Below are 57,671 nucleotides of genomic sequence, written 5' to 3'. Positions count from 1 at the left end.
GAGCTGCTGCGGCGCCGGCTGGTAGCCCCGTCCGCCCGCGCCGGCCGGCCCTCTGCCGTACGCGTCGAGGCGCCCCCACCGCCCGGGGATGTCGAGCAGCGCCACGTAGTCGAGATTAGCGGGCAGGACGGGCCTGATCACCAGGTCTTCGCCGACCGGGCGAAGCCCGAGCATCGTGCGCAACAGCAGCAGGGTGGCCCCGGCGGACCACGCCTGCGGGCTGCACGCGGTGGGATAGTTGACCGGGTACTTGGTCTCGGCCCGGCTGTAGCCGGCGAAGGCCTCGGGCAGCCGGCCGTCGTAGAAGACCGCCGCGTCCAGGATTCCGGCGGCGATCCGGGCCGCCTCGTCGGCGAATCCGTACCGGCGCAGGCCCCAGGCGATGAACGAGTTGTCGAACGGCCAGATGGTCCCGACGTGGTAGCCGATCGGGTTGTAGCGGCCGGCGCCCTCGGCCAGCGTGCGCACCCCCCAACCGCTGAACAGTGCCGGCGACATCAGGTGCCGCACCAGGGCGGACGCCTTCGACCCGTCGACGATGCCGCTCCACAGCAGGTGGCCGATGTTGGACGACAGGGCGTCGACCTGCTGGCCGTCGCCGTCGAGCGCGAGGGCCATGTACCGGCCGTCGGCGACCCAGAAGTCGCGGTTGAAGCGCCGCTTGAGGTCGGCGGCCTCCTGTTCCAGCCGGTCCGCGTACTGCGGGTCGTTCCAGATCGTCCGGGCGAGTCGGGCGGTGCGCAGCTTCGCGTCGTACGCGTACCCCTGCAACTCGCAGGTCGCCCTGGGAAAGCCGGGCAGCCGCCCGTCGTGGTACGAGATGCCGTCCCAGGAGTCCTTCCAGCACTGGTTCTCCAGGCCGTTGCGGGTGTTGCGCCGTTCGTAGGAGATGTAGCCGGTGCCGGTCAGGTCGGCGTAGTCGTCGATCCAGTCGATCGCCGCCCGCGCCTCCTGCTCGACCGAGCGGACGAGCCCGACGTCGCCGGTCCAGCGTTCGTACTCGTCGAGCAGCACCAGGAACAGGGGAGTGGCGTCGGCGCTGCCGAAGTAGGGGGTGTGCGGCGTCTCCTCGAACACGCTCAGCTCCCCGTACCGCATCTCGTGCAGGATCCGGCCGGGCTCCTCCTCCCGGAAGTCGTCGACCCGGCTGCCCTGGCGGAACGCGAGCACCCGGAGCGTGGTGGCGGCGAGTTCGGGCACGAACGGCAGCGCCTGGAGGCTGGTGAGGATGCTGTCCCGGCCGAACAGGCTCATGAACCAGGGCAGGCCGGCGGCCGGCACGCTCCTGTCCTCGGCGAGGAAGGGGCTGAACCGCAGCGCGGCCAGGTCGATCAGGCTCCGCCGGTACGCGGCACGCAGGGGCTCCCAGCCGGACTCCAGGCGAGGCGCCTCCGCCAGCCATTCGGTGAGCCGGCGCTCCTTGTCGTGGGAGCGGGCCACCCGTCCCGGGATCGTGAGCCGCTCCAGCCCTCTCGGCATCGGCAGGTCCGGCTCGGCGGTCAGCCTGGTCCGCCAGCTGCTGTGCGGTTCGAGGTGGACGCTCAGCGTCAGGCCGTCGTCGTCGACCTCCACCGGCGTCGTCGCCGAGATGATCGTCTCGCGCCTGAACCGGTCCCGCTCGTAGCCGAGGACGAGGCGTCCCCCGTCGACGCGCCGGTAGTGCCGGCCCTTCTTGCGGGCCGTCGCGTCCTTGACCTCGAAGACGTCCGCGAAGTCGGCGTCGACCTCGATCCTGAGGCTGAGGTCGACCGGCCGGCCGTCGTGGTTGATGATGGTCAGGTCCTCGTGCAGGCCGGCGGCGAGCGTGTGCACCCGACGTACCGAGAGTGTGCTGTTGACGTAGACGTCCTGGTGGCCGGGGACCAGGTAGAACCGGTTCTCGAAGTAGTGGATGTCGTCGATGGAGAGGGTGCTCAGCCGCTCCCCGTCGATCGTCAGCACCCACTTCGACAGCAGGCGCGTGTCGTGGGCGAACAGCCCCAGGGGGGTGTCGGGGGACGCGTCGATGTCGCCGGCACGGTCACAGACCATGAAGGTCGTGCCGTCCAGGATGCCCACCTGCTCCTCATCCATGGCCACCTCCCCGACGTGGCGTACCCCGGGACGCGGGCGGCGGAGGGAACAGTTTCCGGACGGTGGCGAAGATCCGCGGGTTGCCCGCCACGGCGGCCTCGCCGCGCAGCACGGTGGTCAGGAAGTACGCCTCTCCGCTGGCGATCCGGTCGAAGACGGCCCCGTCCGCCTCGACGACCGCGTCCCCGCCCGTCGCCTGTTCCGAGACCGTGATGTCGCCCCTGTCGATGGCGACCAGCCAGTGGTCGGTCCGGCCGTCGCGGCTGATGTCGAAGCGCACGCTGCCCTCGTCGATCGACGTCAGGCGACGGTCGTGCCCCCGGCGCGCGAGGCCGTGGAAGAAATCCTGGGTGGCATCCGCCATGGCGACCCCTCCTCCCGGCCACCATTCCCCCGAATCGCGGCTTCCGCCTCACCCTGAAGAGGTGAACTTCGCCGGTCAGCCGGGGGCGCGCCGGCCCGGCGGCAGGGGCAGCGCCACTAGCCTGGGACTCGATGGATCCCGTCCAGGCAACGCTGCTCGTCGCCGCCGGTCTCGCCACGGGTGCCTTCAACGCGGTCGCGGGCGGTGGCTCCCTGATCGCCTTCTCGGCGCTCATCGGTGTCGGTGTGCCGCCGCTCGTCGCCAAACTGACCAGCACGGTCTCCGTGTTCCCCGGCAACGTGGCGAGCGTCGTGGGAGGGCACCGGGACCTGCCGCCCCGGGGAGACATCCGCCGCGTCCTGCCCGCGGCGGTCGTCGGCGGCGTCGCCGGATCCGTGCTGCTGCTGTTGACGCCCACCCGCGTCTTCGACGTGATCGTGCCGTTTCTGGTGATCGCCGCCTCGACCGTTCTCGGTCTCCAGGACCGACTGGACCGGCTGGCCCGGCGTTCCGCCCTGCGGTACGGCCGGGAACACCCGGCGACCCTACAGGTCTCCGTCGCACTGGGCGGTGTCTACGGCGGTTACGTCGGCGCCGGGTTCGGCATCGTCCTGGTCGCCACCCTGGCGCTCCTCCAGCACGAACCGCTCACCAGGACGGTCGCCCTGAAGAACCTGCTGTCGGCTGCCATCTCGTTCGTGGCCGTCGTGCTCTTCGTGTTCTTCGGCACCGTCGACTGGGCGGCGGTGGGGCTCCTGGCCCCGGCGACCGTCGTCGGCGGCTACGCCGGGGCGCGCCTGCTCCGCAGGCTGCCCGGCGGCCTGCTCAGGGCGGTGGTCGTCACGTTCGGGGTGCTCTTCGGTCTGGTCCTGCTGGGCCGCAACGTCCTGTAGGCCGCACCCGGGAACGGCGGCGGCCCCGCCGCCGGGCGGCGTCGACTTCGACGCGCCCGACGGCGGGGCCAGTTCCGACCGGGTCAGCCTACGGAGACCTGGCGGGCGAGCGCCGCACCGCCGGCCTCGAAGGCGGCCAGGACGGAGGTGGGCGTGCCACCGGTGACCGGCACCAGGACGGTCACCTGACGACCGGAGGACACCTGCACCGTGCGCTCGCCGAGCGACCGGTCGCCGTCCCAGGTGTGCAGGTACACCGTGCCGGCGCGGTCGGCCTGGACGGTCACCTGCACACCGCCGGCCACCTGCCGTTGTCCGGTCAGCTTCAGCGCCCGCTCGGGCAGCCGGGCGACGGCTGCCGGAGCGACCCCGTCCACCGCCGACTGCGCGATGGTCTGCGGGCTGTGCACGCTGCGGGCAGCGGTGTCCGGGAAGACCGGGGTGCTGGGCTGCCGCTGGGCCGGGGTGAGGCCGGGCAGGGTGACCAGACCGTACCGGTACGGGTCGGCCCGGACGCCGGTGAAGGTGGACCAGCCCAGCCGGGACTGGGAGCTGAGGTCCTGGGTGTCCGAGTCGTACACCAGCACGTTGAAGCCCATCCGGGCCGGGTCGATCGCGTCGGGCAGCACCGCGAACGGGATGCGCGCCTCAAGGGTGTAGCCGGTGTACGGCGCGGTGACCTTGCTGACCACGGTCATCCCCGGGGCGGTCGTCTCGCCCGGTCCCTGCCGGTTGTCGGCGTCGCGCTGCCAGCACGGCGGGTTGCCGTTGGCGGGGTCGTCGGTGATCGGGAAGATGCCCGCCTTGAACACGGTGGAGGTGTCCGTCGAGTTCCCCTTCGGGTCCACGATGATCTCCACGCTGTCGGTGCGCCGCTGCCGCTTGCAGTCCTGCGGCACGACCTTCTTGCCGAGCACGTCGTCGGTGACCTGCACGTAGACGAGGAGCGCGTCCTCGGTCCAGGCGATCCGGCCGGTGGCCGAGGCGTCCTGCGGCGTGGTGGCCTGCCCCTCCCAGATCCGGGACAGGTTCAGCTCCTCGCCGGTGTACTCGCCGGGGGAGGCCACCCCGTCGACGGCGTGGTCGTGCCCGGCGCGCGGGACCTCACTGGTCGGCACGATCTCCAGGGCGCCGGTCTCCACGGTGCTGCCGGCGGCGCTGGTGGTGGTGATGGTGATCCCGTAGTCGCCGTTCGTGCCGCCCTCGTTGGCGGTCGGCAGGCTGGCGTCGCTGGTGACGGTGAAGGTGACCGCCCCGGTCGCGCCCGGCGCCAGGTCGGCGTAGCTCTTGGTCGCCGCGTCGGCGGTGAAGCCGGTCGGCAGGCCGAGGGCGACGGTGCCGCTCTGCGCGGTCTCGCCGTGGTTGCGCAGGTCCACCCGGACCGACCGGCTCTTGCCGGAGCCGACGGTGAGCACCGGCTTGATCAGGGTGTCCAGCTGCGGGTAGCCGCTGTCGCCGGCCCAGGTGCGGAACAGCCCCACCTCGGGCAGCGGCTCCAGGGTGCCGCGCACGTCGGCGACCACCCGGACCGCGCGGTCGGTGCGGCCGGTGCCCTGACCGGTGGTCAGGGTCGCGCCGACGAGGTGCTGCTCGTTGGTGTCGGCGCCGGCGGGGACGGTCACGGTGAAGGTGACGGTCCGCTCCTTGCCGGCCGGCACGGCGCCCCGCAGCGCGCCGGAACCGGTGGCGGTCCAGCCCTGCGGCAGCCGCAGGGAGACCTTCGGCGCGGTGAGCGCCCGGTTGCCGGGTGCCCGGACGTGCGCGGTGACCTCGACGGTCTGGCCGGGCGCGAGGTCGAACCGGTCGGCGGTCAGGTAGAGCTCGCTGCCGCGGGGCAGCGCGCCGGCTGCCGGGGGCAGCACCGAGCCGCGCAGGATCGCCTCGGGGGAGGTGTCCGCCGGGTCGTACGGGACGCGGCTGTCGACGAGGGTGTAGAAGTCGCAGCGGATCTTCGTCGGGTCGGTCGGGGCGGCGGCGCTGCCGGCCCAGCCCTGGCTGACGTACTCACGGCGGGCCTCGACCTCGACCTCGGCCCAGGTCCTGCCGTCGGCGCCGCGGGCACCCTCCCAGACGCCGAACACCTGGTCGGTCGGGACGGTCGGCACGAAGCTGGAGGCGCACTCCGGCCCGGTCGACGAGCTGCCGGTACCACCGGTACGCAGGAACTTCGCCGCCCGGAACGGCTTCAGCCCCTCCTTGGTGACCTGCTCGGGGAAGGCCTTCGGGTCGGCGGCGGCGTGGAACGCCTCGGCGGCGAACCGGGCGGCCTGCTGGTGGTTGCCGTGGTTGCCGGGCGTGGGCGACGGGTTCATCGTCATGACGATCTCGGGCCGGGTCTGCCGGATCACCCGGACGATCTGGGCCAGCGTGTCGTCGTGTCCCCAGATCTGCTCGGACAGGGGCGCGGACGCGGTGTACCAGAAGTCGACGCGGTCGAGGTTGTAGAGGTTCTCCACCCCGGCGCGGCCGATCGCGGTGCGCTCCTCGCGCTCCCGGATGATGCCCAGCGGCGGGCCCTCCTCCAGGCCGACGGCGTTGCCGCCGCCCTCGCCACGGGTGATGGTGACGACGCCGGCCTTGGCGCCGTGCTTCTCCTTCCACTGCCCGAGGGTGGCGAGGCTGCCGGCCTCGTCGTCGGGGTGGGCGCTGACGAAGAGGACGTCGAGGTCGACGGTGTCGGTCGACCGGGCGTCGGTGGGGGCGGCGAGGGCGACGGCCGGTGTCCCGGACAGGGCCAGGGCGAGCGCCGTGGGTAACAGGAACGCCTTGAGACGCATGCAGATCCTTTCACTGGACGCGAGGTCCGCGCAGCGGCCTGCGACGTCGGACGCGGGGGCGTCGACGTGGGGTCGCGGTCGGACGGTGAGAGGGCGGTCAGGGGGCGCCGGCGCGAGGGGCGCCGGCGTCACCGGGGTACGCAGTGGAACGGAGTTCCGTACACACTGGAAGGCCTTCGCCCGGTGACGCTAGGGACCGGCGAGGCGGCCAGTCAATGCTTTGCAAGGTCTTTCTTTATTTGCGAAAGAAATTAACTCGCCGTCAGCGGGGTGCTGCCGGCCGTGGAGCCGGCAGGCCATCGGCCCTGCCGAGGCCCGATGCGAGGGCGTTTCTCCTGCTCATGAAGGAGTCCGCAAGGTAACGAGACGGTTTCGTTACTTGACTCAATAGTTCGTTCGCCGTAGGAAGGAAGTGTGACTGACGTGGTGACGCCACCAACGAGCCCGGTGAGCCGGGAGCGGTCGAAGGAGATCAAGCGGTTGTCCGTCATCTCCACCGCCCGCCAGGTGCGGGTGCTCTCCCGCGCCGAGTTGACCGAGCTCACCGGGCTGAGCCCCGCCACGCTCACCCCGCTCGTGCGCGAGCTAATCGCCGAGGGGTACCTCATCGAGCGCGGCCCCGGGACCTCCCGCACCGGCCGGCCGCGGGCGATGCTGGAGTTCAACCCCCGGGCCGAGCTGGTCGCCGCGGTCTCCCTGGAGCCGTCCCGGATCAGCTGCGAGATCGCCGACAGCGACGGCGCCGTCATCGCCCACCGCGCGGTCCGGCTCGCCGGCGACATCGTCGACACCATCTGCCGCTCGGTGCCGGAGCTCGCCGGCGACGGGCTGCCGGCGCTACGCGGGGTGGCGATCGCCGCGCCCGGCATCTCCACCGGCGGCGCCGTACGCCTGGCCCCCTCGGTCGGCCTCGTCGAGGGTCGACCGGTGGGGGAGTCGGTGCAACGGCGGCTCGGCGTGCCGGTGGTGGTGGACAACGACGTGAACCTGATGGCGGCCGGCGAGCACGCCGTCGGCGCGGGCAGCGACGTCGCCGACCTGCTGCTGTTGCACGTGGCCGACGGCATCGGCGCCGGCCTGGTCCTCGACGGTCAGGTCCGCCGGGGCTCCGGCGGGGCCGCCGGGGAGGTCGGCTTCCTGCCCCTGGATCCGAGCGACCTGGGCCACGACGGGATCGGCCCGTTCGAGGCCCGCTGGTCGGAGAACGCCATCGCCGAGCGGATGGTGGCGATGGCCCCCGGGCGGCGGCCGGACTCGCCCGTGGCCGACCTGGTGGCGCTGGCCGCCGTCGACGAACGGGCCGCCGCGTACCTGGACGACGTGCTCGCGGCCTGGTCGCGGCTGATCGTCTCCTGCGTCTGCGTCGTCGATCCCGGGCGGGTGCTGCTCAGCGGGGCGGCCGCCCACCTCGACGACGCCGCCGTCGAGCGGCTCCAGGCCCTGGTCGCCGCCGCCGCGCCGAGCGCCACCGAGGTACGCCGGGCGGTGCTCGGCGACCGGGCGGTGCTGCACGGGGCGGTCAGCTACGCCCTCTCCGCGGCAGCCGCCGGCATGCCCACGCTGCTGCCGACCCCCTGACCACACACCACGCACACCCTAGTTCCCCCCACACCCCTCGGAGGTACCCCATGAGACGTCGACTTCTCCTCGCCGGTGCGCTCGCCACCGTGCTCGCCGCCGGCACCGCCTGCGGTGGCGGTGGCGGCGGTGGTGGCGGCGACGACAAGGCCGCCGGCGCGAGTGTCGAGAAGCTGACCATCTACACCGCCCGCGACAAGAAGGTCTCGACCTACGTCGTGGACCAGTTCACCGCCAAGTACCCCGAGTACAAGGGCAAGGTCGAGATCCTCAACCTGGGCGCCCAGGAGATCCTGGAGCGGGTCCGGGCCGAGAAGGCCAACCCGCAGGCCGACGTCTGGTGGGGCGGCACCCAGCAGGGGCTCTCCGCCGGCGCCGCGGAGGACCTGCTGGCCGCCTCGCAGCCGGCGTTCGCCAGCAAGATGGACCCGAAGTACAAGGACGCCGAGGGCCGCTGGTTCGGGGAGATCCTGCTTCCCGAGGTCATCATGTACAACAACAAGGCGCTCACCCCGGAGCAGGCCCCGAAGGACTGGGACGACCTGCTGAAGCCGGAGTGGAAGGACAAGATCATCATCCGGGACGTGGCCGCGTCCGGCACGATGCGGTCGATCTACGCGTCGATGATCATGCGGCAGTCCCCGGACGGCAGCAACCCGCAGCCCGGCTACGACTGGCTCAAGAAGCTCGACGCCAACACCGGCGCGTACGCGGCCAACCCGACCGACCTCTACCTCAAGCTCTCCCGCCAGCAGGGCACGCTCAGCGCCTGGAACCTCCAGGACATCCTGCTCCAGGCCCACCAGTCGAACATGCCGTTCGGCTACGTGATGCCGGCCTCCGGCGCCCCGGTGCTGGTCGACGGCATCGCCGCGGTCAAGGGCGGCAACGCCACCGGCGCGCAGAAGTTCATGGAGTTCCTCTTCGACGACAAGCTCCGCGCCGACCTGGCCAAGGACTACTACCAGATCCCGGCCGTGGACATCGCCGAGAAGCCGGAGTGGCTGGCCCAGCTCGATCTCAAGCCGCTGGACGTCAACTGGGACGTGATCGGCAAGAACGAGACCGAGTGGATCAACCACTGGAACAGCCAGATCAAGAACAAGGGCTGACCGCCCGGGCGTCCGGGGGCGGGCCCGTCCCGCCCCCGCGCCCGTATCCCACGACCGACCAGGTCCGGTACCGCACGAAGGAGAGGACCTCATGATCGATGTCACGCTGGAGTCGGTGAGCAAGCGCTTCGCGCGCGGCGGCGACACCGCGGCCGTGGACGACGTCGACATCAGCATCGCCGCCGGGGAGTTCTTCACGCTGCTCGGCCCGAGCGGTTGCGGCAAGACCACCACCCTGCGCATGGTGGCGGGGTTCTACTTTCCCACCTCCGGCCGGATCCGGTTCGGCACCGAGGACGTCACCCGCCGGCCGCCGAACAAGCGCGACACCGGCATGGTGTTCCAGAACTACGCGCTCTTCCCGCACATGAGCGTCGCGCAGAACGTCGCGTACGGCCTGAAGATCCGCAAGGTCGGCCGGGCCGAGTCGCGGCGGCGGGTCGAGGAGGCGCTCGGCCAGGTGCACCTCGCCGGCTACGGCGACCGGCGCATCGACGAGCTCTCCGGCGGCCAGCAGCAGCGCGTCGCCCTGGCCCGGGCGCTGGTGATCCGGCCCCGTACCCTGCTGCTCGACGAGCCGCTGTCCAACCTCGACGCCAAGCTGCGCGAGGAGACCCGGGTGGAGATCCGCCGCATCCAGCGTGAGGCCGGCACCACCTCCATCTACGTCACGCACGACCAGGCCGAGGCGATGGCCATGTCGGACCGGATCGCGGTGATGCAGTCCGGCCGGGTGCAGCAGATCGGCGCCCCGCAGGAGATCTACCACCGCCCGGCGACCAGCTTCGTCGCCCGCTTCATCGGTCGCAGCAACGTGCTCAGCCTGCCGGTGGTCGCCGCCGCCGAGCAGACCGTCACCGTGGGGCTGCCCGCCGGCGGCGAGATCGCCGCGCCCGCCCCGACGGGGCACGGCCTGCGTCAGGGCGACACCGCGCTGGTGTCCGTCCGCCCCGAGCACATCGGGCTCACCTCGGCCACCGAGGCGGGCGCGCTGCCCGGCCGGGTCACCGAGTTGGAGTTCACCGGCATGGCCACCAACCTCGTGGTCGACCTGGCCGGCGAGTCGGTGCAGGTCGCCGCGATCGACGTGCCGGCCGGGATCGCCGCCGGCGACCAGGTCGGGCTGCGGCTGAACCGGGAGCGGATGTGGGTGGTGCGTCCGTGAGCACCATCCCCGCCACCCCCGGCCCGGCCACCGTCGCCCCGGTCACCCGGGAACCGGCGCCGCCGCGCGAGCCGCGCCGCCGGTTCGCCGACCGCTTCGCCGGCGGCACCGGTTCCCGCTGGTTCCCGTACGTCCTGGTCTTCCCGCTCGCCCTGATCCTCTTCGGGTACGTGGTGCAGCCGATGTTCGCCACCTTCGCCGAGAGCGTCGGCGTGGACGGGGTGGAGAACTACGGCAGCTTCGTCACCGGCGGCGGCGTCGCCCGCTCGTCCCTGGTCACCTCGCTGATCATCTCCGCCGCGAGCGTGCTGCTCTGCGGGATCGTCGGCGTGGCGATGGCCTTCCTGCTCAAGCGCTTCTCGTTCCCCGGCCGCAAGCTGATCGAGGCGATCATCCTGGTGCCGGCGGCGCTGCCGCCGCTGATCGGGGCGATCTCCTTCCAACTGCTCTACAGCGAGACCGGCATCCTGCCGCGCGGCCTCCAGCAGCTCCTCGGCACCGAGAACCCGGTGCTGCCGTTCAGCGGCATCGCCGGGGTGCTGGTCGTGCACACGTTCACCATGTACCCGTACTTCTACCTGTCCGCCTCGGCCGCGCTGTCCGGGATGGACCCGTCGGTGGAGGAGGCGGCGTACAACCTGGGCGCCGGCCGGGTCCGGGTGTGGCGCACGGTGCTGCTGCCGATGCTCACCCCGGCGCTGGTCTCCGCCTCGCTGCTGGTGTTCATGACCTCGCTGGCGTCGTACACCGCCCCGCTGCTGTTCGGGGTGGACCAGACGATGACCATGCAGATCTACATCAACCGCACCAACGGCGACCTGCCGATGGCCTCCACGTACGCCTCGGTGCTCGGCGTGGTCTCGGTGCTGTTCCTGCTCGGCATGCGCTGGTACGAGGGGCGGCGCAGCTACCGCTCCCAGTCCAAGGGCGTCGCCGCGCACCGTCGCGAGATCACCAACCCGCTCGGCAAGTGGCTCGCCCTGGTCGCGTCGGTCCTGGCCACCGCCGTGCTGCTCGCCCCGGTGGCGACCATCGCCCTGGTCGCGTTCTCCCAGGACGGCTCCTGGACCACCGAGGTCATCCCGGCGGCGTACACCATGCAGAACTTCGTCACGATCTTCAGCGATCCGGCGGCGTTCCAGCCGATCCTCAACTCGTTGCAGATGAGCCTGCTCGCGACCGTCGGCTGCGTCGTTGTCGGCGTGCTCATCGCGTACGCGGTGCGGCGGCTGAACTTCCGCGGCCGGGGCCTGCTGGACGTGGCCGTCATGCTGGCCTGGGCGCTGCCCGGCACGGTGGTGGCGATCAACCTGATCTCGGCGTTCAGCACGGGCAACGCGTTCAGCTTCGGGCAGGTGCTGATCGGCACCTTCTGGATCATGCCGCTGGCGTACTTCGTGCGGTTCCTTCCGCTGGTGTTCCGGTCCAGCTCGGCCGCCCTGGCGCAGCTCGACCCGTCGCTTGAGGAGGCCGCGCGCAACCTGGGCGCGTCCTGGTGGCGGGCGTTCGGCACCGTGACCCTGCGGCTGATGCTGCCGGGTGTGCTGGCCGGCGCGCTGCTCGCCTTCGTGCACGGCGTCGGCGAGTTCGTCGCCTCGGTGCTCATCTACACCTCCGACACCGCGCCGATCTCCGTGGAGATCAACAACCGGATGTACTCGTTCGAGGTCGGCACCGCCGCCGCGTACGGCATGCTCCAGGTGGTCCTGATCTTCGTGGTGATGGTGGTCTCCGGTCGCCTGGAGGGTGGCCGGCGCTCCAGTCGGGAGGCGGCCAAGTGGACGGCGTGAGCGCGGCCTGGCCGGCGGGCGGCGGGCTGGTTCCCGCCGCCCGGATCCCCGGCGGGGAGCTGGCGGCGGTCGCCGAGGCGGCGGACTTCGCGGTGCTGCCGGTCGGCGCGGTCGAGTGGCACGGCCCGCACCTGCCGCTCGGCACCGACCTGATCCTCGCCGAGGGCTTCGCCGCCGAGAGCGCGATCCCCGGCGACGGCGCGGTGCCGCCCGGCGGCGGCACCCCGGACGGCACCGCGAGCCCGGCCGGCGGGCGACCCGCGACGGGTCCGCGCGGGGTGCTCTTCCCCGCCGTGCCGTACGCGGCCTGCCCCGGCCAGACCCGGCCGTGGCCCGGCACCGTGGCGATCCGGCCCGAGATCGCGGTCGGCTACCTCGCCGACGTCATCGAGGGGATCGTGGCCGCCGGGTTCCCCCGGCTGCTGATCGTCAACGGACACGACGCCAACATGTCCACCGTCCGGGCCGCCATGGAGTGGGTCTCCGGGCGGCGCACGGCGAGCCTGCTGCTGGTCAACTGGTTCCAGCTGGTCACCCCCGCCGAGACCGCCGAGCTGTACGGCCCGCTGCCGGCGCGCGGCCACGGCGGGGCGTACGAGACCTCGGGGGTGCTCGGCTTCGACCCCGGCGCGGTCCGCCTCGACGCCGTCGCCGACCTGCCGCCGAAGCCGAAGCTGCCGGTGACCCACCCGTACGTGCTGGTGGAGTCCCGGCCCGACCCGTGGCAGGGCTGGTCCGGGCACATCTCGCTGGCCGGCGAGGAGGCCGGCCGGCGGGTCCGGCAGCTGGCCGGGGCCCGGCTGCGCGAGGTCGTCGCCGCCTGGGTGGCCGCCCCGCCGCCCGCCCCGCCCACCGACGCCCCGCTGCCCACCGCCGCGCCGGCCCGGCCGGCCGGCGGACCCGAGCCCGAGGAGGCGCCGTGACCGTCGACCGTGGACTGGACGTCGTCGACTTCCACCTGCACTTCCGCATCGGCACCGACGAGACGATCCAGGGCTGCGAGCACGCCGCCGGGATGCACCCCGGCGGCGAGCACGAGCGCGCCGTACGGGCCGCCGGCTCCGCCCCGTACGCGCAGCGGTGGCGGCAGGCGTGGGGCTTCCCCGACCCGGAGCCGCCCGCCCCGCGCTGGCAGGACGAGGCGGACCGATGGGCCGAGGAGTTGCGCGCGGTCGACGTGCGCCGGGCCGTCTTCGTCACCGGCGGCGGCAACGACACCGTCGCCGACGTGGTGGACCGCCACCCCGACCTGCTGCTCGGCTTCGCCCACCACGACCCGTACGGGCCGGGCGCCGCCGCCGAGCTGGAACGCGCGGTCGTCGAGCGCGGCCTGCGCGGGCTGAAGCTCTTCGCCCCGCTGCTGCGCGGCCCGCTCGACGACGAGGCCCTCGACCCGCTGTGGGGCACCGCCCAGCGCCTCGGCGTGCCGGTGCTGATCCACATCGGTCACTACGGCAGCGCGGGCGGCCTGTCCCACGGCCGGTACGGCGGCCCCGACGAGCTGGCCCGGATGGCCCGCCGCTTCCCCGAGCTCGCCGTGGTGGTGCCGCACTTCGGCGTCCAGCACGTGCAGGACCTGCTCTTCGCCGCCTGGGGCTGCCCGAACATCCACGTCGACACCTCCGGGTCGAATCAGTGGGTGCGCTGGATGCCGTACAAACTGACGCTGGAGGAGCTGTTCCGGCGCTGCTACGAGACCATCGGCCCGCACCGGATCGTGTTCGGCAGCGACTCGTCGTGGTTCCCGCGCGGTTACGTCACCCGCTACCTCGACGACCAGCTGCGGATCTGCCGCGAGCTGGGGCTGCCCGACGACCACCTACGCGCGATCTTCGCCGGGAACGCCGAGCGCCTGCTCGGCCTGCACGACTGACCGGCTGACGCCCGGGCGCGACGCGCGACGCCGCGCCCGGCACGGAAGGAAGTAGAGACCGTCATGAGCACACCCGCGCTGACCACCTACCAGCGGCACCACCTCCGGCCGACATACGACCACCACGTCGGGTACCTCTTCCCGGCGATGGTGCGGGCCAGCCAGGCCCACGTGGTGATGCTGACCGAGCAGGGGCTGGTCCCCGCCGATCGGGGCGCCCGGCTGCTGCGCGGGCTGGCCGAACTGCGTGCCGACACCGCCGGGGCGCCGGAGTTCGACGGCACCTTCGAGGACACCTACTACCTGATGGAGAAGCGGCTGGCGCAGGCGTGCGGCATCCCCACGTCCGAACTGGACGTGCAGATGGCCCGCAGCCGCAACGACCTCGACGCCGGCGTGTTCCGCATGCTGCTGCGCGACCAGCTGCTCGGGGTCCTCGACCGGGTGCTCGCCGCCGGCACGACCGCCCTGGACTCCGCGCACCGGTACGCCGACGTGGTGATCACCGGCTACACCCACCGCCGGCCGGCGCAGCCCACCACCATCGGGCACGCCCTCGCCGGCTACGCCGAGGCCCTCGCCGGCGAGGCCGTCGCCTACGCCGAGCTGATCGACGCCCTCAACACCTCGCCGCTGGGCTCCTGCGCCTTCGCGGGCACCGACCTGGACATCGCCCCCGCCCGGGTGGCCGAGCTGCTCGGCTTCGACGGCCTGGTCACCAACTCCTACGAGGCGGTGGCCGGTGCCGACCACCTCGTGCGGGTCGGCACCCTCAACGCCCAGGCCCTCGCGACCGGCGCCCGGCTGGCCCGTACGCTGATGGACTGGCTGAGCTGGCGCTGGGTGACCACTCCCGGCGACTTCACCCAGGGCAGCAGCATCATGCCGCAGAAGCGCAACCCGGTGGTGCTGGAGCACCTCGTCTCGATGGCCGGCGCCACCGCCGCCGACGCCGCCTCGGTGCTCAACAACGTCGGCGCCGCCTGGTGGGAGGACTCCAACAACGCCACCACCGACGTGCAGGTGCGGCTCTGGGAGAGCAACGACCGCACCGACCGCTTCTTCGCCCTGCTCGGCGGTTTCCTCGCCGAGATCGAGCCGCTGGAGCCGCCGTCGGCGGAGGAGATCGTCGCCTCCGGAGCCACCACCACCGCGGCGGCCGACGCGTTGACCCGGCACGGGGTGCCGTTCCGGGCCGCCCACTCGGTGGTCGGCCGGCTGGTCCGCGGCGGCGCACCGGGCACCTGGACCGCGCAGACCGTCCGGGCGGCGGCCGAGGGGATCGCCGACGGGCTCGACGACTCCGCCGTCGCCGACCTGATCGCCGCCGCCGTACGCCCGGAGCTGGTGCTCGACCGTGCCCAGGTCGACGGCCCCGGCGCGGACGCGGTGCGTGCCCAGGTGGCGGTGCTGCGCGGCACCTTCGACACCGTCGCCGGCCGGCTGGCCGCCGTCCGGGCCCGCCTCGCCGCCGCCGACGAGGCGCTGGACGCGGTCGCCGCGCAGGGGGCCGCCCGATGAGGGCGCGGGACGTGGCGGTCCGGGGCGTGGCGGTGGCCCGGTGAGCGTGCGGCTGGCCGGCCGGGCCGCCCAGGCCACGCCGCCGGCCGGCGACGCGGGCGTGCTGCTCGGCATCGACTTCGGCGGCACCAAGATGGCGGTCGGGGTGGCCGACGGCGAGGGCCGGCTGCTGGCCAGCGAACGGGTCCCGACGCACGCCGAGCAGGGTGCCCCGCAGGCCCTGGACCGGGCGCTGGAGCTGGCCGCGAAGCTGGTGGGGGAGGTCGGCGCGCCGGTCGCGGCGGCCGGCATCGCCTCGCCGGGCGTGGTCCGCTCCGACGGCATCGACCTGGCCCCGAACGTGCCCGGCTGGGACGGGCTGCGCCTCGCCGACGCGGTCCGCGACCGGTTGGGGGTGCCGGCGGTGGCGGTCGACAACGACCTCAACGCCGCAGCCCTGGCCGAGTTGCGGCTCGGCGCGTTGCGCGACGCCGACCCCGGCCTGGTGGTCGGGATCGGCACCGGGGTGGCGGCGGCGGTCACGGTCCGCGGGTCTGTGTTGGCCGGTCACCACGGGACGGCCGGCGAGATCGGGTACGCCGTGGCCGGCGGCCCGTGGCCGGGCACGATGCTGGAGCTGGACTTCTCCGGCCGGGCGCTGGACGGGCTCGCCGAGTCGCTCGGGGTGTCGGGCGGGGCACGCGGGCTGGCCGCCGCCGCCGAGCAGCCCGGTCCGGCCCGGGACGCGCTGAGCGCCCGGGTGGACGAGTTGGCCCGGCACCTGGTCACCTGCTGCCTGCTGCTCGACCCGCAACGGGTGGTGCTGGTCGGCGGGGTGGCCGGCAACGCGCTGATCCGCGGCCTGCTCGGGGAGCGGATGGCGGCGGTCCTGCCGTACCCGCCGGAGGTGGTGCTGTCGCGCTTCGCCGACGACGCCGCGTTGCTCGGCGCGGTCATCCTCGCCCGCGAGGCGGTCACGACGCCCCGGTGACCGACCGGCCGGCCTCCGTACCCCGGGGGCCGGCCGCCCGGCGGCGTCCTGGTTGTCGGTGTCCGCCGGTAGCGTGCCGGCCGTGACGCACACCGACTGGTCCGACGTACCCGGGCGGCTCGCTCGGCTGGCCGCCGATCCCGCTGCCGAGAAGGTCTTCGGCGCCCACGCCCACGAGTGGACGCTGGAGCCGCCGCTGCGCGCCGAGGAACTGGCCGAGCTGGAGGGGCAACTGCGCGTCGAGTTGCCCGAGGAGTACCGGGCGTTCCTGCTCGCGGCGGGCCGGGGCGGCGCCGGGCCCGCGTACGGGCTCTTTCCGCTGCGCCGGGTCGGCGGCCGCTGGGCCTGGGAGGGCGACGGCGCCGACCTCACCGACCGCGACACCCTCATCCGGGCGTTCCCGCACACCGAGGCGTTCAACCCGGCCGACGCGCTGCCCGAGCAGCCCGACGAGGAGGACTTCGACACGGTCGAGGCCTTCAACGAGGCCGAGGACGCCTACTGGGAGCGCTACAACGAGGTGGTCTACACCCCCGAGCACTCGATCGGGCTGCTCTACCTGTGCCACCTCGGCTGCGCGCTGCGGGAGGCGCTGGTGGTCAGCGGCCCGGCGCGGGGCCGGATGTGGGCCGACGACACCGCCGACGGCGGCGGTTTCCGGCCGCTGTTCGACGACGACGGCACGCCGCTCGGCTTCGCCCGCTGGTACCGGCGCTGGCTGGACGCGGCGGAAGTGTCGCAGGAGGTGGCTACCGTGCGGGCATGAGCGCCCCGCCCCCTGCCGGCATCGACCCGATCTAGGCTGCCGACGCGGTCCGCGGGTGCGGCCAGGTGCGCTGCGCGGGTCCGGCGGCGGGTAGGGCGTCGCGGCCCCGGCCGTCGGTCTGCCCCGCGGCGGGCGACGTCTGCCGGGGCTCGGCCCGGGCCATGCGCAGCGCCCGCTGGGCGTTGTGCCAGGGCGGGCAGGGCCAGGCCTGACCCGCGCAGAGCAGGTTGTGACAGCCGCCGTCCCCGTCCGGCTCGTGGGCGTCGGCCACGTCCAGGGCGAGCTTCCACAGCAACGGGTCGGTCACCTCGTCGGGACGGTCGGCCTGGCGGTCGGATCGGTCGATGGTGGCGTCGGTCACGAGTTGATCCCCCTTGAGCACAGGTGCGATCTACACCCTTCTCCAGTTTCCACGCAGGTCAAACCCCGACACCCCTTCCGGAGTGCGGAGTCCGCCAGGTGGACTCCCGGTCAGGCCAGGTCGAGCTGCACGGTGGCGATCTCCCAGGCCCGCATCGGCAGGCGGACGGCTCCGTCGCCCTCGACGACCAGCGGGTCGCGCGGCCGGCCGAGCAGATCCGCTCGCCACGCCCCGCGCAGCCCGGGGGCCTCGATGACGGCGGTGGTGTCCGCCGGCGTCTGCGCGACCAACCGTACCTCGGTGCGTCCGTCGCGGTCCCGCGCGCTGGTCAGCACGACCCCCGGGCCGTCGACCGCCAGCCCGACGGCCGGGGCCGGCAGTGCTACGGTCGGCTCGGCGGTGCCGGGGAAGGCCAACGGCTCGTGCCGATAAACCTCAGTGGCCTCCAACACCCCGGCCTCGTGCCAGGCGCCCCGGAACGGCAGCACCGCCAGCTCGACCGTGCGTACGCCGCGACACTGCGCCAGGGGCGTGGGCAGCTGCGGACCGGCCGGCTCGTCGCGCAGGGCGTGCCGGTTGCGTGACAGCATCCCGATCGCGCGCAGCACGGTGACCGCCAACTCCCGACCGGAGTCGGTCAGCTCGTACTCCGTCGGCTGGGTCAGCAGGACGGCGAGCGAGCCGTCCGGGCCGCCCGCGGCCACGAACCCGGACGCGGGGAACGTGGGCAGGGGCACCTCACCACCGCCGCCCTCCGCGGTCAGCCCCCGCGCGACGACGGCGAACTGGCCCTCGGCGTACGACGTGTCGGCCGGCGACGGCAGCGGCAGGTGCAGCCGGACGCGGTGGTCGTCGCAGCGGTTGTCGAACTCGACCCGCAGCCGGACGAACCGTTCGCCGCTGCGCAGTTCGACGCGCGTGGTGACGACGGTCGCCTCGCGTTCCACGGCGCGGGAGCCCGCGTCGACGTCGGCGGCGGCCGGCCAGCGGTACTCGCGGACCACGTCGAGCACGGCGGTCAGCGGCCCGTCGTGGCGCACCACGGTCCGTACCGCCCGGGGCTTGTCGACCAGCTCGTCGGCGGCCGGTGGGGCGTAGTTGTAGCTGTCACCCACGTCGCCGCCGTCGACGATCCGGCCCACCCCGTCCACGCCGACGCCGTCCGGGGTGGAGAGCCGCAGGGTGCCGTCCTCGGCGACGTCCACCCGCAGCAGCCCGTTGTCGACCGTGTGGCCGGTCACCGTCACCGGCGCGGGCACCGGCCCGGCGGCCGGCGGCAGCGCCACCGGCCGCACCGCGGCGTGCCCGAGCGCGGGCAGCTCCACCAGGGCGGCGACCGTGGCCCGGGCGGCGGCGACGATGCGCACCCGCCACCGGTCGGGCTGCCCGGCGGCGGCCAGCGCCAGCCGGACGTCCTCGACGTCGAAGGCCGGGTCGCCGTGCCGGGCCACCCGGAAGGTGAGGGTGGCGTCGGCGGCGGACACCGACCAGTCGGTGATCTCCTGACCGTAGAGTTCGCGGCCGTGCACCCGGGCGAGGACGGCCGGCAGGCCGGCCGCCGGCACCACGTCGTCGGCGAGCAGCGTCCGGGCCCGGTCGAGCACCTGCGCGGTCACCGTGCGGCCGTCGGCGTCGGCCAGCCCCACCGCGCCGTCGGGCGGCGTCTCGACGTCCAGGCGCACCAGGGCGGTGCGGGGTGCCGGGGTGGGGTTGAACAGCAGCCAGGCGTCCCGGGGCGCGGTGGCGGCCAGCCGCGCGCCGACCAGGTCGCAGACGGCACGGCCGAGCTGGTCGGCCTCGGCGAGGCGGGCGGAGACCTGCTCGGCGGTCTCGTCGCAGCCGCACCCGGTCACCGAGTCGTGGCAGCTGGCGTCGATCAGCCGGGTCCAGGCCATGTCGAGGAACCGCTGCACGGACGCGTCGTGCGCCAGCGCGGCGAGGGGCTCGGCGTACCGTTCGACGCGCCGCTCCGCGCGGCCCATCGCCTGCTTGAGGTGGCCGCGTACGGAGATCACGCCGGGCAGGACGTTGGCCCGGGCGTGCGAGCGCAGTTCGCCGGCCACGACGGGCAGCCCGTCGACGGTGGCCGGTTGGCTGGCGAAGTACTCGGCGAGGGTGCCGAGCCGCAGCCGGGTGTCGTCGAGGCCTGCGGCGGCGAGCAGGTCGGGAGCCTCCGGCGCCGGGGCGGCGTGGTCGGCGCCGTACATGGCCAGCATCGGGGTGTCGTCCCCGGCCGGCCGCCACTTCCCGAGCCGGGCGGCGAGGTCGGCGGCCCGACGGTTGACCAGCGCGGCGTCGTCCATCAGGCCGGCCGCGTTGCCGTAGCCGCCCGGCAGGTACTCGGTGCGCACGGCGGTGCCGTCCGGCGCCTGCCACGCGAAGGCGCGCGTGCGTACGCGTTGCGGGACGCCGCGGAACACGCAGGCGTGGGCGAGCCCCGCGCCGGCCAGGATCTGTGGCATCTGGGCGATGTGGCCGAACATGTCGGGCAGGTAGCCGACCGGCATGGCGCCGCCCAGCTCGGTGCTGCGGGTCAGCCCGCGTTCCAGGTTGCGCACGATGTTCTCGCCGGAACAGAGGAACTCGTCGAGCAGGATCTGCCACGGGCCCACGGCCAGCCGCCCGGCGCGGACTAGGGCGACCACCTGCTCCCGCCGCTCGGGGCGGACCTCCAGGTAGTCGTCGACGGCGGCGAGCTGCCCGTCCAGGGTGAACCGCTGGCGGGGATCGCGCTCCATCCGGTCGAACACCTCGTCGAGCAGCGCCACCAGCCGCAGGCGGAACCGCTGGAACGGCTCGTACCACTCCCGGTCCCAGTGGGTGTGTGGCACCACGATGATCTCGGTCGGTCGCGTCATCAGCTTGCCGCCTCTCCGCCGATCGCCGCCCCGGTCAGCTCACCGTAGCGGCGTACCACCTGTTGGCTGGTCCTCAGATCGGCCGCGCCCTCGGCGATGCCGGTCAGCGGTGGCACGCCCCCGGTGACCATCGCGTGGAACGCGACCAGTTCCTGCTCGAAGGCCTCCGTCACCGACCGGTACGCCGCCCGCCGCTCGCCGCCGCCGTGATGGTCCACCACGGTCAGCGTGGTGGGCGCGTTCAGCAGGTACGGCGACGGGAACACCAGCTCCAGCGAGCCGTACGCGTGGTGCATGGTGACCGTCTCCCGGTAGGCCGGGTACCCGGGCAGGTTGAGCCACCGGATGCCGTAGCGGGCACCCGAGGGCAGCCGCCCGCTGATCTCCACCGACGGCTCGACCGGGCCGTCCGGCGTGAGCGGCCAGGTGGCGACGTGCTCCACGGTGGCCGGCGCCCCGGTGAACAGCCGCAGCAGCGACAGGTCATGCGAGACGCTGTTGATCAGGATCTGGTAGAGGGTGCGGGCGTCGGGATCGGTGCCGACGGCGGCGTCGAGCAGGCGCGCGCCGGCGCCGGAGAGCCGAACCGCCTCCTCGCCCGGCACGTCGACGGGGGCCGGCGGCAGGTTGGCGAACCGCAGCTGCCGGTCGCCGCCGGCGTGCAGCACGGTCACCTCGACGGCGTGCACCCGCTCCGGGCCGCCGAGTTCCGCCAGCAGCCGCGCGGCCTCGGCCACCGCCGGGTCGTACTGCTTCATGTAGCCGACCATCAGCGCCGCGCCGCCGGCTCCCAGCCCGGCCAGCCGGGTCGTCTCGGCGAGGGTGTAGGCGAGCGGCTTCTCGCAGAGCACCGGCACGCCCGCGCCCAGCGCCAGCCCGGCGAGGTCGCCGTGCGAGCCGGAGGTCGCCAGCAGCACCGCGTCGCAGCCGCCGTCGGTCACCATCCGGGCCGCGTCGGCATACCGGCGCCCGGGGTCGACGCCGTAGCGGTGGCCCGTGTCGGCCAGCCGCGACGGGGACAGGTCGGCCAGCGCGACGACCTCGAACAGGTCCCCGCGTCGTTGCAGCAGCGGCAGGTGCGCCGTGTGGGCGATGATGCCCAGCCCGGCTACCGCGATCCTGATCCGCTTGGTCGGCCCGCTCATCGCAGCGCCTCGGCGAGCCACCGTCGGTTGGCGCGCTGGTCGGCGCGGATCCGGTCGAGGTCCCGGCCGGCCGCGGGGGCGTCCTGCTCGATCACCAGCCAGCCGGTGTACCGGACGGCGTCGAGGCCGGCGAGCACGCCGGCGAGGTCGACGTCGCCGGCGCCGAGCGGGCAGAAGCCGCCGGCGGCCACCACGTCGGCCAGGCCCCCGCCCGTTGCCCGCACCCGGTGGTGGGTGGCGAGGTCGGCGTCCTTCAGGTGCACCTGGCCGATCCGCCCGGCCCACCGGCGGACCGCCGCGACCGGGTCGCCGCCGGCCAGCAGCAGGTGCCCGGTGTCCAGGCAGACGGCGATGTCGGTCAGTTCCAGCAGCCGGTCGGCCTCCGCCTCGGTCTCCACGTCGGTGCCCAGGTGGTAGTGGAACACCGGTTCCAGGCCGCGGTCGCGGCACCGGTCGGCGGCCCGCTGCACCCTGGCGGCGAAGTCCGGCCAGGCCGCGGCGGGCAGCGCCGAGGCCAGGTCCGGCGGGGTGCCCGGGCGGGCCATCCGGGCCGGGTTGGCGGGGCAGGCCAGCGTCGGCCGGGGGGCGAACCGGGGATCGTCCGCCGCCACGGCGGCGAACACGTCCAGCGCCGCGTCGAGCTGGGCCAGGTCCTCGGCGAACCCGTCCGGGTCGGCGAAACGCAGGTCGACCCAACCGCCGGCCAGCCCGACGCCGGTCGTGGCCAGCCGCCGGGCCAGGGCCTGCCCGGCGCCGAGGTAGCCGATCGGCCCGGAGTCGATCCCGGCGTACCCGTCCCGGGCCAGCTCCGCGAGCAGCTCGTCGGGCCCGACGGGAGCGCCGGCAAGCTGGTAGATGCCGTAGTTGACGGGTGCGCCGGCCACCCGGGTGCGTCCGGTCAGCTGCACAGTGCGATCACCTCCATGCGGTGGGACTCCAGGACGTGCGGTCCGTCACCGGCCGGCAGCAGGCACCGGTCGCCGCGCACCAGCCGGTGCCGCCCGTCGGGGTAGGCCAGCAGCGCGCCGTCCGCGTCGAGGGCCAGCAGTTCGTCGCCGAGCCGCAGCAGCAGCGGCCCGTCGGGGCCGGCGGAGACGGCGGTACGCCCGCCGCGCAGCGCGTCCAGCAGTGCGTCCTCGGGCGGACCGTCGCCGTCGGCGAGCACCCAGGTGGTGGGCGCCCCGGGCAGCGCGTCGCCGTCGACGTGGTGGAAGTCGCTGCCACCGACCGGCACGACGTCCGGCCGCCACGCCTGCGCCCAGGCCAGCGGGGCGCCCCAGGTGCGGTCCCACCAGCCGGAGTGCCACACCTCCACCAGGCGGGTACGGGTCGCCAGCGGCTGGCGCCACGCGCAGTCGGCGGCCAGCGGGTGGTTCACGGACATCAGCCCGCCGGCCCGCTCCGCCGTGGCCAGCCACTCGTCGGGTGACCGGCGGAAGTCGACCCAGCCCACGGGGCCGAACACGTTGGCGTGCCCCCGGTCGGTGGTCACCTCCTGGCCGGGCAGCAGCGTGACGCCGTAGCGGGCGGAGGCGGCCGGCAGCCACGGGTGGTGGCTGACGGTGTTGTGGTCGGTCACGGCGAGGAAGTCCAGCCCCCGGGAGACGGCCAGCGCGGCCAGTTCGTCGATGGTGAGCGCGCCGTCGCTGTGCACGGTGTGCGCGTGCAGGTCACCGGCGAGCCACCGCCGGCCGTCGACGTCGGGGAGGTCGCGGCGGGGCGGCCGGTCGGGGCGCCGCGGCGACGTCGGCGGCTCGGGCGCCGGCGGGGCGGTGCTGCTGGTGGTGGCGGTGACCTCGTACTCCAGCCCGTCGGGCGGGATCCGGTGCAGCCGCAGCAGCACCTGCCAGTCGCCGGGCTCCAACTCGCCCGGCAGGTAGCCGGGGGTGGCCCAGCCGGCGGCGACGGTGTAGCTGTCGCGGGCGCCGCCCGACCAGCCCCGGAAGCCGTCCGGCCCGAGACAGCCGAGGTCCAGCACCCCGGCCTGCCGCGGGTACTCCAGCCGTACGGTGAGCGCGGCGGTGCCCGGCGCGACGGTGACCGGCAGGGCCCGCAGCACGTCGTCGGCGCGGTCCTGCAGCGTCCACCTGCCCCGGTGCGTGACCACCGTCATCCCCCCACCGCCGCGCCGGCGCGCGGGGCCGGGACGGGGGCGGCGGTGACCAGGTTCCCGTCGCGGTAGAGCAGGGACCGGCCGGGGCGGGGCACCACCCAGCCGGTGTCGCCGGGTTCGGGCTCGCTGCCCTCCGCGACGACGACCTGCACGCTGGTCCCGGTGGCCTCTCCCGCGCCGCCCGTGGCTCCGGCGGAGGTGCCGGCGTGACCCGTGCCGGCCGGGGCGCCGTCGTCGCCGGCCGTGGGATCCGGCACGTCCAGGGAGACCAGCGAGAAGCTGCCCAGGTTCTCCACGACGACCACCTGCCCGGTCAGCGCGCCGGGGACCGGGGTGGGGGAGTAGTCGAGGTACTCGGGGCGGACACCGTAGACCAGGCTCTCCCCGTCGGCCACCTGAGCGTGGGCGCCCTCGGGCAGGGGCAGTCGCACCCCCGCCACGGCCAGTTCGTCGCCGCGCACCGTGGCGTCGACGAGGTTCATCGGGGTGGAGCCGATGAACCCGGCGACGAAGGTGTTGGCCGGGCGGCGGAACACCTCGGTGGGGGTGCCGACCTGGCGGATCCGGCCGCCCTCCATGACGGCGATGCGGTCGGCCAGGGCCAGCGCCTCGGCCTGGTCGTGGGTGACGAACACGGTGGTGACGCCGAGTTCGCGTTGCAGCCGCTTGAGGAAGGTCCGCGCCTCCAGCCGCAGCCGGGCGTCGAGGTTGGACAGCGGCTCGTCGAGCAGGAAGACCTGCGGGTGGCAGGCCATCGCCCGGGCGAGCGCCACGCGCTGCTGCTGGCCGCCGGAGAGCTGCCCGGGGCGCCGCTCCAACAGGGCCGACAACCCCAGCTCGTCGGCGGTCTCGGCGGCCTTCCCGGCGCGGCTGCGGCGGTCCACCTTCTTGATCCGCAGCGGGTAGGCGATGTTCTCCTGCACGGTCATGTGCGGGAAGAGCGCGTAGTCCTGGAAGACCATCGCCACGTCCCGTTTGCCGGGAGGCAGGCTGGTGACGTCGCGGTCGCCGATGCGTACGCTGCCGCCGGAGGCGACCTCCAGCCCGGCGATGGTGCGCAGCAGGGTGGTCTTGCCACAGCCGGACGGGCCGAGCAGGGCGAAGAACTCGCCGTCGGCGATCTCCAGGTCGAGGGCGTCCAGGGCCCGCACCCCGCCGGGGTAGACCTTGGTCAGTTCGCGCATCGTGATGGCGGACATCAGCGCTTGATCCCTCCGTGGAAGCGGAATCCGTACCGGCTGCTGACGAAGACGAACATGAGCGCCACCGGCAGCGAGTAGAGCAGCGAGAAGGTGGAGAGCAGCCGCAGGTCGGCCTGGCCGCCCTCGGTGTAGAGGGTGTACATGATCACCGCGGCGGGGGCCTTCTCCGGGCCGCGCAGCAGCAGGAACGGCACCAGGAAGTTGCCCCAGACGTTGGCGACGGCCCACACCCCGACGGTGGCCAGCCCGGGGCGTACCACCGGCACCACGATGTGCCACATGATCTGCAACGGGCTGGCGCCGAAGACCCGCGCCGACTCCTCGTAGGACGTCGGGGTGGAGTCCATGAAGTCCTTGAGGATGAAGATCGCCGCGGGCAGCAGGCCGCCGCTGAGGATCAGGACGACGCCGAGCCGCGAGTCGATCAGGTTGAGCCGGAAGGCCAGCTCGAACAGTGGCACCATGGTCGCCGTGCCGGTCACGATCGACGACAGCAGCAGCAGGCCGTAGAGGAGCGCGTCGCGGCCGGGCACCCGGACCCGGCTCAGCGCGTACGCGGCCAGCGCCGCGAACGTGACCACGAGTGCCGCCGTGCCGCCGGCCAGGTAGACGGAGTTGAGCAGCGACTTCAGCGCGTACGGGTTGTCCAGCAGGGCGCGGAAGTTGTCGAGGGTGAACCGCGGCAGCGAGGCGGTGACCGTGGGGCTGTCGTCGAACGGGGCGGTGGCCAGCCACAGCAGCGGCAGCGCGAAGAACCCGAGGACGGCGCAGAGGAAGGTGTAGCGGCCGATGCGGGCGAGCACGTGGCGTACCGCGACGGTGGGCCGCTCGCCGGTCGGCTCGGTGGTGGACGCGGGCCGCGTCGCGGTGGTGCTCACGCCGGCTCCTTCCGCCGGCCCAGCATGCGCAGGTAGACCAGCGCGATGACCAGGTTGATCAGCAGCATGACGAACGAGATCGCGGCGCCGAAGCCAAGCTCTCCGCCGGAGAGCGCCACCTTGTAGACGTAGACCGGCAGGATCTCCGAGCGCTGCTCGGGGCCGCCGGCGGTGATGAGGAACGGCGCGAAGTCGTTGAACGTCCACAGGCTGATCAGCAGCAGGTTGGTCAGCACGTGCCCGCGGATGCGGGGGAAGATCACGTCGCGCAGCTGCTGCCAGGGCGACGCGCCGGCCAGCCGGGCGGTCTCCAGGTGCGAGCGGGGGACGTTCTCCAGCGCGGCGGCGTAGAGCATCATCGAGAACGCGGTGCCGCGCCAGGTGTTGAAGATGATGATCGACAGCATCGGGTAGTCGAGCAGCCAGGCCATGCCGGGGACGCCGAGCAGCGCGTTGAGGGTGCCGGCGTCCCGGTCGAGCAGGGCGATCCACAGGAACGCGACCACCGAGCTGGGCAGGATCCAGGACAGCAGCACGAACCCCTCGACCAGCCGGCGCAGCGGGCCACGGCGGTCGCGCAGCGCGAGGGCGATCGCGAACCCCAGCCCGGCCTGGCCGATGACCGCCGAGCCGAGGACGAACTGCATGGTCAGCACGAGGGAGGTGCGGAACCGCTCGTCGCCCAGCGCCCGGGTGTAGTTGTCGAGACCGACCATCTCCGGGTGGGCGGCGGCCAGGCCGGTCAGCCGGTAGTTGGTGACGCCCAGGTAGAGCGTCCAGGCGGCCGGCACGACGAGGAAGACCAGGATGAGCACCATGGCGGGGACGAGGAACCCGGTCGCCCGGGCCCGGCCCAGCCCGGCGGCGTCGGGGGCCGGGGAGGCGCCCGTGACCGGGCGCGCCCCCTCGACCACCTCGTCAGGAGGTGACGTTGCCTGGACCACCGACGAACCCCTCGACCTTCTTCCGGTACGCCGTGGCCGCCGCCTCGACGCCCTTGCCCGCCGCCGCGTCGGCGGTGGCCTCCTGCAGCGCCACGGAGACCTGCGGGTAGACCGCCAGCGGCGGCCGGTACGCGGTGATCGGCAGCACCTTCTCGGCGACGAAGTTCAGCATCGGGTCGCCGGCGAGGACCTCCTTGTTGACGTCCGTGCGGGCGGTGATCCGGGCGGCGCCCGCGAGCTCGGCCTTGACCGCCTCCGCCGAGTGCATGAACGCCAGCAGCTCGAACGCCTGCGACGGGTACCTGGAGTTCGGGTTCAGCACCCGTACGCCGCCGCCGGACATGCTGACGAAGTCCTGCCCGCGGATGCCGGCGCCCGGCTGCTTGGCGGGGATCAGCGCGTAGCCGACGGTGGTGTCGCGGTCGGCCATCTTGGCGATGCCGTCCTTCGGGTGCACGACGCCGCGCCAGAAGTAGTCGCCCTCGGCGAGGATGCCGATCTTGCCGGCGGCGAACTCCTGGAAGGACTTGTCGCGCCCCTTGGCCTCCTGCTGGAGCTTGGGGTCGCCCAGGCCGCCGCCGTAGATCTTGGCGTAGAGGTCCAGCGTGTCCCGTACGGGCTGGCTGGCGCCGGCCCACTTGCCGCCGGCGAAGATCTCGCCGCCGGCACCGGCCAGCAGCGGCAGGGCGCCCTGCATCGAGGTCGCCTCGCCCATCGCCGTGCCGGCGTTGATCTGGATCGGGGTCACCCCGGGCAGCGCCTTCAGCTTGGCCCCGGCGTCGAGGATCTCCTGCCAGCTCCTCGGCTGCCAGTCGGCGGGCAGGCCGGCCTGGGCGAAGAGCTTCTTGTTGTAGTAGAGGACCCGGCCGTCGGTGCCGAGCGGGATGCCGTAGCGCTTCTCCTCGAAGGAGCCGAGGCCCTGCACGGTCTCGGGGATCTGCGACCAGCCCTCCCAGGAGTCCACCTCGGAGCCGGCCACCTCCGCCAGGGGCTTGAGGTATCCGGCCTGGACGAACTCGCCGACCCAGATGCCGTCCACGGCGATGACGTCGGCGCCGCCCTTGGACCGCAGGTCGAGGGCGAGCTTGGTCTTGTACTGCTCGTCGTCGACGCCGCTGGGCACGAACGTCACCTTGGCGGTGACGCCCTTGGCCTTCTGGGCCTCGACGAACCGGGGGATGACCCACTTCTCGATCCACTCCGCGCCGGCGGCGTTCTTGCCGCCGGCGATGGCGTTGGCGGAGACGGTGAGGGTGATGTTCTTGGCGTCCTTACCGGCGGGCTCGTCCGAGCCGCCGCAGGCCGTGGCGGTGAGGGCGACGGCGGTGAGCGCGGCGAGCACGCCCGCCGCGTGTCTCGGTCTGGCTGACATGGGCTGCTTCCCTTCGCAAGAAGAGACTCGCGGGTCGCCCGCCGGCCGCACGTCCGCCGCCGGCGGTACTTGCGGCCACAATGTCATGACAGCCTGACGACGTAAATACCTGTCACTGAAATGGGCGTGAAACATTCACCGTCACCGCTCGGCGACGGTGACCTCCAGGGAGTACCGGCTGGCCCGGTAGATGTGCGCGCCGTGCTCGACGTGGTGGCCCTGGTCGTCGTACGCGGTGCGGGTCATGGTGAGCAGCGGCGCGCCCCGCCGCTCGCCGAGCATCCGGGCCTCGACGGTCGTCGCGGCCCGTGCCCCGATCCGCTGGTGCGCGCCCCGGATCCGCCGGCCGCCGGCCCGCAGGAGCGCGTAGAGGCCGCCGGCCTGCAACGCGTCCACGCTCAGGCGCACCGGGCCGGTCGGGAGCCAGTTCTCCATCACGGCCAGCGGCTCCCCGTCGGAGAACCGCAGCCGGCGCAGGTGCTGCACCTCGCTGCCGGCCGGCACGCCGAGCGCGGCGGCCACCTCGGCGGGGCAGGGCACGGTGGCCAGCTCCAGCACCGACGTGGACGGTTGCTGCCCGGCCCGCAGGAGGTCGTCGTGCAGGCTGGTCAGCTCGACCGCCCGCCGCACCTCGCCGCGCACCACCTGGGTGCCCACACCGCGGCGGCGCACGATCAGTCCCTTGTCGACCAGGTGCTGGATGGCCTGCCGCACCGTCGGGCGGGACAACCCCAGCCGGTCGGCGAGCTGCATCTCGCTGTCCAGGCGATCGCCCGGGGCCAGTTCGCCGCGCTGGATCGCCGCGGCGAACTGCTCCGCGACCTGGAAGTAGAGCGGGACCGGGCTGCTGCGGTCGACCGCGATCTCGGGGCCGGTCACGGAAACCTCCTCGCTTCGGCGACGCGGGATCGGGCGTGCTGGTGCGCGCCACTGTACCGAAGTGGTCACCGAGAGCAGAGGGAGGATGTCATGACAACACATTGACACAACTCACCATGCACTGTTACCAATCAGGGACAGGATCGAGCCGGTGGGCACGCCGACGCCGGCCGGGACGAAGGGCGCCGCATGCTCGACGTGCTCACCATCGGCCGGATCGGCGTGGACATCTACCCGTTGCAGGTCGCCACCCCGCTGGCCGACGTCGAGACCTTCGGCAGGTTCCTCGGCGGCAGCCCCACCAACGTGGCCGTCGCGGCGGCCCGACTGGGCCTGCGCGCCGGCGTCATCACCCGCACCGGCGCCGACGCCTTCGCCGGCTACGTGCACAAGGCGCTGCGCGGGTACGGCGTGGACGACAGCCACGTCCACCCCGTCGACGGGCTGCCGACCCCGGTGACGTTCTGCGAGATCTTCCCGCCGGACCACTTCCCGCTCTGGTTCTACCGCACGCCCACGGCACCCGACCTGCAGATCCGACCCGAGGAACTCGACCTGGACGCGATCGCCGCCGCCCGGGTCTTCTGGCTCACCGGCACCGGCCTGTGCCAACGGCCCAGCCGGGACGCGCACGCCGCCGCGCTGGCCGCCCGGGAAGGCCGCCCGCACACCGTGCTCGACCTGGACTACCGGCCGATGTTCTGGTCGGACCCGCGGGCCGCCACGGCGGCGGTGGCCGAGGCCCTGCCGCGGGTCACCGCCGCCGTCGGCAACCTCGACGAGGTGGAGGTGGCGGTCGGCACCCGCGATCCGGACCGGGCCGCCGACCTGCTGCTGGAGCGGGGGCCACGCCTGGCGGTGGTGAAGCTCGGCCCCGAGGGGGTGCTCGCCCGCACCGCCACCGAGTGCGTCCGGGTGCCACCGGTGCCGGTGGAGGTGGTCAACGGCCTCGGCGCCGGCGACGCGTTCGGCGGCGCGCTCTGCCTCGGGCTGCTGCGCGGCTGGCCGCTGGAGCGGACCCTGCGCTTCGCCAACGCTGCCGGCGCCATCGTCGCCTCGCGCCTGGCCTGCTCCGCCGCCATGCCGGACTACGCCGAGACCGCGGCCCTGGCCCGGGACGTGCCGCCGCTACCGGCACCGTCGACCCCCGCACTGGGAGGAGAAGACCGGTGAGCACCGATTACGAGGCGTTGACCCGCACCCGCGCACACCGCCCGCAGGCGATCGCCGAAGCCGCCGCCGGCCGTACGCGCCGGCCCTGGCCCGGGCCCGGGGAGCCGCTGTTCGTCATCGCCGCCGACCATCCCGCCCGTGGCTCCCTGGGCGTACGCGACCGGCCGTTGGCCATGGCCGGGCGTGCCGACCTGCTGGACCGGCTGCGCCTGGCGCTGTCCCGGCCCGGCGTCGACGGCGTGCTCGGCACGCCGGACGTCCTGGAGGACCTGCTGCTGCTGGGGGCGTTGGAGAACCGTCTCGCCATCGGCTCGATGAACCGTGGCGGACTCGCCGGCGCCGCGTTCGAACTCGACGACCGGTTCACCGCCTACGACGCCGACAGCATCGCCGCGATGCGCTACGACGGCGGCAAGATGCTGTGCCGCATCGACCCGACCGACCCGGGCAGCGCGTCGACCCTGCACGCGTGCGCCCGGGCGGTCACCGCCCTGGCCGCCCACCGCACCGTCGCCCTGGTCGAGCCGCTGTGGGTGACGCGCGGCGGCGGGCGGGTGAACACCGACCTGCGCCCGGAGGCGGTCATCAGGGGCGTCAGCGTCGGGCAGGCCCTCGGGGCCACCTCCGCGTACACCTGGCTGAAGCTGCCGGCGATCGACGAGATGGAGCGGGTGATGGCCGCGACCACCCTGCCGGTGCTGCTGCTCGGCGGCGACCCGGTGGAGGATCCGGACGTGGTGTACGCGCGGTGGGAGCGGGCGCTGCGGCTGCCCGGCGTGCGTGGCCTGGTCGTGGGCCGGGCCCTGCTCTACCCGCCGGACGACGACGTCGCCGCCGCCGTGGACGTCGCCGGGTCGCTGCTGCCCACCGGGCAGGCGGCGTGAGGACCGGCGACGCCCACCTGCCCTGGGGCGGCACCGCCCGGGGGCCGTGGGCGCTGGAGGTCACCCCCGAGCGGGCGGGCTGGACGTACGCGGGCCTGCGGGTGCTCACCCTGCCCGCAGGCGGCGAGGTCAGCTTCGACACCGGCGACGAGGAGATGCTGGTCGTGCCGTTGGCCGGCGCCGGCACGGTGCGCTGCGACGGGCTGCTGCTCACGCTGACCGGGCGCGCGTCGGTCTTCGCCGCGGTCACCGACTTCGCCTACCTGCCCCGCGACGCCACCGCCACGATCCGGGGCGAGGGGCGCTTCGCCCTGCCGTCCGCCCGCGCCACCCGCCGCCTGTCGCCCCGCTACGGCGCCGCCCGGGACGTGCCCGTCGAGCTGCGCGGCGCCGGGCCGGCCAGCCGGCAGGTCAACAACTTCTGCGCGCCGGGCGCCTTCGACTGCGACCGGCTGGTCGCGGTGGAGGTGCTCACCCCTGGTGGGAACTGGTCGTCCTACCCGCCCCACAAGCACGAGGAGGACCGCGCGTACGACGACGGGCGGGTGGAGGCGGCGCTGGAGGAGATCTACTACTTCGAGGTGGCCGGCGGCCTGCCCGGGGACGGCCCCACCGCCTACCAGCGCGTCTACGGCACCGCCGACCGGCCGATCGACGTGCTGGCCGAGGTGCGCACCGGGGACACCGTCCTGGTCCCGCACGGCTACCACGGGCCGTCGATGGCGGCGCCGGGATACGACCTGTACTACCTCAACGTGCTGGCCGGTCCCGGCGAGACCCGGACGATGGCCTGTGTGGACGATCCCCGGCACGGCTGGATCCGGGGCGGCTGGGCCGGCCAACCGGTCGACCCGCGACTGCCGATGACCGGTCCCACCACCCGGGAGGCGTGATGCCCAGACTCACCGTGGCCCAGGCGACCGTCGCGTTCCTGGCCCGGCAGTTCTCCGAGCGCGACGGGCGGCGGCACCGGCTGATCCCCGCCTGCTTCGGCATCTTCGGGCACGGCAACGTCGCCGGGATCGGCGAGGCGCTGGCCGGCGCGGGGGCCGACCTGCCGTACCACCTGTGCCGCACCGAACAGGGCATGGTGCACACCGCGGCGGCGTACGCCCGGATGACCGACCGGATGAGCACCCTGGCCTGCACCACCTCGATCGGCCCGGGCACGACCAACCTGGTCACCGGCGCGGCCGGCGCCACCGTCAACCGGCTGCCGGTGCTGCTGCTGCCCGGCGACATCTTCGCCACCCGGGCGGCGAACCCGGTGCTCCAGGAGTTGGAGGACCCGCGTTCCCACGACGTCAGCGTCACCGACACGCTGCGGCCGGTCTCCCGCTACTGGGACCGGATCAACCGCCCCGAGCAGTTGCCGGCGGCGCTGCTGGCCGCCATGCGGGTGCTCACCGACCCGGCGGAGACCGGGGCGGTCACCCTCGCCCTGCCGCAGGACGTGCAGGTCGAGGCGTACGACTGGCCCGACGAGCTGTTCGCCGAGCGGGTCTGGCACGTGCCGCGCCCCCGGCCGGACGACGCGGCGCTCGCCCGGGCGGCCGGAATCGTGCGGGTGGCCCGCCGGCCGCTGCTGGTGGCCGGCGGCGGCGTGATCTACAGCGGGGCCACCGACGCGCTGCGTCGCTTCGCCGAGGAGCACGGCGTGCCGGTCGCCGAGACCCAGGCCGGCACCGGCGCGATGCCGTACGACCATCCGTTGGCCCTCGGTGCGGTCGGCGTCACCGGTACCACCGCCGCCAACGGGATCGCGGCCGGCGCGGACGTGGTGATCGGGGTCGGCACCCGCTACAGCGACTTCACCACCGCCTCCGGCACCCTGTTCGGCGCCGCCGCGCGCTTCGTCAACCTGAACGTCACCGGCTTCGACGCCGCCAAGCTCTCCGGGGCGCAGGTCGTGGGCGACGCCCGGGAGAGCCTGGCGGCGCTCGACACGGCCTGCGCGGGCTGGGCCACCGATGCGGCGTACCGCACGCGGGTCGCCGAGCTGCGCGAGCGGTGGACGGCCGTGGCCGACCGGGCCCGGCACGCCGGACCCGACGCCCGTCCCACCCAGACGGCCGTCATCGGTGCCGTCAACGACGCCGCCGGCCAGCGCGGCGTGGTGGTCTGCGCGGCCGGGTCGATGCCCGGCGACCTGCACCGGCTCTGGCGCGCGGCCGACCCGAAGAGCTACCACGTCGAGTACGGCTACTCGTGCATGGGCTACGAGATTGCCGGCGGGATCGGGGTCCGGATGGCTGCGCCCGACCGCGACGTGTTCGTGCTGGTCGGCGACGGCTCCTACCTGATGCTGCCGAGCGAGCTGGCCACCGCGGTCGCCGAGGGCGTCAGGCTGGTCGTGGTGCTGGTGGACAACGCCGGCTTCGCCTCGATCGGCCGGCTGTCGGAGAGCGTCGGCGCGCAGCGGCTCGGCACCGCCTACGTCGACCGGGACGGGGCGCCGCTGCCGATCGACCTCGGTGCCAACGCCGCCAGCCTCGGCGCGGACGTGATCCGGGTGTCGACCACGGGGCAGCTGCGCGCGGCGCTCGACACGGCGAAGGCTTCGCCCCGGACCACGGTCATGCACGTGACCACCGACCGGTTCGAGGCGGGTCCGGACGCCGGCGCCTGGTGGGACGTCCCGGTCGCCGAGGTCTCCACCAGCGCCGAGGGGCGGGCCGCGCGGGCGGCGTACGAGGCGGGGCGCGGGAACCGGCGCGGTCGTCTGCGTCCCGCCTGAACTCCGTCGCCCCGGTCTTGCGGGGCAGAGACGAGCCGCGGTATCGGTCTAACCTGACCGATATGAGCCGACGCGCCGATTCGCTCCGGCGTCCCCTGTGGCGTGACCGCAACTTCGGCGCCTACTGGGCCGCGCAGTCGCTCTCCGCCGCCGGCGACTCGTTCGCCTACATCGCGGTGCCGCTGCTCGTGCTCCACGCGACCGGGTCGGTCGCCCTGATGGGCCTGCTCACGGCCGCGGCCGGTGCCGCGTCCGTCGGCGCGGGGGTCTTCGGCGGGATCCTGGTCGACCGGTACGACAGGCGGACGCTGATGATCACCGCCGACCTGCTCCGGCTGGTGCTCTACAGCCTCATTCCGCTGGCCTGGCTCGGCGGTCCGCAGCTCTGGCTGCTCTTCGTCGTGCTGCCGATCTGCGAAGCCGCCGGCATGGTGTTCCAGGTCGCCGCGGTGACCGCGGTGCGCAACCTCGTCGACCGGCCCAGGATCACCGAGGCCAACGGGCGTCTACAGGCGACGTACGCGGCGGCGGCCGTGGGCGGGCCGCTGCTCGCCGGCGTGGTGTCGGCCCGGTTCGGCCCCACGGCGGCCATCGCCATCAACGCGGCCAGTTTCGCCCTGTCGGCCGCCGGTCTCTGGCTGGTGCGGCTGCGCCGGCCCGACGAGGACGAGCGGACCGAGGGCGCGGCGGTGCGGGGGAGTCGGCTGGCCGAGTTCCTCGCCGGCGCGCGGTTCCTCTGGCGTCAGCCCGTGCTGCGCTCGCTGACCGTCCTGCTCTCGGTCTTCATCTTCCTGACGTACGGCTTCACCGACGTGCTCGTCTACCACGTCAAGCACGACCTCGGCGGCTCCGACGGCACGGTGGGCACGGTGCTGGGGCTGGCGGCGCTGGGCACGATTCTCGGAGCACTGCTGGTGGCGCCGCTGCGCCGCAGGCGCGGCTTCGGCCTCACCTGGATCGGCGCGCACTCGGTGTGCGGTCTCGCCCTCATGGGCATCGGCGTCGCCGGGGACGTGCGTGGTGTCACCGTGCTGACCGCGGTTTACCTGTGCGGCGTCAGCGTGGGCGGGATCTGCTCGATGTCGCTGCGCCAGGAGATCACGCCCGATCACCTGCTCGGGCGGGTCACGTCGGCCTTCTGGAGCACGCACTACTCGCTCGGGCCGGCTGGCGCCGCCGTGCTGACCTGGGCCGCGGGCGGGTACGGCGTCACCGCGGTCACTCTCGTCGCGGGAGCGGGGTGCCTCCTGGTCGCGGTCAGCGGGCTGTTCACGCCGATCCGCCGGGCCGGGTCGGAGGCGGTGCCCCGCCGGTCGCCGGTTCAGCCGGCCGCGACCAGCCAGGCGTCGTGACCTCGCTGGGACGGCCCCCACCCGCCCGGGACACGATCGAGCCCTGTGGCGAGGGCACATCGACGGGGATTGACAGATCACTTCGTACGCGCTGAGGATGGCCCTCAGCCCACCGACCTTCGAGAAGGGCGGACACATGCGTGATCCCCTAGGTTCCCGGTGGCGACGTCGCCTTCCCGTCCCGGCCGCGCTGGCCACCGCCACGGCCGTGGTGCTGCTGGTCGGCCCGGCCTCGGCCGTCGTGCCCGCCGCCGAGCCCCCCGTCGGACTCGTCAGGGTCGCCGACGAGGAGGCGAACGTCGTCGAGGTGCTGCTCGCCGGCACCACCCAGCTGGACGCCCTCGTCGCCACCGGCGTCGACCTCGACCACCACGTCAGCCGCACCGAGGACGGTGTCGTCGCGCACGCGGTCGTCACCGCGACCGAGGCGGCGGTGCTGACCAGGGCGGGCTTCACCCTCGGCAAGGTGCTGCACCGGCCCGCCGACGCCCGGGCCCGGGTCGCCGAGCGCGAGGCGACCATTGCCGGGCACGCCGCGCAGAACCGGGAGTTCGCCGCCGCCACGGTCGGCCCGGCCGCGTCCGCCGCCTCCGACGTCAAGATCATTCGAGCCGACTACTACACCTCCGGAACGAGCCAGATCCTCTCCGTCGAGGCGAAGTGGGCGCAGGGCCAGACGGCCACCGACACCCTCACCGTCGAACGGGACAGCGGCCCGGGCACCGAGATCGGCTCCGGCGGCACCCAGACCATCTCCCGCTTCGTCGACGCCGGCGTCTACCTCTACCACCGTGGTGCCGCCCCGGTGACCAGCCGGCCCGACCGGATCCGGATCACCAGCCCGAGCGGCGACGTGGCCGTGGCCAAGGTCCAGGAGTGGCTGCCGACCCCCGGCGACGGCCCGGAGGGGCCGGGCTACCAGAAGGACTTCGTCACCAGCTACCTGACGCCCACCGAGCTGTACGCGCGGATCCACCAACTCGCCGCCGAGTTCCCGAGGCTGGCCGAGGTCGTCGAGCTGCCGTACCGGACCAACGGCTACCGGCGGCACGCCCAGGCGGTGCTCGGCGCCACCACCGACAGCCGGGTCGCGGTGGACTCCCTGGCCTGGGGCCACGAGGGCGGCAACGGCATCTCCGTGGAGCTCGCGGACCCGGGGGCGGCGAACGCGCCGCTGTCGGTGACCGTCACCGGCCCGGCCGTACGGGTCGCGCTGGGCACCGACGCCGCGGGCGCGGTCACCAGCACCGCCGCCCAGGTCGTCGCGGCGCTCAACGCCGAGGCCGGCACGCTCGTCCGGGCGTACACCTATCGGGGCAGCCCGGGCGCCGGCGTGGTCGCGCCGGCCGCGCGGACCCCGCTCAGCGACGGCCTGAGCGCGCCGGAGAGCGTCTCCCGCGACCCGCACCCGGTGTACGCCATCCGGATCGGCAAGCACCGGGACGGCTCGAAGCTCGGCGTGCTCGCGTACGCCCAGGAGCACGCCCGGGAGTGGGTGCCGCCACTGGTCACCGTAGAGACCGCAGAGCGGCTGCTGCGCAACTACGCCCACGACGGGCGGACCCGTCAGCTGCTGGACAGCCTCGACATCTGGATCGCCCCCTCGGTCAACCCCGACGGCGGCCACTACTCCTTCTACGACTTCAACTCCCAGCGCAAGAACATGACCAACCACTGCCCGACGACCGGGGCGGCCGACTTCCTGGCCCGCAACTCCTGGGGCGTGGACAACAACCGCAACTACACGGAGTACAGCCTCTTCGACGGCTACTCGGGCGCGTCGTCGAGCTGCACCAGCGGCACGTACGCCGGCCCGGGCGAGCTGTCCGAGCCGGAGAACCGCAACCTGGACTGGCTGGCCTCCCGTCCGAACGTCAGGTTCTCGATGAACCTGCACTCCTCGGGCAACTACTTCATGTGGTCGCCGGGGGCGTACGCGCTGCCCGGCCGGGTCTCCGCGCCCCGGCCGACGCTCGCCGAGGAGTCGGCCTTCTGGGGGGCCTCCTCGCGGATCCTGGCCGCCATCAAGCGGCACCGCAACATGGCGGTCACCCCGGCGCGCACCGGCCCGATCTCCGACGTGCTCTACTCGGCGGCCGGCAACTCCGGCGACATGCTCTGGTACAAGTACGGCATCTACGCCTGGAACTTCGAGGTCGGCACGTCGTTCCAGCCGGAGTGGGACGAGGCACACGCCGAGACGATGGAGTTCGCCAACGGCCTGGTCGAGCTGATGCGGGTGGCGCGTGACTTCGCCAAGGACAAGACCCGCCCGGGCAGCACACTGGAGGTCGCGCCGAGCGCGACGCCGGGCATGGTGGACGTGACCTTCTCGACCAGCGAACCGGCGGCCGTCTTCTACACCCTCGACCGGGCCGCCCCGACGTACGCGTCCACCCTCTACGGCTCGGCGGGCATCCGGGAGGGCGGGGAGACGCTGACCGTCCCGGCGGGCACCAGGATCCACTGGTTCTCGGTGGACTCGGCCGGCAACGTCGAGAACAACTACCGCCCCGACGGCAACGGCCGCAACTACCGCAAGGGCACCGCCGTCCCACCGAGGCGCTGACCGGACGGGAAGCCGACGGGTGGTGCCCCCGGACCGGGGGCACCACCCGTCGGTCGGCTCAGTCCGGCAGCAGCGGCATCTCCAGGCCCGGCTCGCGGCCGAGCAGCACCGCCCGGGTGAGCGCCCCCGACCCGAACCGGTCGCGTACCGCGTCCACGGCCGCGTCCAGGTCCGCTCCCGGATCGCGGTCGAACGGCAGCGGCGGCTGGACGGGGGAGCCGTCCAGGTTGCCCACCGACACGCCGAGCAGGGTCACGCCGCACCGCTCGATCTCGGGCAGCGCCGCCCGCAGCAGCGCCTGCGCCGTGCCGAGCAGCGGGGCCGTGTCGGCGGTCGCCTTGGCCACCGTGCGGGAGCGGGTCGCACGGGTGTAGTCGGCGAAGCGCAGGCGCAGCGTCACCGTCCGGCCGGCCCGCGTCGCCGCCCGCATCCGCCGGGTCACCCGGTCGACCAGGCCGGCGAGGATCGCCTCCAGTTCGGCGGGGGAGTGCGGGCCGGGGGCGAGGGCGTGCTGCGCGCCCATCGACCCGCGCCGGCGGCCGACCTGCACCGGCCGGGGGTCGCGGTTGTGCGCCAGGGCGTGCAGGTGCCGACCGGGGCCCGCGCCGAGCAGCGAGACCAGCGTGGCCTCGCCGAGGCGGGCGACCTGCCCGACGGTACGCACGCCCCGCTCGCGCAGCTTGGTCGCGGTCACCGGCCCGACTCCCCAGAGCCGCTCCACCGGCAGCGGGTGCAGGAACGCCAGCTCCCCGTCCGGCGCGACGACCAGCAGGCCGTCGGGCTTGGCCACGCCGCTGGCGACCTTGGCCAGGAACTTCGTGCGGGCCACACCCACGGTGATCGGCAGGCCGACCCGCTCGCGTACCTCCCGGCGCAGCCGGGCGGCGATGTCGGCGGGCGGACCGGCCAGCCGGCGCAGGCCGCCCACGTCGAGGAACGCCTCGTCGATGGAGAGCCCCTCGACGATCGGGGTGGTCCGCCCGAAGATCTCGAACACCGTACGGCTGGCCGCCGTGTAGGCCGCCATCCTCGGCGGCACGACGATCGCCTCGGGGCAGAGCCGCCGGGCCTGCCGGCCGCCCATCGCGCTGCGTACGCCCCGGGCCTTCGCCTCGTAGCTGCACGCGAGGACCACGCCGCCGCCGACGATCACCGGCCGGCCGCGCAGGCGTGGGTGGTCCCGCTGCTCGACCGACGCGTAGAACGCGTCCAGGTCGGCGTGCAGGATGCTGGCGTCGCGCGACACGAACACATGTTCGCACGGAAGCCCGCTGCGGCGGCACTGACCTGCCCGAACGCGGCCAGCCGGGCGGCCTACAGTTCGTCGAACGGGCGGGCGTAGGCGAACTCGCCCCGGATCGACGGCCCCCAGGCGCCCAGCGGGCGCGCCATGAAGTACTGCGACTCCCACGGCTGGGGCGGGGTGACGCCGAGGTCGACCGCCGGGCGGAACCCGAAGCGCGGGTAGTAACCGGGATGCCCGAGGAGCACCACCAGCGGCTCGTCGCGTGCGTCGGCCGCGCCGAGCACCGCGTGCATCAGCGCGGAGCCGACCCCGCGTCGCTGCCAGGCCGGCAGCACGCCGAGCGGCCCCAGCCCCAGGGCGACCGGTTCGCCGGCGACCCGGCCCCGGGTGCACACCACGTGCCCGACGACCCGCCCGGAGTCGTCGGTCGCGACGAGGGAGAGGGCCGGCAGCCAGCCGGCGTCCGCCCGCAGCGCGTCCACCAACCCCGCCTCGACGGGCACGGCGTCCGGCTTCTCCGGGTCGGCGAAGGCGGCGAGGTGCACCGCCCGGATCGCGTCGACGTCGGTGGGGGTCTCGCGTCTGATCAGCACCGGGCCACGATAGGCGGGGCGGCGCACAAGTGCGCGCGATTATCGGCGCCGCCACGTGCACCCCGTGGACCGCCGCCCGTGCCGAGGCCACTCCGACGTGCCGTCCGGGTGGTGGTGGACACTGACGCTACGTCAAGGTCAACCGGACAGGCGACACCCAGCCGGGTCGAGGACCGACGCCCGGCCGGTAACCGCCGCACCGGGAGGGTCAGCGAGTTCGGCGTCGGACGGGCGGTCAGGACATCGCGGTCGGTGAGGGCGGGGCGGTGCCGCCCTGTGGGGCCTCCGCCGTCATCAGCCGTACGATCTCCGCCCGGTCGGCGGCGGACGGCAGTCCCCACTCCGGGCGGTAGCCGTACACCTCGTGCAGGGGATGGGAGGCGGTCCGGCCGTCGAGGACCTCGATGGCGTCGGTGTCGATCAGGCCCGGGTGCTCGACGCCGCACGCCTCGGCGACCTTGACCAGGTCCCGGCGCAGCGTCCGGACGTAGTTGGCCGCGCGGACCGACTTCGAGGCCGGGTCCACGCCCCGGGCGAGCCACGGGTTCTGGGTGGCGACGCCGGTGGGGCAGGTGTCGGTGTGGCACTTCTGCGCCTGGATGCAGCCGATCGCCAGCATCGCCTCGCGGCCGACGTTGACCATGTCGCAGCCGAGTGCGAACGCCACCACCGCGTTGTCGGGCAGGCCGAGCTTGCCGGCGCCGACGAACACCACCTGCTCGTGCAGGTCGCGCTCGGCGAAGACCTTGTAGACCCGGGCGAAGCCCTGCTGGAACGGCAGCGACACGGAGTCCGTGAAGATCAGCGGTGCGGCGCCGGTGCCGCCCTCGCCGCCGTCGACGATGACGAAGTCGACCCCACGCCCGGTGTCACGCATCAGGGTGGTCAGTTCCTCCCAGAAACCCAGGTCGCCCACGGCGGACTTGATGCCGACGGGCAGGCCGGTCTCGGCGGCGAGCAGTTCCACCCAGTCGAGCAGGCTGTCGCAGTCGGAGAACTCGGCGTGCCGAGACGGGCTGACGCAGTCGCGCTCCTGCGGGATGCCCCGGGTCGCGGCGATCTCGGCGGAGACCTTCGCCGCCGGCAGCAGGCCGCCGAGGCTGGGTTTGGCGCCCTGGCTGAGCTTGATCTCCAGCGCCCGCACCGGCGCCCCGGCGACCAGGTCCCTGAGCCGCTCCAGGCTGAACCGGCCGTGTTCGTCGCGGCAGCCGAAGTACGCCGTGCCGATCTGGAAGACCAGGTCACCGCCCTTGCGGTGGTACGGCGACAGCCCGCCCTCGCCGGTGTTCTGCAGGCAGCCGGCCTGGGCCGCGCCCCGGTTGAGCGCCTCGACGGCGTTGCCGGACAACGACCCGAAGCTCATCCCGGAGATGTTCACCACCGACCCGGGCCGGAACGCGCGGGCGCGGCCCCGGGCGGCGCCGAGCACCTTCGCGCAGGGCAGCAGCACGTCGTGGCCGGCACCCGGCGTCGACGGCGGGACGGCCCGACCGAAGGTGCGGTGCTTGATGATCGGATAGCCGGGGGTGAACTCGATGTCGTTGTCGGTGCCGAAGCCGAAGTAGTTGTTCTGCCGCTTTGCCGACGCGTACACCCAGCGGCGCTGGTCGCGGGTGAACGGCCGCTCCTCGTTGTTGCCGGCGACGATGTACTGGCGCAGCTCCGGCCCGATGGACTCCAGCAGGTACCGGGCCCGGCCGAGGACCGGGAAGGTACGCAGCAACGCGTGGTCGCGCTGGATCAGGTCACGTGCGGCGAGGGCCGCCACGGCGGCGACTGCGGCGGCGGGTACGGCTCGGCTGGCCCACTTCATGCCCGCCACTCTTTCCGCGATCGCCCTGTGTCAAACGGGCCGGTACGCGGATCAGGGCGGCGTCGGCAGGCGGTGGACGACCAGCAGGGCGATGTCGTCGGTCGGCTGCTCGGTGCCGAGGGCACCCATGACGGTGGCGCAGACCTCCTCGGCCGGCGCCGGCCGGACCAGTTCGACGAGCTGCCCGAGGCCGACGTCGATGACCTCGCGGCGGCGTTCGACGAGGCCGTCGGTGAAGCAGACCAGCACCGCGCCCGGCGGGAAGTCCACCTCCGCGTGCTTCCGGGCCGGTGGCCGGCGGCCCGTACCGAGCGGGGGATCGACGTGCACCGGCACGGGCGCGGCCGGCTGGTCCGGCACGGCGAGGACGGGGCGCAGGTGCCCGGCGGCGGAGAGCCGGACGCGGGTCCGGTCGGGGGAGATCATGGCGTAGAGCGCCGTGGTGAGGTTCCCGGCCTCGAAGTGGCCGACCTTGCGGTCGAGGAGCGTCAACGCCTCCGCCGGGTCGTCGCAGACCAGCGCGTAGGCGCGCAGCGCGCTCCGGACGCGCCCCATGATCACGGCGGCCTGCAGGCCGTGGCCCGACACGTCGCCGATGACCAGGCCCAGCCAGCCCGAGGGCAGGGTGAACACGTCGTACCAGTCGCCGCCGATCCCGGCGACGTGCCCGGGCACGTACCGGGCGGCCATCTCCAGGCCCGGCACGTCGGGCAGTTGGGTGGGCAGCAGGCTGCGTTGCAGGGCGAGGGCGGCGTTGTGGTCGAGGTTGTGGGACCGGGCCAGATTGGCCTGGCTGGCCCGGTCGGCGACCAGTTGCAGCAGCCGGACGTCGTCGGTGGTGAATCTGCGGTGGCGCAGTGTGCCGACGTGCAGCACACCGATCAGCTCGCCCCGGGCGAACATCGGCACGCCGAGCAGCGACCGCAGCCCCATCGCCAGCAGGATCGGGTTGACCACGACGTCGGGGGTGACCTCCTCGATGACGACCGGCTGCCGGGTCAGGGCGATCCGCCCGGCGAAGCCGCGGCCGACGGAGACGCGGAAACCCCGCCGCACCTCCTCCTCCAGCCCCTTGGCCGCGGTGGCCACGAGCTGCTGCGCGTGCGTGTCCAGCAGGAGGATGGCCGCCGTGTCGACGTCGAGCAGGTCCCGGACGCGGTCGAGGAGTTCGTCGAAGAGGTCGGCCGCGTCGAGGCGGGACAGCGTCGCGTCGGTCACCGCCTCGATGCGACGCAACCGTTCGTCGTCCTGGATGAGCCCGGGGTCGGCCACGACAGGATCCTAGTCCCGTCGGCCGCTCCCGCCGCCTTCCCGCTGCGCCGGCCGGTCCGGCCCCTCCCGCCGGCAGTCCCGCTCGGCCCGTGGGGCCGGAGCAGCCGGTCAGGAACGGCGGCGGGCCGCCGCCTGGAACGTGGGCCGGCGGATCACCGCGATCCGGTCGCCGCGGGCCCGCAGCGACGTGCGCCCACCGCGCCCCCGCCGTACGGTCAGGTCGACGGTGCGCCCGCCGACCCGCACGCCCTCCAACACGAGGTCCGGCAGCCACTCCGGCAGGTGCGGGTCGACGAAGATCGTCCGCAGCGGCGCGGCCGGGCGCAGCGCCAGCAGTGCCTGGACGAGCGCGACGACCGCGCTGGCGGACCACGCCTGCGGGGAGCAGGAGTCCGGGTAGACGCCGGGGTGCGGGTGGGCGTCGTCGCGGGGCAGGCCGCTGAGCACCTCCGGCAGGCGGTGTTCCGTGAAGAGCGCCGCCGCGGAGAACATCCCCTCCGCGAGCCGGTGCAGGTGCTCCCAGCAGCCGTACCGGGCCAGTCCCAGGCCGATCGTGCCCGCCTCCACCGGCCAGACGCTGCCCCGGTGGTAGCTGAACGGGTTGTACGCCGGGTGTGCCGAGGACAGGGTGCGCACACCCCAGCCGCTGAACATGTCGGGGGCGAGCAGCCGGTCGGCGACCAGGGGCGCGAGGCGGGCGGGCACGATCCCGGTCGCCAGCAGGTGGCCGTCGTTGGAGTTGACCGAGCGGACCTGCTGCTTGTCCGGGCCCAGCGCCATCGCGTGACAGCCCCGTTCCGGCATCCAGTAGGCGTGGTGGAACCGGCGCCGCAGGGCGGCGGCCCGGCGCACCAGGCCGGCGCCGAAGGCGGGGTGACCGGTCGCGGCGAACACCACCGCGGCGTGCCGCAGCCCGGCGTACCAGTACGCCTGCAACTCGCTGGTCGCGATCGGGTTCGGCACCACCTCGCCGTGCTCGTCGACGATGGCGGAGTCGGAGTCCTTCCAACCCTGGTTCTTCAGGCCGGCGGGGGAGCGGCGGTGGTATTCGAGGAAGCCGTCCCGGTCGAGGTCCCCGTACCGGTCGATCCAGCCCAGGGCGCGTCGCGCGGTCGGCAGCAGGCCCCGCACCGTGTCGAGGTCCCCGGTCCAGGCCAGGTACTGACCGAGGAAGACCAGGAAGTCCGGCGCGGTCGACCAGTCGCCGTAGTAGCCGGCGAACGGGTCGAGCCCGAGCACGGACACCGGGCCCCGCCGGGCCTCGTGCAGCGGCTTGCCGGGTTCCTCGTCGCGCCAGTCGTCGATGCGCCGCCCGAGGTGCCGGGCGTTGAGCCGCAGGCTGTCCGCCAGCATCGTCGGCCCGGCGAGCAGGGCCTGCCACGACGCGGTCATCGTGTCGCGGCCGAAGATCTCCTGGTAGATCGGCAGTCCGGCCATCGGCGCCGTCGGCCCGTCCGGTTCGCCCAGCGGCAGCACGGACAGGTCGTCGACCGCGCACCGCCAGGCGGCGGTGACGTCGAAGTTGCTGCTGGCGAGCCGTGCGAGTTCGCGGGCGAGCGTGCCGCGGGCGGTCGCGGCGGCGTCGTCCGGCTCGGCGAAGGTCGGCGGCGGCGCGACGAGGCGCTGCCCGTCGAAGACGGGTTCGACGAGCAGTTCCACCCGGCTGGATCCCCCGGGCGGCACCGCGACGTCGACCGTCAGGGCGTCGTCGGCGTACCGGACGGGCAGGTCGGCCCGTACGGCGATCGCCACCGCCCGGTCGAGGCCGTCGCACCGGTAGGTGAGGCGGAGTTCCCGTTCCCGGTCGTCCCAGCTCGCGTCGACCGCGCCGGACTGCACCCGGCGGCCCGTCTCGGCCTCGCTGGTGTCGGCGAAGTCGGCGGCGAGGTGGATCCGCAGCCGCAGGTCCAGCGGCGCCGCCGCGTAGCTGACGACGGTCAGCCGGGTGCGCAGCCCCTCGCCGACGAAGCGTTCCACCAGCAGGTAGGCCGCGCGGGAGGGCAGTGTCTCGCCGTCGCCGAGGGCGGCGTACGACAGTTGGGCGTGCCCGGCCACGTTGGCGGTGCTGAACGGGACCGGCTCGCGGCCGTCCACGCTGAGGCGTTCGGTGCTGAGCACCCGGGTGTTGCGCGCGAAGAAGCCCTGCGGGTCGGCGCCGGTGATCCGGCCGCGCACGTCGGTGACCAGGGTGCTCCAGCCGCTCGCCACGTAGAGCAGGTCGGGGCGGACGCGCAGGTTCCGGACCCGGGTCATCGCGGCCTGGGCGCGTTCACGCCGGGGCGGGCGCGCCGGGCGGGGTGACCGCGCTGCGGGCGCGCAGGCGTCGACGGCATCGGGTGCACCCCCTGGCCGGTGGCTGCGGGCCGGGGCGACACCGCGGTGGTGCCGCCCCGGGCCCGTCGGACAGCGGTCCCTACCCGTTCGCGCCGCCGCTACACCTGTCAGCCCTGCGGAGGGCCGATGTTCACCATCCAGCCGATGCCGTAGCGGTCGACGCACATGCCGAACTCGTCGCCCCACATCTGCTTCTCCAGCGGCACGCTCACGGTGCCGCCCTCGGTGAGGGCGGCCCAGTATCCGCGCAGGTCGTCGGCGTCGTCGCCGCTGAGGCTCACGGAGACGTTGTTGCCCGGGTCGTGCTCCATCCCGGGTGCGGTGTCCGAGCCCATCAGGGCGAAGCCCCGGTCGGTCTCCAGCATCGCGTGCATGATCTTGTCGGCCAGCTCGGGGTCGTCGGTGCCGAACGTGCCGAAGGTGTTCATCGACAGCGAACCGCCGAACACGCGCTGGTAGAACTCCATCGCCTCCCGCGCGTTGCCCGGGAAGCTGAAATACGGGTTGAGCCGAGACGCCACAGCACCCTCCTCCGGTCGCGACAGCATCATCGTCGCAGATCAGGAGGCTGGCGCGGGTCAGGCACGACCGCGTTTCGCCGGCCCGTCGGGTGAGCCCGCCCCGACAGGCCGGCGGCGGTGGTCAGTGGCGGAACGACCGGCGTACGACGCCACCGACGACCGCGCACCAGGTGTCGAGGTCGAGCTTGCCGTGGGCGGGCAGGCCGTGCCGCCGCTGGACGTCCTTGACGGCGGTCTTCGTCGGGTGGTCGTACTCGCCGGTGACCGCGACCTCGGGGTACCCCCGGAAGTTGAGCAGGAACTGCACGGCGGTGACCGGAGTGCCGCTGGCGTCCTTGCCCAGCTCCGGCACCAGGGTCTCCCAGGTGGGCGCGGTGAGGGTGGCGTCCACGTCGACCGGGATGCCGTTGCGGTACTGCCAGTCCTGCACCGCGGCGACGGTGGCGGCGTCGAAGACGCTGTTGACCGGAACGGTGTAGCCGCGGTGGGCCAGCAGGTACTGCACCACCCGGACGCTGGGGGAGCCGACGAATCGCCACAGGTCCGGCCAGCGGCGGGCCGGCACGTCGGCGAGGTCGGTGCCGAGGGCCTCGAAGACCCGGCGGCGCAGGGCGGGGAACTGCCCGTAGAAGGTGGCGCCGGGGCACAGCGTGGTGCGGAAGTCCCAGTGGCCGAAGATGTCGTGGGCGTGCAGCCCGTACTGCCGGCAGATCGTCGCGCAGAGCTTGACCAACGAGTCCAGCAGCGCCTCCGGCGGGGCCTCGGTGACGTACGTGCCCTCGTTCTCGATGCCGATGGACCGGCCGTTCTCTCCCGGGCAGTGCGCCGAGATCATCTGCCGGTCGCCGGCCTGCAACCGCTCCAGGCTGCCCCGGCGTCCCTCCATGACGTAGCCGCCACGGCTGATGGTGAAGTGCTGGCCGGTGTCGGACCAGCCGTTGCCGTCCATGTGCAGGTTCTGACAGTCGCGGGCCAGCTTGACCGCTTGCGCCTCGGAGTAGTCGGTGACGTTCGGGAACGCCATGTGGTGCACGATGATCTTGTTGGTGGGGATGGCGCTGACCGCCAGCGGGTCCTTCGGCGGGCGCGCCCCCCACTCGTCGCAGCTGTAGATCCAGTCCAGGTCGGCGCCGGGGTCCGCCTGCGCGGCGGACGGGAGGGCGAGTTGGCTGCCGACGACCGCGACCGTGGCGGCGCCGAGGCCGGCGCGCAGCAGGGTCCGACGGTCCAGTGCGGAGTTATCGACGTGCAAGGCATTCTCCTCTGCGGCCGGGCAGGCAGCTGGGGAGCCCCGGTATGAAAAGGAGCTCCAACAGTCGCATGTGCAGTGGAGGATATTGCCAACGCACGTGCCGCGCCAGAGCCCGGCCCACGCCGACACGGAGGAGCTTCAGAGCACCTGGGACAGGAACCGGCGCAGCCGGGGGTGCTCCGCCCGCTCGAAGATCGCGGCCGGCTCGCCGGCTTCCAGCACCACGCCGCGATCCATGAACGCGACGGTGTCGGCGACCTCGCGGGCGAAGCCCATCTCGTGGGTGACCACCACCATCGTCATGCCGCCGGCGGACAACTCGGCCATCAGCCCGAGCACACCCTTGACCAGTTCCGGGTCCAGCGCGGAGGTCGCCTCGTCGAAGAGCATCACCTGCGGGCGCAACGCCAGCGCGCGGGCGATCGCGACCCGCTGCTGCTGCCCGCCGGACAGGTGCGCCGGCCGGGCGTCGGCCTTGGCCGCCAGCCCCACCAGTTCCAGGTGGTCGCGGGCGACGGCCGCCGCCTCGTCCTCACCGAGCTTGCGGATCCGGCGCAGCGCGAGGGTGACGTTGCGCAGCACGCTCATGTGCGGGAAGAGGTTGAACTGCTGGAAGACCATGCCGACCCGCTGCCGCAGCGCGTCCGGGTCGTTGCCCAGCACGCTGCGCCCGTCGAGCAGCACGTCGCCCCGGTCGGGCTCGATCAGCCGGTTGATCGCGCGCAGCAGCGTGGACTTGCCCGACCCGGACGGGCCGATCACGCAGGCCGTCGCCCCGCGCGCCACGTCCAGGTCCACCCCACGCAGCACCCGGTGCGACCCGAAGGCCAGGTGCACGTCGCGGACGCTCAGGCTCACCGAGGTCGTCGTGTCGATGCTCATCGCTGGTTTCCTCCCGCCGCACCCGGCAGCGCCAGGTCGAGGTCGTCGTCGGCGTCGTCGGGCGCGGCGGCCTGCCGGCCGTGCCGCAGCCGCCGGTCGATCCAGTTGACGACGTGCGTCAGCGGCACCGTCAGCACCAGGTAGAACAGCCCGGCCAGCAGCAGCGCCGACTGGTTGCCGGTGTTCGCCGCGTAGTCCTGCCCGATCCGGAACAGCTCCCGCTGACTGGCCAGCAGGCCGAGGAAGTAGACCAGGCTGGAGTCCTTGATCAGTGCGATCAGCTGGTTCACCCAGGCCGGCAGCACCCGCCGGATCCCCTGCGGGACGATCACCAGACGCATCGCCTCCCCCCAGGACAGGCCCAGCGCCCGGGCCCCCTCCAACTGGGCGGCCTCCACCGACTGGATGCCCGAGCGGAAGATCTCGCCGATGTAGGCCGCCGCGATCAGCGACAGCGCCAGGATGCCCAGGGGGTACGGGTTGGGCCCCCACACCTGCATGCCCAGCGGTGCCAGGCCGACGCCGATGAGCAGGATCGTCGCCGCGGCCGGCAGGCCGCGGAACACGTCGGTGTAGACCCGCGCCGGCCACCGCAACCATCGGGTACGCGAGATGCCCGCGACGGCCAGCGCCATGCCCAGCACCGAGCCGAGCAGGGCGGCGGAGATCGCCAGGATCAGCGTGTTGGGCAGCCCCACCGTCAGCATCTCGGGCAGCGCCTCGCGCATGGAGTCCCAGTCGAAGAAGGTCTCCCACAGGGTGCTCAACGGATCCATCGTCTCTCCTACCGCCCCGCTCGCTCGTCGTCCGTACGTGTCAGGAGGCGGCCGACGCCGACGGCACCGGCACCGTGCCGCTGCCCGGCTTGAAGTCGGCCGGGATCGGGCGGCCCGGGTAGTACTGGGCCTGCAGGCGGCTCCACGTGCCGTCTGCGATCACCTCGTCGAGTCCCTTGTCCAGCGCCTCGCGCAGCTTGTCGTTGCCCTTGGCGAACGCGTACGCCGTGGGGGCGGGACTGAGCAGCTTGGCCGCCACCTTGATCTTGCCGCCGCTGTCGGCGGCCGACTTGTCGCCGATCTCGGCGGGGGCGATCCAGGCGTCGGCGGTGCCGGCCTTGAGCTGGTTGATCGCCCCGTTGTAGTCGGGCACCCGGACCGGGTCGAGCCCCTCGCCGGTGGCGTAGTCGTCCTGGACGGTGCCCTGCACGACCACGACCCGCTTGCCGGCGAGCTGGTCGAACCCGGTGATCGACGAGCCGGCCGGCACGTCGAGCCCGAAGTGGCCGAAGTCGTAGCCGTTGCCGAAGTCGACGGTCTTCTTCCGCGCCTCCGTGATCGTGATCGAGGAGCTGCCGACGTCGAACTTGCGGTTGTTGACCTGGGAGAGCAGGGCGGAGAAGTCGGTGCCGACGAACTCCACCTTCAGGCCGACCTTCCCGGCGACCGCGGTGAGCAGGTCGTTGTCGAAGCCGGTGAACTTGCCGTCCTTGAGGTAGACGTTCGGCGGGGCGTCGGTGAGCGTGCCGGTGCGCAGCACACCCGGCTGGAGCAGGTTGTACGGGTTGTCGGCCGCGCCGGCCGCGTCGTCGCCGCAGGCGGTCAGGGTGGTGGCGGCGAGGACGGCGGCCACGCCGAGGGCGGCGGCCCGGGTCAGGGAGGAAAGGATTCGCACAGGTGTCTCCGAATGAGGTGTTCCGGCGGCGGCACACGGGTGTGCGGCGCCGGCGGTGCGCCCGATGGGCGTACCGCTGGGATGGTTCCGGGAAGAAAGAGGAGTGGCGCGTCTAGCGCGGGTCGCCGGGGCGACAGGAGGTGGCGCAGACCCGCATCATGTCGACGTGGCGACGGCGGGTCAGGATCGGCAACGCTGGCGCCACGGCGAAGACCGCCGGTGGGTCGCACATGTGCAGGGGCATGGTTCTCCTCGGTCGGGGCGACCCGGGAACCAGGCCGCGCTTGCACCGGAGCTGCTCCGGTGCCTGGTCTTCACCCGGGGCACCCCTGCGCGGAGGAGGGTTGCCGGCCAGCGAGCCGGGGCTTGACGCTGGCGCTCATGACCTGCCGACGAGGCTAGCAGCCCGCCACGGTGGGGCGTCCAGCCGCTATGACCACCCTCACCCGGGCCCGCCGGACCGGCGGGCCAGATACCCTCCGGTCCACCTTCGCCACGATCCGGGAGCGCCACGTCATGTCCGTGCCCGACGACACCGAGTTCGTACCGCCCGCCGACCGTCCGTCGGCCGGCGGACGACCCGCCGACGCCGACCCCACCGACACCTCCGCTCTCGCGGTGCTCCGGGCGCCACAGACGGCCCGGGTCCTGGCGGCCAGCCTGCTCGGCCGGATCCCGCTCGGCGCGGCCCCGCTGGCCCTGCTGGTGTTCGCCCGGGAGACGATGACGCTGACCGTGGCGGGCCTGCTGGTCGGCGCGTTCACCGCCGGCACCGCGGTGGGGCAGCCGATGCTCGCCCGGATGGCGGACCGCTGGCGGCAGCCGCCGGTGCTGTGGCTGGCCGTGGCGGCGTCGACGGTCGGCTTCGCGCTCACCGTCGCGCACGTCAACCTGCCGGTGACCCTCCTCGCCGCCGCCCTGGCCGGGGCGGGCGCACCGCCGTTCGAGTCGTGCCTGCGGGTGCTCTGGCGCGACCTCCTTCCCGCGCACCGGGTGCAGACCGCGTACACCCTGGACATCGCCGTACAGGAGACGATCTTCATCCTCGGCCCGGTGGTCACGCTCGCCGCCGTGGGCCTGGCCGGACCGGCCGGCGGTCTGGCCGCCGCCGCGCTCTTCCAGGCCGCCGGCACCGTCTGGTTCGCCACGACCGACGCGGTCCGGCGCTGGCGGGGCGAGCCGGCGGTACGCCACTGGGCCGGGCCGCTGCGGGCCGGCGGGCTCCGGCTGGTCCTCGGGGCACTGGTGCTGGTCGGCGCGGCGGTGGGCAGCGTGACCGTGGCCGCGACCGGGTACGCCGAGTCGGCCGGGGCCCGTTCCTGGGCGGGCTGGCTGCTCGCCGCGCAGGCCACCGGGGCGCTGATCGGGGGCCTGCTCTTCGTACGCTTCGGCGGGCTGCGCCGGTACGCCACCCTGCCCCGCACGGTCGCGGTCTTCGCCGCCGGCTACCTGCCGTTGCTGCTCACCCCGACCCCGGCGGTGATGCTGGTGCTGATGGCGGTCAGCGGACTCGCGCTCCCGGCGCTGCTGACCATCGCCTTCGTCGCGCTCGACGACCTGGCGCCCGCCGGCACCGTGGCTGAGGCGTTCGCCTGGGCGGCGACGGCGTTCTCGGTCGGCAGCGCGGGCGGCGCGGCGGCGGCCGGGGCGCTGCTGGACGCCGCGGGGGAGGCGACCGTCGGCTTCCTGATCGCCCCGCTGAGCGCCGCCGCGGCCTGCGGGATCGCGCTGATGGCTGCCCGCACCCTCGGCCGGTCCGCGGGGTGAGCGGACGATAACCAGGATGACCGCCGGCTCCGGGACTACTTCGCGGCGGAACGGGAAAGGGCCCGCGTGGTGGAGCCGTCCGGATCGGGGGTGCCGTGGAAGCCGTTCTGATCGGCGTGGTGCTCGTGATCCTCTTCCTGACGCTCGTCGGCGCGCTGAGCATCCGGCTGGTGCAGCAGTACCAGCGGGGCATCGTCTTCCGCTTCGGCCGGGTGCTGGAGCCGGTCCGGCAGCCCGGCCTGCGGCTGATCGTCCCGGTCGCCGACCGGATGGTCCGCGTCAGCATGCAGACGACCGTGATCGGCGTGCCCCCGCAGGGGGCGATCACCCGGGACAACGTCACCCTCACCGTCGACGCGGTGGTCTACTACCGGGTCGTCGATCCGGTGAAGGCGCTGGTCAACGTCCGCGACTACCCCTCGGCGGTGCTCCAGGTGGCGCAGACCGCGCTGCGCTCGGTGATCGGCAAGGCCGACCTGGACACCCTGCTGGGCGACCGGGAGCGGATCAACGCCGAACTGAAGGCGGTGATCGACGCGCCCACGGAGAAGCCGTGGGGACTGCTGATCGAGCGGGTCGAGGTCAAGGACGTCGCGTTGCCCGAGGGGATGAAACGGTCGATGTCCCGCCAGGCCGAGGCGGAACGCGAACGCCGTGCCCGGGTGATCGCCGCCGACGGCGAGTACCAGGCGTCCCGCCGGCTCGCCGACGCGTCCCGGGCGATGGCGGGCACGCCGGGGGCCTACCAGCTGCGGCTGTTGCAGACCGTGGTGGACGTGGCGGCGGAGAAGAACAGCACCCTCGTGATGCCGTTCCCGGTGGAGCTGCTGCGCTTCTTCGACAAGTTCACCCGCGACACCGAGCCGACGGCGGCGGAGCGCCCGCCGACCGGGCAGCCGGAACCCGCCGCGCCGGCGGCCGGCGACGGCCACCGCGGCCCGTTGACCTGACCCGTCCGGGGCGGGCGGGGGGAGTCGCGCACCGCCCCGACGCCGGTGCCTCGCCGCCCACGGGGCGGCGCCCTGGTCCAGTCGGCGGGGCGGCGGCGCGGTGTGCTTGCCCGCGGGTGGTACCAGTGTCGTGTGTCCGTAACCGATCATGCACCCGCCCGCCGGTACGTCCCGGACGTCCGGGGGCCGGAAGCAGCCGTTGCGCCGATGGCCGCGGCGTTTCCCGCGACCACAATGGCCACCGGAGGCGGCCCCACCGCCCCCAGGGACGGAGAGGTGAGCCCGTGAGCGGCTGGCAGGTTTCCGGCTACCGCGCGGTGCGCCAGCTCGGCGCCGGCGCGTCCGGCCGGGTGGACCTCGCCGTGCACGACGCGACCGGCACACCGGTAGCGATCAAGTACCTCATCGGCGGGATCGGCGACGACCCGGCGTTCCGCACCGCGTTCCGCGCCGAGGCCCGGCTGTTGGCCGAGATCGACGACCCGCACGTCTCCCGCCTCTACGAGTACGTCGAGTCGCCCAGCGGCGCGGCGATCGTCATGGAGCTGGTCAACGGCGTGTCGCTGCGGCAGATGCTGCGCGCGCACGGCCCGACGATCCCGGAGTCGGCGCTCTGCGTCCTCAAGGGCTCGCTGGCCGGGCTCGGCGCGGCGCATGCCCAAGGCGTCGTGCACCGTGACTACAAGCCGGAGAACGTGCTGGTCACCGCCGAGGGCACCAGCAAGCTGGCCGACTTCGGCATCGCCATGCCGGTGGGTGGAACGTCGGGAATCAGCGTGACCGGCACCCCCCGCTACATGGCGCCCGAGCAGTGGACGGGCGCGCCGGCCAGCCCGGCCTGCGACATCTACGCGGCCACCGCGACCTTCTACGAGTGCCTCACCGGTCGGCCGCCCTACGACGGGCGGGACCTGCTCACACTGCGCCAGCAGCACGCCCGCGCGCCGATTCCCACCGAACCCGCTCCCGCGCCGGTGCACGACCTGCTGCGGCACGGCATGGCCAAGCAACCGGCCGAGCGGCCGCAACCCGCCCAGGTCTTTCTCGCCGTACTGGAACAGGTGGCGGCCGAGGCGTACGGGCAGCGGTGGGAGGAGCGCGGCCTGCGCGAGCTGGCCCGGCGGGCGGCGCTGCTCGCCGCCCTCTTCCCGTTCCCGGACGGTGCCGGCGGCGCCACCAGCCTGGCCAGCACCGCGTTCGGCGAAGGGTCGGGCCGGTTGACATGGCTGCGCTCCGGCCGGGCCCGCGCCGCGCTGGCCGGCGGCGGGCTGGCCGCGGCGTTGCTGCTCGGCGGCGCCGGGCTGAGCTACGCCGCCCGCGACGAGCCGCTGCCCGCCGCCGGGCCGGCCGCGCCCGAGGCGGCGCCGGGCCCGACCGGCGAGCCGTCCGCATCGGCCGCCGCGCCGCCCACCCCGACGGTCGCGGCGCCGCCCACGCCGACCCCCTCCGCCGCGCCGACCGCGACGGCGACGACACCGGATCCCGCCGGCCCCGGCGCTCCACCGACATCATCGGCCCCGGCCCCGCCGACCCCGTCGACCAGCACCAGCCCGCCGCCACCGGCGGACACCGTCGCCCCGTCCGTCGACCGGGTCGCGGCCAGCCCGACCGAACTGGACCCCAAGGGCTGCCCGTACGGACCCACGTCCAGCACCGTCTCCGTGGTCGTCTCCGACGACCGTACGGCGGCCGGGAAGCTGAGGGTGAGCTTCCGGTACACCCTGGACGGTCGTACCACCGAGGTGGCCATGACGTCCGATGGGCGCGGGCTGTTCCGGGGCGTCCTGGGCGACCTGCCCCGGCCGGCGGCCAGCACCCGGATCCCGGTCCAGGTCGTCGCCGTCGACGAGGCCGGCAACGCCTCGCCCGAGGGCTCGCCGGTGTACGTGACGCTGTACCAGTCCTGTACCCCGGGCTGAGCCCGGACATCCGGATGCCGACCACGACGACGGAGGGCGGGCCGCCGTGACCCAGCCGAACGACCCGACCGAGGCGCTGCCCACCCAACGTCAGCCGGGCGAGGATGCGGGGACCGCCCGCTTCGACCTCCACCGGCCGCACCCACCGGCCGAACCGACCGTGCACCTGACCTCGGCCGAGCCGACGGTGCACCTCGCCGTTGGCGGCGCCGGGGCCTACCCGGCCGCCGGTGAGCAGACCGTGGCCCTCACCCCCGATGACGCGACCATGCATCTGGCCCACGGCCAGCCGACGATGCCGCAGCACGCCCCCGGCGGAGGGCTTGAGCCGTGGCGGGCGGCGCGACCGGCACCGGTGCGGTGGAGCACCCAGCCGACGGCTCCGGGGACCGGGCATGCCGTCGGGACCGGGCACGGCCCTGACACCGGGCGTACCACCGGGCCCGGGGCGGGGACGATCTTCGGTGGGTCCAACGCCGCCGAACCGGTCGGGGAGGTGCGGTTCGGCCCGGGTGTGCCGACGACCCCGCCATCGGCACCGGCGTGGCCCGTGCCAGCGTCGCCGCCGCCACGGCGGCGGTCGGCGTGGCGGACGGTGACGTCGGTGCTGTCCACCGTGCTGACCGTCGCGCTGCTCGCCGCCGTCGGCCTCCACCTCTGGCAGCGGCTCAGCCCGCTGGAGGTCACCGGGGTGACGGTGACGGCTTCCCAGCCGGCCGGCGACCGGTGTGACGTCACCGTCGACGTGGTGGCCACCGTGTCGACCAACGGCCGGGCGGGGAAGATCCGCTACCAGTGGCTGCGTACCGGCAGCGCACCCGGCAGCCTGCTGACCGAGCGGGTCGGGCGCGGCCAGCGCACCGTCGAGCTGACGCTGCGTTGGGCCTTCAGCGGCGTGGGCACCACGACCGAGACCGCCACGGTCAACATCACCTCACCGTCCCCGGTGCAGGCCCAGACTCCGGTGTCCTACGACTGCGGGCGTCGCTGACCCGGTGTTTCCCCGGTCGCCGCCAGGGGTAGGTCGGGATCCGGACGAACCGGATGCCGTGTGGAGGAATTCCGATGAGAGACAACTTCGGCGATGCGGTGGGCGACGCCTTCCGGTCGGTGATGCTGTTCCTGCCGAAGGCCGTCGCCTTCGTGGCCATCCTGGTGGCCGGCTGGCTGATCGCCAAGGCCGTGCTGAAGGTCGTGGACAAGGTGTTGGAGCGGGTGGGCTTCGACCGGGCCGTGGAGCGCGGCGGGATCCGTCGGGCCCTGGCCCGCTCGCGGTACGACGCCAGCGACATCGTCGCCAAGCTCGCCTACTACGGGGTGCTGCTGGTGACCCTCCAGTTGGCCTTCGGCATCTGGGGTCCGAACCCGATCTCCGACCTGATCGCCGGGGTGATCGCCTGGCTGCCCCGTGCCTTCGTCGCGATCGTCATCGTCGTGGTCGCCGCGGCCATCGCCAGCGCGGTGAAGGACATCATCAGCGGCGCCCTGGGCGGGCTGTCGTACGGCCGGATCCTGGCCACCATCGCGTCGGTGTTCATCCTCGGCCTGGGCGTCATCGCCGCGCTCAACCAGATCGGCGTGGCGACCGCGGTCACCACTCCGGTGCTGGTCGCCGTGCTGGCCACCGTGGGCGGCATCCTCGTCGTCGGGGTCGGCGGCGGGCTGGTCCGGCCGATGCAGAGCCGCTGGGAGTCGTGGCTGACCCGGGCCGAGCAGGAGTCGCAGCTGATCGCCACGCACGCCCGCGCCTACCAGGCCGGCCGCCGTGACAGCGAGGCGCATCTCGCCGGGCGGGACGCGGCCGGGGTCCCGGTGCCCGGCGGCGACCCGGACGCCACGCAGGTGGTCTCCGGCCCGCGCGTCGATGCGGACCCGGACGCCACGCAGGTGGTCTCCGGCCCGCGCGTCGACGCCGACCCGACCGTGCCGGTGCCGCGGCAGGGCGACCCGGACGCCACCCAGGTCACCGCGCGTGGCGCCACCGTTCCGGCCCGACAGGCCGGCGAGGACAGCGAGGCCACCATGGTCATCCCGCCGGTGGACGGCGAGCAGCGCCGCCGCTGACCACCACCGTCCAGGGTGGGATCCGATCCGGGTCCCACCCTGGCGCGTGTCCGGCGACGGGCGTGACCGCCCGGGCCGGCGCGACTACCATCACCGGCATGACGTGGCGATGTTGATGCACTGCTAGGGGCCACTGCCGTGGGCCGCCGCGGTCGCCGTACGTCCGGCGTCCGTTTCGTCCCCCCAGGAAGGTCCCATGACTGTCCACCCTCCACGCCTGCCCGACCCGCGTGTCCGCGGCCTGGCGGCCACCCTCTACGGGTACGCGTTCCTCACCGAAACCGTCCTGCTCTACCCGCTGTACGTGCTGCTGTTCAGCGACACCGGCCTGTCGGTGTGGCAGATCTCGTCGCTGTTCGTGATCTGGTCGGCCGCCAGCATCCTGCTGGAGGTGCCCTCCGGCGCGTTCGCCGACGCGGTCTCCCGGCGGCTGCTGGTCAGCCTCGCACCGGTGGTCACCGCCGCCGGTTTCGCACTTTGGGTGCTCGTGCCCTCGTACCCGGCGTTCGCCGTCGGGTTCGTGCTCTGGGGTGCCGGCGGGGCGCTCGCCTCGGGCGCGCTGGAGGCGCTGGTCTTCACCGAGCTCGACCGCCTCGGCGCCGCCGGCCGGTACGCCCGCGTCATCGGTCGGGCGAAGACCGCCGGGACGCTCGGTGTGCTCGCCTCGATCCTGCTGGCCGGCCCCGTGTTCGCGGTCGGCGGCTATCCGGCCGTCGGCGTGGCCAGCGTGCTCGCCTGCCTGCTCGCCGCCGCCGTCGCCACCCGCCTGCCGGAGCACCGCCAGTCCACGCCCGCCGCATCCGTCGCCCACCTTCCGGAGCGCCGCCAGCCGGCATCCGCCGCTGCCGGACCTGCCGATGCCGTGCCTGCCACGGCTGCCGGTGTGACCGACGGAGGGCCGGACCGGGCCGGGGGTGAGGTCGGGGCGGACGACGACGACCTCGGCTGGTGGGCGAGCCTGCGCGCCGGGTTCGTCGAGGTCCGCACCGACCGGGCCGTGCGCGCGGCGGTGTCGCTGGTCGCGGTGGTCGCGGCGGTCTGGGGCGCCCTGGACGAGTACGCCCCGCTGCTGGCCCGCGACACCGGTGTCGGTGAGGCGACCGTGCCGCTGCTGCTCCTGCTCACGTGGGCCGGGGTGGGTGTGGGCGGTCTGCTGGCCCCGGCGGGGGAGCGGTTGACCGCCAGAGGGTACGCCGGCCTGCTGGCGCTGTCGGCCCTGGCCCTGGCCGCCGGGGCGCTGCTCGCCCGGCCGGTCGGCTTCGTGCTGGTCGGGGCCGCGTTCTGCGGCTTCCAGCTCGCCACCGTGCTCGCCGACGCCCGGTTGCAGGCGCGGATCACCGGTGGCAGCCGGGCGACCGTGACATCGCTGGCCGGGATGGCCACCGACGTCACGATCATCGCGGTGTACGGCGGGTACGGCCTGCTCGCCACCGGGGCCGGCAACGGGGTCGCCTTCGCGGTGGCCGCGGTGCCGTACCTGATCGTGGCGCTGCTCCTGGTGACCCGCGCCGGCCGGTCGGCCCGCCGTCGCCCGCAGCGGCCCGCCGCTCGCAGCGGCCCAGCCCAGCGATCTTGCACTTGCCGCCGGGGCAAAGGGGATATTTGCCCTAAATAGCGGGCCTAAAGTGCAAGATCGCGGGAAGCGGGGTGGGGCTGAGCGGGTTGGGTCAGGCGCCGGCGGTCTCGCCGGTCTGCTCCCAGATCGAGCTCATCTCGTTGAAGGCCTGCTCCATGAGCTGCACCATGGCCCGCCGGGCCCGTTCGCCGTCGCGCCGCTGGATCGCCTGGGCGACCTCGGCGTGCAGCTGGAGGGCCTGCTCGTGCGGGTGGTGCGGCATCAGGTGGTGCTGGTGTCGGCCGGTGAGCACCTCGGCGATCAGGTCCTGCAACCGGACGAACATCTCGTTGCCGGAGGCGACCAGGATCCGCCGGTGGAACTCTATGTCGAGTTCGAGGAAGCGTTCCTCGTCGCCGGCCTTGCCGGCGGCCCACATCTTCGCCGCGAGCCCGACGAGGTCGCTCGCCTCGTCGTGGCCGA

Annotated in this window: 46 protein-coding genes, 1 pseudogene and 1 riboswitch (2 of these 48 only partly in view); of the genes and pseudogenes, 22 read left to right on the top strand and 25 right to left on the bottom strand. The window is 73.9% G+C overall.

What is annotated here, in order from left to right; genetic code table 11:
• Both AB0D32_RS17020 and AB0D32_RS17015 read right to left on the bottom strand, forming a co-directional pair.
• On the bottom strand, positions 1–2,073 hold the 5' portion of the coding sequence (locus AB0D32_RS17020) for a glycogen debranching N-terminal domain-containing protein (protein WP_357090601.1). Its footprint begins 12 nt before the window's first position; 2,073 of the gene's 2,085 nt are visible here — the first part of the coding sequence; its start codon is at positions 2,071–2,073; its stop codon lies beyond the left edge, outside the window.
• Positions 2,066–2,437 (bottom strand): sterol-binding protein, encoded by a 372-nt coding sequence (locus AB0D32_RS17015; protein WP_357090599.1) that lies wholly within the window; start codon positions 2,435–2,437, stop codon positions 2,066–2,068. Before AB0D32_RS17015 ends, AB0D32_RS17020 begins: the two co-directional genes overlap by 8 nt.
• Before the next feature lie 131 nt (positions 2,438–2,568).
• Here AB0D32_RS17015 and AB0D32_RS17010 point away from each other — a divergent pair, with 131 nt between their 5' ends.
• Positions 2,569–3,330: a sulfite exporter TauE/SafE family protein gene (locus tag AB0D32_RS17010; RefSeq protein WP_357090597.1), complete on the top strand. Its 762-nt coding sequence runs from the start codon at positions 2,569–2,571 to the stop codon at positions 3,328–3,330.
• An 83-nt stretch (positions 3,331–3,413) separates the two neighbouring features.
• Here the strand turns inward: AB0D32_RS17010 and AB0D32_RS17005 are convergent, their stop codons facing one another.
• Positions 3,414–6,107, bottom strand: coding sequence for a sugar-binding protein (locus tag AB0D32_RS17005; RefSeq protein ID WP_357090595.1), 2,694 nt, complete (start codon positions 6,105–6,107; stop codon positions 3,414–3,416).
• A 414-nt stretch (positions 6,108–6,521) separates the two neighbouring features.
• Between AB0D32_RS17005 and AB0D32_RS17000 the strand changes: the two genes are divergently transcribed.
• The 9 genes from AB0D32_RS17000 (at position 6,522) to AB0D32_RS16960 (ending at position 16,882) form a co-directional block, all read left to right on the top strand.
• Positions 6,522–7,685, top strand: coding sequence for an ROK family protein (locus tag AB0D32_RS17000; protein ID WP_357090593.1), 1,164 nt, complete (start codon positions 6,522–6,524; stop codon positions 7,683–7,685).
• A gap of 50 nt (positions 7,686–7,735) precedes the next feature.
• Positions 7,736–8,797 carry an extracellular solute-binding protein gene (locus AB0D32_RS16995; protein WP_357090591.1) on the top strand — a complete coding sequence of 354 codons (1,062 nt, stop codon included), beginning with the start codon at positions 7,736–7,738 and terminating at the stop codon, positions 8,795–8,797.
• Between the two features lie 91 nt (positions 8,798–8,888).
• The gene (locus AB0D32_RS16990; RefSeq protein ID WP_357090589.1) at positions 8,889–9,962 is read left to right on the top strand and encodes an ABC transporter ATP-binding protein; all 1,074 of its coding nucleotides are present in this window, start codon (positions 8,889–8,891) and stop codon (positions 9,960–9,962) included.
• Positions 9,959–11,752 (top strand): iron ABC transporter permease, encoded by a 1,794-nt coding sequence (locus tag AB0D32_RS16985; RefSeq protein ID WP_357090587.1) that lies wholly within the window; start codon positions 9,959–9,961, stop codon positions 11,750–11,752. The genes AB0D32_RS16990 and AB0D32_RS16985 overlap by 4 nt, the downstream gene beginning before the upstream one ends.
• Entirely contained in the window at positions 11,740–12,675 is a 936-nt protein-coding gene (locus tag AB0D32_RS16980; RefSeq protein ID WP_357090585.1) for a creatininase family protein, read from the top strand. Before AB0D32_RS16985 ends, AB0D32_RS16980 begins: the two co-directional genes overlap by 13 nt.
• The gene (locus AB0D32_RS16975) at positions 12,672–13,625 is read left to right on the top strand and encodes an amidohydrolase family protein (protein WP_357090583.1); all 954 of its coding nucleotides are present in this window, start codon (positions 12,672–12,674) and stop codon (positions 13,623–13,625) included. Before AB0D32_RS16980 ends, AB0D32_RS16975 begins: the two co-directional genes overlap by 4 nt.
• Before the next feature lie 63 nt (positions 13,626–13,688).
• Positions 13,689–15,146 (top strand): lyase family protein, encoded by a 1,458-nt coding sequence (locus tag AB0D32_RS16970; protein WP_357090581.1) that lies wholly within the window; start codon positions 13,689–13,691, stop codon positions 15,144–15,146.
• 40 nt (positions 15,147–15,186) lie between these two features.
• A complete protein-coding gene (locus tag AB0D32_RS16965; protein WP_357090579.1) occupies positions 15,187–16,116 on the top strand; it encodes an ROK family protein in 930 nt (309 codons plus the stop codon).
• 82 nt (positions 16,117–16,198) lie between these two features.
• Positions 16,199–16,882 (top strand): SMI1/KNR4 family protein, encoded by a 684-nt coding sequence (locus tag AB0D32_RS16960; RefSeq protein ID WP_357090577.1) that lies wholly within the window; start codon positions 16,199–16,201, stop codon positions 16,880–16,882.
• Between the two features lie 31 nt (positions 16,883–16,913).
• Here the strand turns inward: AB0D32_RS16960 and AB0D32_RS16955 are convergent, their stop codons facing one another.
• From AB0D32_RS16955 to AB0D32_RS16910, 10 genes are all read right to left on the bottom strand, one after another.
• Positions 16,914–17,243 carry a hypothetical protein gene (locus tag AB0D32_RS16955; protein WP_357090575.1) on the bottom strand — a complete coding sequence of 110 codons (330 nt, stop codon included), beginning with the start codon at positions 17,241–17,243 and terminating at the stop codon, positions 16,914–16,916.
• Between the two features lie 110 nt (positions 17,244–17,353).
• On the bottom strand, positions 17,354–20,101 hold the full coding sequence (locus AB0D32_RS16950; RefSeq protein ID WP_357090573.1) for a hypothetical protein: 2,748 nt from the start codon (positions 20,099–20,101) through the stop codon (positions 17,354–17,356).
• Positions 20,101–21,246 (bottom strand): Gfo/Idh/MocA family oxidoreductase, encoded by a 1,146-nt coding sequence (locus tag AB0D32_RS16945; RefSeq protein WP_357090571.1) that lies wholly within the window; start codon positions 21,244–21,246, stop codon positions 20,101–20,103. The genes AB0D32_RS16950 and AB0D32_RS16945 overlap by 1 nt, the downstream gene beginning before the upstream one ends.
• Positions 21,243–22,154: a sugar phosphate isomerase/epimerase gene (locus AB0D32_RS16940; RefSeq protein WP_357090569.1), complete on the bottom strand. Its 912-nt coding sequence runs from the start codon at positions 22,152–22,154 to the stop codon at positions 21,243–21,245. Before AB0D32_RS16940 ends, AB0D32_RS16945 begins: the two co-directional genes overlap by 4 nt.
• Positions 22,145–23,359 (bottom strand): CehA/McbA family metallohydrolase, encoded by a 1,215-nt coding sequence (locus AB0D32_RS16935; protein WP_357090567.1) that lies wholly within the window; start codon positions 23,357–23,359, stop codon positions 22,145–22,147. The genes AB0D32_RS16940 and AB0D32_RS16935 overlap by 10 nt, the downstream gene beginning before the upstream one ends.
• Complete coding sequence (locus AB0D32_RS16930) at positions 23,356–24,558, bottom strand: ABC transporter ATP-binding protein (protein WP_357090565.1); 1,203 nt, start codon at positions 24,556–24,558, stop codon at positions 23,356–23,358. Before AB0D32_RS16930 ends, AB0D32_RS16935 begins: the two co-directional genes overlap by 4 nt.
• Positions 24,558–25,439 carry a carbohydrate ABC transporter permease gene (locus AB0D32_RS16925; protein ID WP_357090562.1) on the bottom strand — a complete coding sequence of 294 codons (882 nt, stop codon included), beginning with the start codon at positions 25,437–25,439 and terminating at the stop codon, positions 24,558–24,560. Before AB0D32_RS16925 ends, AB0D32_RS16930 begins: the two co-directional genes overlap by 1 nt.
• Complete coding sequence (locus tag AB0D32_RS16920) at positions 25,436–26,383, bottom strand: sugar ABC transporter permease (protein ID WP_357090560.1); 948 nt, start codon at positions 26,381–26,383, stop codon at positions 25,436–25,438. The genes AB0D32_RS16925 and AB0D32_RS16920 overlap by 4 nt, the downstream gene beginning before the upstream one ends.
• Positions 26,358–27,755, bottom strand: a complete 1,398-nt coding sequence (locus tag AB0D32_RS16915) for an extracellular solute-binding protein (protein ID WP_357090558.1) — start codon at positions 27,753–27,755, stop codon at positions 26,358–26,360. Before AB0D32_RS16915 ends, AB0D32_RS16920 begins: the two co-directional genes overlap by 26 nt.
• A gap of 141 nt (positions 27,756–27,896) precedes the next feature.
• Positions 27,897–28,634 (bottom strand): GntR family transcriptional regulator, encoded by a 738-nt coding sequence (locus tag AB0D32_RS16910; RefSeq protein ID WP_357090556.1) that lies wholly within the window; start codon positions 28,632–28,634, stop codon positions 27,897–27,899.
• A 189-nt stretch (positions 28,635–28,823) separates the two neighbouring features.
• Between AB0D32_RS16910 and iolC the strand changes: the two genes are divergently transcribed.
• From iolC to AB0D32_RS16880, 6 genes are all read left to right on the top strand, one after another.
• The gene (gene iolC / locus AB0D32_RS16905) at positions 28,824–29,807 is read left to right on the top strand and encodes a 5-dehydro-2-deoxygluconokinase (RefSeq protein WP_357090554.1); all 984 of its coding nucleotides are present in this window, start codon (positions 28,824–28,826) and stop codon (positions 29,805–29,807) included.
• Positions 29,804–30,691 (top strand): aldolase, encoded by an 888-nt coding sequence (locus AB0D32_RS16900; RefSeq protein ID WP_357090552.1) that lies wholly within the window; start codon positions 29,804–29,806, stop codon positions 30,689–30,691. Before iolC ends, AB0D32_RS16900 begins: the two co-directional genes overlap by 4 nt.
• Complete coding sequence (iolB, locus tag AB0D32_RS16895; RefSeq protein ID WP_357090550.1) at positions 30,688–31,584, top strand: 5-deoxy-glucuronate isomerase; 897 nt, start codon at positions 30,688–30,690, stop codon at positions 31,582–31,584. The genes AB0D32_RS16900 and iolB overlap by 4 nt, the downstream gene beginning before the upstream one ends.
• Positions 31,584–33,428 (top strand): 3D-(3,5/4)-trihydroxycyclohexane-1,2-dione acylhydrolase (decyclizing), encoded by a 1,845-nt coding sequence (iolD, locus tag AB0D32_RS16890; protein WP_357090548.1) that lies wholly within the window; start codon positions 31,584–31,586, stop codon positions 33,426–33,428. The genes iolB and iolD overlap by 1 nt, the downstream gene beginning before the upstream one ends.
• 62 nt (positions 33,429–33,490) lie before the next feature.
• Positions 33,491–34,780: an MFS transporter gene (locus AB0D32_RS16885; protein WP_357090546.1), complete on the top strand. Its 1,290-nt coding sequence runs from the start codon at positions 33,491–33,493 to the stop codon at positions 34,778–34,780.
• Between the two features lie 136 nt (positions 34,781–34,916).
• Positions 34,917–37,349, top strand: coding sequence for a M14 family metallopeptidase (locus AB0D32_RS16880; RefSeq protein ID WP_357090544.1), 2,433 nt, complete (start codon positions 34,917–34,919; stop codon positions 37,347–37,349).
• Between the two features lie 58 nt (positions 37,350–37,407).
• Here the strand turns inward: AB0D32_RS16880 and dinB are convergent, their stop codons facing one another.
• The 11 genes from dinB to AB0D32_RS16825 all read right to left on the bottom strand — a co-directional run bounded on the left by dinB (position 37,408) and on the right by AB0D32_RS16825 (position 49,177).
• Entirely contained in the window at positions 37,408–38,595 is a 1,188-nt protein-coding gene (gene dinB / locus AB0D32_RS16875) for a DNA polymerase IV (RefSeq protein WP_357090542.1), read from the bottom strand.
• Between the two features lie 68 nt (positions 38,596–38,663).
• The gene (locus AB0D32_RS16870; RefSeq protein ID WP_357090540.1) at positions 38,664–39,188 is read right to left on the bottom strand and encodes an N-acetyltransferase; all 525 of its coding nucleotides are present in this window, start codon (positions 39,186–39,188) and stop codon (positions 38,664–38,666) included.
• 235 nt (positions 39,189–39,423) lie between these two features.
• Complete coding sequence (locus tag AB0D32_RS16865) at positions 39,424–41,001, bottom strand: FMN-binding glutamate synthase family protein (protein ID WP_357090537.1); 1,578 nt, start codon at positions 40,999–41,001, stop codon at positions 39,424–39,426.
• Positions 41,002–41,052: 51 nt separating this feature from the next.
• The gene (locus tag AB0D32_RS16860; protein WP_357090535.1) at positions 41,053–42,273 is read right to left on the bottom strand and encodes a GAF domain-containing SpoIIE family protein phosphatase; all 1,221 of its coding nucleotides are present in this window, start codon (positions 42,271–42,273) and stop codon (positions 41,053–41,055) included.
• Positions 42,274–42,381: 108 nt separating this feature from the next.
• Positions 42,382–44,526: a glycogen debranching N-terminal domain-containing protein gene (locus tag AB0D32_RS16855; RefSeq protein ID WP_357090533.1), complete on the bottom strand. Its 2,145-nt coding sequence runs from the start codon at positions 44,524–44,526 to the stop codon at positions 42,382–42,384.
• A gap of 188 nt (positions 44,527–44,714) precedes the next feature.
• Entirely contained in the window at positions 44,715–45,128 is a 414-nt protein-coding gene (locus AB0D32_RS16850) for a VOC family protein (protein ID WP_357090531.1), read from the bottom strand.
• Positions 45,129–45,249: 121 nt separating this feature from the next.
• Complete coding sequence (locus tag AB0D32_RS16845) at positions 45,250–46,380, bottom strand: N-acetylmuramoyl-L-alanine amidase (RefSeq protein WP_357090529.1); 1,131 nt, start codon at positions 46,378–46,380, stop codon at positions 45,250–45,252.
• Positions 46,381–46,518: 138 nt separating this feature from the next.
• The gene (locus tag AB0D32_RS16840; protein ID WP_357090527.1) at positions 46,519–47,262 is read right to left on the bottom strand and encodes an amino acid ABC transporter ATP-binding protein; all 744 of its coding nucleotides are present in this window, start codon (positions 47,260–47,262) and stop codon (positions 46,519–46,521) included.
• Positions 47,259–48,038, bottom strand: coding sequence for an amino acid ABC transporter permease (locus AB0D32_RS16835; protein WP_357090524.1), 780 nt, complete (start codon positions 48,036–48,038; stop codon positions 47,259–47,261). Before AB0D32_RS16835 ends, AB0D32_RS16840 begins: the two co-directional genes overlap by 4 nt.
• A gap of 40 nt (positions 48,039–48,078) precedes the next feature.
• Complete coding sequence (locus AB0D32_RS16830) at positions 48,079–48,933, bottom strand: ABC transporter substrate-binding protein (RefSeq protein ID WP_357090522.1); 855 nt, start codon at positions 48,931–48,933, stop codon at positions 48,079–48,081.
• Positions 48,934–49,045: 112 nt separating this feature from the next.
• A complete protein-coding gene (locus AB0D32_RS16825) occupies positions 49,046–49,177 on the bottom strand; it encodes a hypothetical protein (protein ID WP_357090520.1) in 132 nt (43 codons plus the stop codon).
• 31 nt (positions 49,178–49,208) lie between these two features.
• A riboswitch (SAM riboswitch) is annotated at positions 49,209–49,320 on the bottom strand.
• A gap of 45 nt (positions 49,321–49,365) precedes the next feature.
• Between AB0D32_RS16825 and AB0D32_RS16820 the strand changes: the two genes are divergently transcribed.
• From AB0D32_RS16820 to AB0D32_RS16795, 6 genes and pseudogenes are all read left to right on the top strand, one after another.
• Positions 49,366–50,700, top strand: coding sequence for an MFS transporter (locus AB0D32_RS16820; RefSeq protein ID WP_357090518.1), 1,335 nt, complete (start codon positions 49,366–49,368; stop codon positions 50,698–50,700).
• Between the two features lie 95 nt (positions 50,701–50,795).
• The gene (locus tag AB0D32_RS16815; protein ID WP_357090516.1) at positions 50,796–51,650 is read left to right on the top strand and encodes an SPFH domain-containing protein; all 855 of its coding nucleotides are present in this window, start codon (positions 50,796–50,798) and stop codon (positions 51,648–51,650) included.
• A 284-nt stretch (positions 51,651–51,934) separates the two neighbouring features.
• Positions 51,935–53,569, top strand: a complete 1,635-nt coding sequence (locus AB0D32_RS16810) for a serine/threonine-protein kinase (protein ID WP_357090514.1) — start codon at positions 51,935–51,937, stop codon at positions 53,567–53,569.
• Positions 53,570–53,615: 46 nt separating this feature from the next.
• Entirely contained in the window at positions 53,616–54,560 is a 945-nt protein-coding gene (locus tag AB0D32_RS16805; protein ID WP_357090512.1) for a hypothetical protein, read from the top strand.
• A 53-nt stretch (positions 54,561–54,613) separates the two neighbouring features.
• A complete protein-coding gene (locus AB0D32_RS16800) occupies positions 54,614–55,633 on the top strand; it encodes a hypothetical protein (protein ID WP_357090510.1) in 1,020 nt (339 codons plus the stop codon).
• A 196-nt stretch (positions 55,634–55,829) separates the two neighbouring features.
• Positions 55,830–57,131, top strand: a pseudogene (locus AB0D32_RS16795) (MFS transporter); the annotation flags it as partial.
• A 169-nt stretch (positions 57,132–57,300) separates the two neighbouring features.
• Here the strand turns inward: AB0D32_RS16795 and AB0D32_RS16790 are convergent.
• Positions 57,301–57,671, bottom strand: the final stretch of a protein-coding gene (locus AB0D32_RS16790) for a FadR/GntR family transcriptional regulator (protein ID WP_357090508.1). Its footprint extends 391 nt past the window's final position; 371 of the gene's 762 nt are visible here — the last part of the coding sequence; its start codon lies off the right edge, out of view; it ends in the stop codon at positions 57,301–57,303.

Source organism: Micromonospora sp. NPDC048170, from assembly GCF_040652795.1.
Classification (GTDB): domain Bacteria; phylum Actinomycetota; class Actinomycetes; order Mycobacteriales; family Micromonosporaceae; genus Micromonospora.
The sequence above is the reverse complement of the archived record's forward strand: the minus strand, read 5'-3'. Positions and strand labels throughout refer to the sequence as shown.

Bases quoted from the DNA above. Each gene is read 5' to 3' on its own strand.
- AB0D32_RS17005 (WP_357090595.1), bottom strand. From the start codon at position 6,107: ATGCGTCTCAAGGCGTTCCTGTTACCCACGGCGCTCGCCCTGGCCCTG.
- AB0D32_RS16820 (WP_357090518.1), top strand. From the start codon at position 49,366: ATGACCACCCTCACCCGGGCCCGCCGGACCGGCGGGCCAGATACCCTC.
- AB0D32_RS16945 (WP_357090571.1), bottom strand. From the start codon at position 21,246: ATGAGCGGGCCGACCAAGCGGATCAGGATCGCGGTAGCCGGGCTGGGC.
- AB0D32_RS16995 (WP_357090591.1), top strand. From the start codon at position 7,736: ATGAGACGTCGACTTCTCCTCGCCGGTGCGCTCGCCACCGTGCTCGCC.
- AB0D32_RS17010 (WP_357090597.1), top strand. From the start codon at position 2,569: ATGGATCCCGTCCAGGCAACGCTGCTCGTCGCCGCCGGTCTCGCCACG.
- AB0D32_RS16990 (WP_357090589.1), top strand. From the start codon at position 8,889: ATGATCGATGTCACGCTGGAGTCGGTGAGCAAGCGCTTCGCGCGCGGC.
- AB0D32_RS16880 (WP_357090544.1), top strand. From the start codon at position 34,917: ATGCGTGATCCCCTAGGTTCCCGGTGGCGACGTCGCCTTCCCGTCCCG.
- iolC (WP_357090554.1), top strand. From the start codon at position 28,824: ATGCTCGACGTGCTCACCATCGGCCGGATCGGCGTGGACATCTACCCG.
- iolD (WP_357090548.1), top strand. From the start codon at position 31,584: ATGCCCAGACTCACCGTGGCCCAGGCGACCGTCGCGTTCCTGGCCCGG.
- AB0D32_RS16865 (WP_357090537.1), bottom strand. From the start codon at position 41,001: ATGAAGTGGGCCAGCCGAGCCGTACCCGCCGCCGCAGTCGCCGCCGTG.
- AB0D32_RS16800 (WP_357090510.1), top strand. From the start codon at position 54,614: ATGCCGTGTGGAGGAATTCCGATGAGAGACAACTTCGGCGATGCGGTG.
- AB0D32_RS16950 (WP_357090573.1), bottom strand. From the start codon at position 20,101: ATGACGCGACCGACCGAGATCATCGTGGTGCCACACACCCACTGGGAC.
- AB0D32_RS16915 (WP_357090558.1), bottom strand. From the start codon at position 27,755: ATGTCAGCCAGACCGAGACACGCGGCGGGCGTGCTCGCCGCGCTCACC.
- AB0D32_RS16855 (WP_357090533.1), bottom strand. From the start codon at position 44,526: ATGACCCGGGTCCGGAACCTGCGCGTCCGCCCCGACCTGCTCTACGTG.
- AB0D32_RS16835 (WP_357090524.1), bottom strand. From the start codon at position 48,038: ATGGATCCGTTGAGCACCCTGTGGGAGACCTTCTTCGACTGGGACTCC.
- AB0D32_RS16970 (WP_357090581.1), top strand. From the start codon at position 13,689: ATGAGCACACCCGCGCTGACCACCTACCAGCGGCACCACCTCCGGCCG.
- AB0D32_RS16885 (WP_357090546.1), top strand. From the start codon at position 33,491: ATGAGCCGACGCGCCGATTCGCTCCGGCGTCCCCTGTGGCGTGACCGC.
- AB0D32_RS16935 (WP_357090567.1), bottom strand. From the start codon at position 23,359: ATGACGGTGGTCACGCACCGGGGCAGGTGGACGCTGCAGGACCGCGCC.
- AB0D32_RS16930 (WP_357090565.1), bottom strand. From the start codon at position 24,558: ATGTCCGCCATCACGATGCGCGAACTGACCAAGGTCTACCCCGGCGGG.
- AB0D32_RS16840 (WP_357090527.1), bottom strand. From the start codon at position 47,262: ATGAGCATCGACACGACGACCTCGGTGAGCCTGAGCGTCCGCGACGTG.
- AB0D32_RS16825 (WP_357090520.1), bottom strand. From the start codon at position 49,177: ATGCCCCTGCACATGTGCGACCCACCGGCGGTCTTCGCCGTGGCGCCA.
- AB0D32_RS17015 (WP_357090599.1), bottom strand. From the start codon at position 2,437: ATGGCGGATGCCACCCAGGATTTCTTCCACGGCCTCGCGCGCCGGGGG.